Annotated in this window: 56 protein-coding genes (2 of these 56 only partly in view); 15 read left to right on the top strand and 41 right to left on the bottom strand. The window is 71.4% G+C overall.

From position 1 onward, the window contains the following. From A3CE_RS0142045 to A3CE_RS0142035, 3 genes are all read right to left on the bottom strand, one after another. Positions 1-683, bottom strand: partial view of a penicillin-binding transpeptidase domain-containing protein gene (locus tag A3CE_RS0142045; protein ID WP_020646119.1) — the start only. Its footprint begins 940 nt before the window's first position; 683 of the gene's 1,623 nt are visible here — the first part of the coding sequence; it begins with the start codon at positions 681-683; the stop codon falls past the left edge of the window. Between the two features lie 81 nt (positions 684-764). Next, positions 765-3,923, bottom strand: coding sequence for an isoleucine--tRNA ligase (gene ileS / locus A3CE_RS0142040; protein ID WP_020646118.1), 3,159 nt, complete (start codon positions 3,921-3,923; stop codon positions 765-767). Between the two features lie 239 nt (positions 3,924-4,162). After that, entirely contained in the window at positions 4,163-5,485 is a 1,323-nt protein-coding gene (locus A3CE_RS0142035) for an MFS transporter (protein WP_020646117.1), read from the bottom strand. 64 nt (positions 5,486-5,549) lie between these two features. On the opposite strand from A3CE_RS0142035, the gene A3CE_RS0142030 reads away from it, so the two are divergent. Beyond that, on the top strand, positions 5,550-6,296 hold the full coding sequence (locus tag A3CE_RS0142030; RefSeq protein ID WP_020646116.1) for an ArsR/SmtB family transcription factor: 747 nt from the start codon (positions 5,550-5,552) through the stop codon (positions 6,294-6,296). A gap of 98 nt (positions 6,297-6,394) precedes the next feature. On the opposite strand, the gene A3CE_RS0142025 is transcribed toward A3CE_RS0142030, so the two are convergent. The 11 genes from A3CE_RS0142025 to A3CE_RS0141970 form a co-directional block, all read right to left on the bottom strand. Further along, positions 6,395-6,970, bottom strand: coding sequence for a hypothetical protein (locus A3CE_RS0142025; protein ID WP_020646115.1), 576 nt, complete (start codon positions 6,968-6,970; stop codon positions 6,395-6,397). Positions 6,971-7,110: 140 nt separating this feature from the next. After that, positions 7,111-7,965 (bottom strand): DivIVA-like cell division protein Wag31, encoded by an 855-nt coding sequence (wag31, locus tag A3CE_RS0142020; protein WP_020646114.1) that lies wholly within the window; start codon positions 7,963-7,965, stop codon positions 7,111-7,113. Positions 7,966-8,017: 52 nt separating this feature from the next. Beyond that, on the bottom strand, positions 8,018-8,293 hold the full coding sequence (locus A3CE_RS0142015; RefSeq protein ID WP_013224824.1) for a YggT family protein: 276 nt from the start codon (positions 8,291-8,293) through the stop codon (positions 8,018-8,020). Positions 8,294-8,408: 115 nt separating this feature from the next. Further along, positions 8,409-9,011, bottom strand: coding sequence for a cell division protein SepF (locus A3CE_RS0142010; RefSeq protein ID WP_013224823.1), 603 nt, complete (start codon positions 9,009-9,011; stop codon positions 8,409-8,411). 95 nt (positions 9,012-9,106) lie between these two features. Further along, complete coding sequence (locus A3CE_RS0142005) at positions 9,107-9,841, bottom strand: YggS family pyridoxal phosphate-dependent enzyme (protein WP_020646113.1); 735 nt, start codon at positions 9,839-9,841, stop codon at positions 9,107-9,109. A gap of 31 nt (positions 9,842-9,872) precedes the next feature. Further along, the gene (pgeF, locus tag A3CE_RS0142000; RefSeq protein WP_026469379.1) at positions 9,873-10,577 is read right to left on the bottom strand and encodes a peptidoglycan editing factor PgeF; all 705 of its coding nucleotides are present in this window, start codon (positions 10,575-10,577) and stop codon (positions 9,873-9,875) included. A gap of 82 nt (positions 10,578-10,659) precedes the next feature. Beyond that, positions 10,660-11,967, bottom strand: a complete 1,308-nt coding sequence (gene ftsZ, locus A3CE_RS0141990) for a cell division protein FtsZ (RefSeq protein ID WP_020646111.1) — start codon at positions 11,965-11,967, stop codon at positions 10,660-10,662. A gap of 241 nt (positions 11,968-12,208) precedes the next feature. Continuing rightward, entirely contained in the window at positions 12,209-12,964 is a 756-nt protein-coding gene (locus tag A3CE_RS0141985) for an anti-sigma factor (protein ID WP_020646110.1), read from the bottom strand. Between the two features lie 11 nt (positions 12,965-12,975). Further along, positions 12,976-13,581 carry an ECF RNA polymerase sigma factor SigK gene (sigK, locus tag A3CE_RS0141980; protein ID WP_026469377.1) on the bottom strand — a complete coding sequence of 202 codons (606 nt, stop codon included), beginning with the start codon at positions 13,579-13,581 and terminating at the stop codon, positions 12,976-12,978. Beyond that, positions 13,574-14,308 (bottom strand): DUF1365 domain-containing protein, encoded by a 735-nt coding sequence (locus tag A3CE_RS0141975; RefSeq protein ID WP_020646108.1) that lies wholly within the window; start codon positions 14,306-14,308, stop codon positions 13,574-13,576. Before A3CE_RS0141975 ends, sigK begins: the two co-directional genes overlap by 8 nt. After that, positions 14,302-15,570, bottom strand: a complete 1,269-nt coding sequence (locus A3CE_RS0141970; RefSeq protein ID WP_020646107.1) for an NAD(P)/FAD-dependent oxidoreductase — start codon at positions 15,568-15,570, stop codon at positions 14,302-14,304. The genes A3CE_RS0141975 and A3CE_RS0141970 overlap by 7 nt, the downstream gene beginning before the upstream one ends. 82 nt (positions 15,571-15,652) lie before the next feature. Here A3CE_RS0141970 and A3CE_RS0141965 point away from each other — a divergent pair, with 82 nt between their 5' ends. Then, positions 15,653-16,918, top strand: coding sequence for an SAM-dependent methyltransferase (locus A3CE_RS0141965; protein ID WP_020646106.1), 1,266 nt, complete (start codon positions 15,653-15,655; stop codon positions 16,916-16,918). Continuing rightward, positions 16,918-17,679 (top strand): DUF1295 domain-containing protein, encoded by a 762-nt coding sequence (locus A3CE_RS0141960; RefSeq protein WP_026469376.1) that lies wholly within the window; start codon positions 16,918-16,920, stop codon positions 17,677-17,679. Before A3CE_RS0141965 ends, A3CE_RS0141960 begins: the two co-directional genes overlap by 1 nt. Here the strand turns inward: A3CE_RS0141960 and A3CE_RS0141955 are convergent. Beyond that, positions 17,666-18,166: a DinB family protein gene (locus A3CE_RS0141955; protein ID WP_020646104.1), complete on the bottom strand. Its 501-nt coding sequence runs from the start codon at positions 18,164-18,166 to the stop codon at positions 17,666-17,668. The two genes, A3CE_RS0141960 and A3CE_RS0141955, sit on opposite strands and share 14 nt — an antisense overlap. A 100-nt stretch (positions 18,167-18,266) precedes the next feature. On the opposite strand from A3CE_RS0141955, the gene A3CE_RS0141950 reads away from it, so the two are divergent. After that, a complete protein-coding gene (locus A3CE_RS0141950) occupies positions 18,267-18,701 on the top strand; it encodes an OsmC family peroxiredoxin (RefSeq protein ID WP_020646103.1) in 435 nt (144 codons plus the stop codon). 8 nt (positions 18,702-18,709) lie between these two features. Here A3CE_RS0141950 and A3CE_RS52430 read toward each other — a convergent pair whose 3' ends face one another. The 5 genes from A3CE_RS52430 to A3CE_RS0141925 form a co-directional block, all read right to left on the bottom strand. Next, a complete protein-coding gene (locus A3CE_RS52430) occupies positions 18,710-18,898 on the bottom strand; it encodes a hypothetical protein (RefSeq protein WP_125592559.1) in 189 nt (62 codons plus the stop codon). Positions 18,899-19,192: 294 nt separating this feature from the next. Then, entirely contained in the window at positions 19,193-20,047 is an 855-nt protein-coding gene (locus A3CE_RS0141940) for a helix-turn-helix domain-containing protein (RefSeq protein WP_084641964.1), read from the bottom strand. Beyond that, entirely contained in the window at positions 20,022-20,525 is a 504-nt protein-coding gene (locus A3CE_RS0141935; protein WP_043793032.1) for a DUF6879 family protein, read from the bottom strand. Before A3CE_RS0141935 ends, A3CE_RS0141940 begins: the two co-directional genes overlap by 26 nt. A gap of 4 nt (positions 20,526-20,529) precedes the next feature. Then, on the bottom strand, positions 20,530-20,724 hold the full coding sequence (locus A3CE_RS0141930) for a hypothetical protein (RefSeq protein WP_026469374.1): 195 nt from the start codon (positions 20,722-20,724) through the stop codon (positions 20,530-20,532). Between the two features lie 74 nt (positions 20,725-20,798). Continuing rightward, positions 20,799-21,338 (bottom strand): CGNR zinc finger domain-containing protein, encoded by a 540-nt coding sequence (locus tag A3CE_RS0141925; RefSeq protein WP_020646098.1) that lies wholly within the window; start codon positions 21,336-21,338, stop codon positions 20,799-20,801. An 86-nt stretch (positions 21,339-21,424) separates the two neighbouring features. On the opposite strand from A3CE_RS0141925, the gene A3CE_RS0141920 reads away from it, so the two are divergent. From A3CE_RS0141920 to A3CE_RS0141910, 3 genes are all read left to right on the top strand, one after another. Then, entirely contained in the window at positions 21,425-22,594 is a 1,170-nt protein-coding gene (locus A3CE_RS0141920) for an MFS transporter (RefSeq protein WP_020646097.1), read from the top strand. 147 nt (positions 22,595-22,741) lie between these two features. Then, the gene (locus A3CE_RS0141915) at positions 22,742-23,056 is read left to right on the top strand and encodes a transposase (protein WP_169523903.1); all 315 of its coding nucleotides are present in this window, start codon (positions 22,742-22,744) and stop codon (positions 23,054-23,056) included. Next, positions 23,053-23,946 (top strand): IS3 family transposase, encoded by an 894-nt coding sequence (locus A3CE_RS0141910; protein WP_020638208.1) that lies wholly within the window; start codon positions 23,053-23,055, stop codon positions 23,944-23,946. The genes A3CE_RS0141915 and A3CE_RS0141910 overlap by 4 nt, the downstream gene beginning before the upstream one ends. Before the next feature lie 111 nt (positions 23,947-24,057). Here A3CE_RS0141910 and A3CE_RS0141905 read toward each other — a convergent pair whose 3' ends face one another. From A3CE_RS0141905 to mraZ, 13 genes are all read right to left on the bottom strand, one after another. Further along, the gene (locus A3CE_RS0141905; protein WP_020646096.1) at positions 24,058-24,888 is read right to left on the bottom strand and encodes an NAD(P)H-binding protein; all 831 of its coding nucleotides are present in this window, start codon (positions 24,886-24,888) and stop codon (positions 24,058-24,060) included. A 76-nt stretch (positions 24,889-24,964) separates the two neighbouring features. After that, positions 24,965-25,792 carry a cell division protein FtsQ/DivIB gene (locus A3CE_RS0141900; RefSeq protein WP_020646095.1) on the bottom strand — a complete coding sequence of 276 codons (828 nt, stop codon included), beginning with the start codon at positions 25,790-25,792 and terminating at the stop codon, positions 24,965-24,967. 4 nt (positions 25,793-25,796) lie between these two features. Beyond that, on the bottom strand, positions 25,797-27,194 hold the full coding sequence (gene murC / locus A3CE_RS0141895) for a UDP-N-acetylmuramate--L-alanine ligase (protein ID WP_020646094.1): 1,398 nt from the start codon (positions 27,192-27,194) through the stop codon (positions 25,797-25,799). After that, a complete protein-coding gene (gene murG / locus A3CE_RS0141890) occupies positions 27,187-28,311 on the bottom strand; it encodes an undecaprenyldiphospho-muramoylpentapeptide beta-N-acetylglucosaminyltransferase (RefSeq protein WP_026469373.1) in 1,125 nt (374 codons plus the stop codon). The genes murC and murG overlap by 8 nt, the downstream gene beginning before the upstream one ends. Further along, the gene (gene ftsW / locus A3CE_RS0141885) at positions 28,308-29,819 is read right to left on the bottom strand and encodes a putative lipid II flippase FtsW (protein ID WP_020646092.1); all 1,512 of its coding nucleotides are present in this window, start codon (positions 29,817-29,819) and stop codon (positions 28,308-28,310) included. The genes murG and ftsW overlap by 4 nt, the downstream gene beginning before the upstream one ends. Beyond that, entirely contained in the window at positions 29,806-31,212 is a 1,407-nt protein-coding gene (murD, locus tag A3CE_RS0141880; RefSeq protein WP_020646091.1) for a UDP-N-acetylmuramoyl-L-alanine--D-glutamate ligase, read from the bottom strand. The genes ftsW and murD overlap by 14 nt, the downstream gene beginning before the upstream one ends. A gap of 2 nt (positions 31,213-31,214) precedes the next feature. Beyond that, positions 31,215-32,297 carry a phospho-N-acetylmuramoyl-pentapeptide-transferase gene (gene mraY, locus A3CE_RS0141875; protein ID WP_020646090.1) on the bottom strand — a complete coding sequence of 361 codons (1,083 nt, stop codon included), beginning with the start codon at positions 32,295-32,297 and terminating at the stop codon, positions 31,215-31,217. After that, on the bottom strand, positions 32,294-33,796 hold the full coding sequence (locus A3CE_RS0141870; RefSeq protein WP_020646089.1) for a UDP-N-acetylmuramoyl-tripeptide--D-alanyl-D-alanine ligase: 1,503 nt from the start codon (positions 33,794-33,796) through the stop codon (positions 32,294-32,296). The genes mraY and A3CE_RS0141870 overlap by 4 nt, the downstream gene beginning before the upstream one ends. Beyond that, positions 33,793-35,328: a UDP-N-acetylmuramoyl-L-alanyl-D-glutamate--2,6-diaminopimelate ligase gene (locus tag A3CE_RS0141865; RefSeq protein ID WP_020646088.1), complete on the bottom strand. Its 1,536-nt coding sequence runs from the start codon at positions 35,326-35,328 to the stop codon at positions 33,793-33,795. The genes A3CE_RS0141870 and A3CE_RS0141865 overlap by 4 nt, the downstream gene beginning before the upstream one ends. A gap of 301 nt (positions 35,329-35,629) precedes the next feature. Next, positions 35,630-37,555 (bottom strand): peptidoglycan D,D-transpeptidase FtsI family protein, encoded by a 1,926-nt coding sequence (locus A3CE_RS0141855; protein ID WP_020646086.1) that lies wholly within the window; start codon positions 37,553-37,555, stop codon positions 35,630-35,632. Further along, positions 37,555-38,274 carry a cell division protein FtsL gene (gene ftsL / locus A3CE_RS0141850; protein WP_020646085.1) on the bottom strand — a complete coding sequence of 240 codons (720 nt, stop codon included), beginning with the start codon at positions 38,272-38,274 and terminating at the stop codon, positions 37,555-37,557. Before ftsL ends, A3CE_RS0141855 begins: the two co-directional genes overlap by 1 nt. Then, positions 38,271-39,224, bottom strand: a complete 954-nt coding sequence (gene rsmH / locus A3CE_RS0141845; RefSeq protein ID WP_020646084.1) for a 16S rRNA (cytosine(1402)-N(4))-methyltransferase RsmH — start codon at positions 39,222-39,224, stop codon at positions 38,271-38,273. The genes ftsL and rsmH overlap by 4 nt, the downstream gene beginning before the upstream one ends. A gap of 213 nt (positions 39,225-39,437) precedes the next feature. Continuing rightward, the gene (gene mraZ, locus A3CE_RS0141840) at positions 39,438-39,869 is read right to left on the bottom strand and encodes a division/cell wall cluster transcriptional repressor MraZ (RefSeq protein ID WP_014467434.1); all 432 of its coding nucleotides are present in this window, start codon (positions 39,867-39,869) and stop codon (positions 39,438-39,440) included. Positions 39,870-40,416: 547 nt separating this feature from the next. Between mraZ and A3CE_RS0141835 the strand changes: the two genes are divergently transcribed. Beyond that, positions 40,417-41,313, top strand: coding sequence for a hypothetical protein (locus tag A3CE_RS0141835; protein WP_020646083.1), 897 nt, complete (start codon positions 40,417-40,419; stop codon positions 41,311-41,313). A 66-nt stretch (positions 41,314-41,379) separates the two neighbouring features. Here the strand turns inward: A3CE_RS0141835 and A3CE_RS0141830 are convergent, their stop codons facing one another. From A3CE_RS0141830 to A3CE_RS0141815, 4 genes are read right to left on the bottom strand one after another with little or no spacing between them, the layout of a single operon-like run. After that, positions 41,380-42,099: an ESX secretion-associated protein EspG gene (locus tag A3CE_RS0141830; protein WP_020646082.1), complete on the bottom strand. Its 720-nt coding sequence runs from the start codon at positions 42,097-42,099 to the stop codon at positions 41,380-41,382. Beyond that, positions 42,096-42,653, bottom strand: coding sequence for a PPE domain-containing protein (locus tag A3CE_RS0141825; protein WP_020646081.1), 558 nt, complete (start codon positions 42,651-42,653; stop codon positions 42,096-42,098). The genes A3CE_RS0141830 and A3CE_RS0141825 overlap by 4 nt, the downstream gene beginning before the upstream one ends. Positions 42,654-42,665: 12 nt before the next feature. Further along, positions 42,666-43,205, bottom strand: coding sequence for a DUF3558 domain-containing protein (locus A3CE_RS0141820; protein ID WP_020646080.1), 540 nt, complete (start codon positions 43,203-43,205; stop codon positions 42,666-42,668). A gap of 4 nt (positions 43,206-43,209) precedes the next feature. Beyond that, positions 43,210-43,560, bottom strand: a complete 351-nt coding sequence (locus A3CE_RS0141815) for a hypothetical protein (protein ID WP_020646079.1) — start codon at positions 43,558-43,560, stop codon at positions 43,210-43,212. Between the two features lie 313 nt (positions 43,561-43,873). Here A3CE_RS0141815 and A3CE_RS0141810 point away from each other — a divergent pair, with 313 nt between their 5' ends. The 3 genes from A3CE_RS0141810 to A3CE_RS0141800 are packed head-to-tail and all read left to right on the top strand — an operon-like array spanning position 43,874 to position 48,850. After that, complete coding sequence (locus tag A3CE_RS0141810; RefSeq protein ID WP_026469371.1) at positions 43,874-44,941, top strand: AAA family ATPase; 1,068 nt, start codon at positions 43,874-43,876, stop codon at positions 44,939-44,941. A 25-nt stretch (positions 44,942-44,966) separates the two neighbouring features. Next, positions 44,967-46,241: a DUF58 domain-containing protein gene (locus A3CE_RS0141805; protein WP_020646077.1), complete on the top strand. Its 1,275-nt coding sequence runs from the start codon at positions 44,967-44,969 to the stop codon at positions 46,239-46,241. Beyond that, on the top strand, positions 46,238-48,850 hold the full coding sequence (locus A3CE_RS0141800; protein WP_020646076.1) for a transglutaminase TgpA family protein: 2,613 nt from the start codon (positions 46,238-46,240) through the stop codon (positions 48,848-48,850). Before A3CE_RS0141805 ends, A3CE_RS0141800 begins: the two co-directional genes overlap by 4 nt. A 370-nt stretch (positions 48,851-49,220) precedes the next feature. Here the strand turns inward: A3CE_RS0141800 and A3CE_RS0141795 are convergent, their stop codons facing one another. The 3 genes from A3CE_RS0141795 to A3CE_RS0141785 all read right to left on the bottom strand — a co-directional run bounded on the left by A3CE_RS0141795 (position 49,221) and on the right by A3CE_RS0141785 (position 51,842). Then, entirely contained in the window at positions 49,221-49,622 is a 402-nt protein-coding gene (locus A3CE_RS0141795) for a DUF3040 domain-containing protein (protein ID WP_020646075.1), read from the bottom strand. 195 nt (positions 49,623-49,817) lie between these two features. Continuing rightward, on the bottom strand, positions 49,818-51,032 hold the full coding sequence (locus A3CE_RS0141790) for a DNA polymerase IV (protein ID WP_020646074.1): 1,215 nt from the start codon (positions 51,030-51,032) through the stop codon (positions 49,818-49,820). Positions 51,033-51,116: 84 nt separating this feature from the next. Beyond that, entirely contained in the window at positions 51,117-51,842 is a 726-nt protein-coding gene (locus A3CE_RS0141785; protein WP_020646073.1) for a methyltransferase domain-containing protein, read from the bottom strand. A gap of 106 nt (positions 51,843-51,948) precedes the next feature. On the opposite strand from A3CE_RS0141785, the gene A3CE_RS0141780 reads away from it, so the two are divergent. From A3CE_RS0141780 to A3CE_RS0141765, 4 genes are all read left to right on the top strand, one after another. Next, complete coding sequence (locus tag A3CE_RS0141780) at positions 51,949-52,842, top strand: ParA family protein (RefSeq protein WP_020646072.1); 894 nt, start codon at positions 51,949-51,951, stop codon at positions 52,840-52,842. 3 nt (positions 52,843-52,845) lie between these two features. Further along, positions 52,846-53,655 (top strand): DNA-formamidopyrimidine glycosylase family protein, encoded by an 810-nt coding sequence (locus A3CE_RS0141775; protein WP_020646071.1) that lies wholly within the window; start codon positions 52,846-52,848, stop codon positions 53,653-53,655. A gap of 563 nt (positions 53,656-54,218) precedes the next feature. Beyond that, positions 54,219-54,791 (top strand): GNAT family N-acetyltransferase, encoded by a 573-nt coding sequence (locus A3CE_RS0141770; RefSeq protein ID WP_020646070.1) that lies wholly within the window; start codon positions 54,219-54,221, stop codon positions 54,789-54,791. 65 nt (positions 54,792-54,856) lie between these two features. Beyond that, on the top strand, positions 54,857-55,894 hold the full coding sequence (locus A3CE_RS0141765) for a quinone-dependent dihydroorotate dehydrogenase (protein WP_020646069.1): 1,038 nt from the start codon (positions 54,857-54,859) through the stop codon (positions 55,892-55,894). On the opposite strand, the gene A3CE_RS0141760 is transcribed toward A3CE_RS0141765, so the two are convergent. Then, positions 55,866-55,984, bottom strand: the 3' end of a protein-coding gene (locus A3CE_RS0141760) for an allophanate hydrolase-related protein (RefSeq protein WP_020646068.1). It continues 1,321 nt past the right edge of the window; 119 of the gene's 1,440 nt are visible here — the last part of the coding sequence; the start codon falls outside the window, past its right edge; it ends in the stop codon at positions 55,866-55,868. The two genes, A3CE_RS0141765 and A3CE_RS0141760, sit on opposite strands and share 29 nt — an antisense overlap.

Below are 55,984 nucleotides of genomic sequence, written 5' to 3'. Positions count from 1 at the left end.
TCGGCGGCGTCGACCCGCTCGACGGTCAAGCCCCCGCCTTTCGCGGCCGTGACCTGCCCGGTGAGGGCCGAACGCAGCAGCGGCGCCGGGTTGCCGTCCACCGGCCGCACGCCGCCCGGCTCACTCACGAGCAGCGGCTTGCCGTCACGGTCGGTGACCGCGGTGGGGTCCTGCACGGCCGTGCCGATCATCAGCCGCTGCCCCGCCTCCAGTTTCGGGTGCAGCAGCGACGGCGCCCAGTGCACCAGCCACTTGCCGCCCGCCTGGGCGAGCTGGAACGGCACGTCGTACGTCCACGTCTTGCCCGGCTTCAACGCCCAGGACAGGTTGAACGTCCCGCCGGTCTGCTTCGCCCCGGCCGGGGTCGGCTGCAGGACGGTCAGCTTGGCCTTCACCGACGACGGGTTCAGCGCGTTCCGCGTGCTGCGCAGGGCCGTTGCGGCCGCCGCGGCGTCGTCGGTCAGCCTGCTCGCCGCGTCGGGGTTGTTCTCGGACAGGTCCTGCAGGTACTCGGTGATCGCCGAGTTCGGGTCGAGCGCGCCGGGACTCTCCACCGCCGTCGCCCCGGTGGCCGCTTCGGGCTTCGAACTCCCGCTGTTCAGCAGGAAGAACGCCGCCGCCACGACCACGACGACCAGCAGCGCGCCGCCGATCAGGATGCCCCGTCTTTTGGCCGGTCTCATTCCGCGTAACCCCTCCCCCAAGGTGCCGCCCCGAGCGGGGGTGGCCAGTCGGGTTGTCACCTTACTGGCCACCCCCGGCGGTCAGGCCTTCGCGACCCTGATGGTCACCTTCGTGCCGTCGCCGACCGTGCCGGCGAAGCCCTCGGCGACCGGGCCGTAGGTCACCGACGTCGCCAGCGTCTCCGAAGCCAGGAACTCTTCGTGCCGCTTCGCCGCTTCGACGACGTCGGAAGGCGCGTCGACCGTGAGCGCGATGCGGTCGGCGACGTCCAGCCCGGCGTCACGGCGAGCCTGCTGCACGACCCGGACCAGGTCGCGGACCAGGCCCTCGGCCGCCAGCTCCGGCGTCACGTCGGTGTCGATCAGGACCAGCCCGGACCCGCCGGGCAGTTCCGCCGCCGCGCCGCCGCCCTTGGCGACCAGGCGCCGCTCGAACTCGCCCTCCCGCAGCGCGATCCCGGCCGCGACGACGGCCCCGCCCTGGAGCGACCAGTCCCCGGCCTTGACGGCCCTGATCACCGTCTGGACGTCCTTGCCCAGGCGCGGACCGGCGGCACGGGCGTTGACCGCCACCTCGAACCCGCCGTGCGCGGCGACGTCGGTGGTCAGCTCGACCGCCTTGACGTTCACCTCGTCGCGCAGGATGTCGGCGAAGGCGCCCAGCGTCTCGGCGTCGCCGGCCGCCACGACCAGCGACGACAGCGGCAGCCGCACGCGCAGCTTGTTCGCCTTCCGCAGCGACAGCGCCGACGACGCGACCTGCCGCACCCGGTCCATCGCGGTGACCAGCGCCGCGTCCGCGGGCAGGTCGTTCGCGTTCGGCCAGTCGGTCAGGTGCACCGAACGGCCGCCGGTGAGCCCGCGCCAGACGACCTCGGTGGTCAGCGGCAGCAGCGGCGCCGCGACCCGCGACGTCACCTCGAGCACGGTGTGCAGCGTGTCGATCGCGTCCTGGTCGCCGGCCCAGAAGCGGTCCCGCGAGCGGCGCACGTACCAGTTCGTCAGGACCTCGAGGAAGTCACGGACGGTCTGGCACGCGCCCGCGACGTCGTAGCTGTCCATCGCGTACTCGACGTCGGTGACCAGCTCGTGCGTCTTCGCCAGGACGTACCGGTCCAGCACGTTCGGCGAGTCCGTGCGCCACTTGCCGTCGACGCCTTCCGCGTTCGCGTACAGCGCGAGGAAGTAGTACGAGTTCCACAGCGGCAGCACGGCCTGGCGGACGGCGTCGCGGATGCCCTTGTCGGTGACGACGAGGTTGCCGCCGCGCAGGATCGGGCTCGCCATCAGGTACCAGCGCATGGCGTCGGAGCCGTCGCGCTCGAAGACCTCGTTGACGTCCGGGTAGTTGCGCAGCGACTTCGACATCTTCGCGCCGTCCGAGCCCAGCACGATGCCGTGCGCGACGCAGGCGCGGAACGCCGGCCGGTCGAACAGCGCCGTGGCGAGCACGTGCAGCAGGTAGAACCAGCCGCGGGTCTGCCCGATGTACTCGACGATGAAGTCGCTCGGGTAGTGGTGCTCGAACCAGTCGGCGTTCTCGAACGGGTAGTGCACCTGGGCGTACGGCATCGAACCCGAGTCGAACCAGACGTCTAGGACGTCCGGGACGCGGCGCATGGTCGACTGCCCGGTCGGGTCGTCCGGGTTCGGCCGGGTCAGCTCGTCGATGTAGGGCCGGTGCAGGTTGTCCAGCCGCACGCCGAAGTCGGCCTCCAGCTCGTCGAGCGAGCCGTAGACGTCGGTGCGCGGGTACGCCGGGTCGTCGGACTGCCACACCGGGATCGGCGTGCCCCAGTAGCGGTTGCGCGAGACCGACCAGTCGCGCGCGTTCTCCAGCCACTTCCCGAACTGGCCGTCCTTGACGTTCTCCGGGTACCAGGTGATCTGCTGGTTCAGCTCGACCATCCGGTCCTTGAACTGCGTCACCGCGACGAACCACGACGAGACCGCGCGGTAGATCAGCGGGTTCCGGCAGCGCCAGCAGTGCGGGTAGGAGTGGTCGTAGGTCTCGTGCCGCAGCAGCACGGAACCCTGCCGCGCGGCCGAACCCGTGCCGTTCTTGAGATCCCGGACGATGTTCGGGTTGGCGTCGAAGACCTGCTGGCCCTCGTAGTCGGGCACGGTCGCGTCGAACTTGCCGTGCGCGTCGACCGGCGTGACCGGCGTGATCCCGGCCGCGTCGGTGACAGCCTTGTCGTCTTCACCGTAGGCGGGTGCGATGTGGACGATCCCGGTGCCGTCGTCGGTGGTGACGTAGTCGGCGGCGAGGACCTGGTGCGCGTTCTCGGTGCCGGTGAAGTACGGGAACGGTGGCGCGTAACGGGTTCCGAGCAGCTGCGCGCCGGTGTAGTGCGCGACGACCGTCGGCTCTTCGCCGAGTTCACGCGCGTACGCGGCGACGCGCGCTTCGGCGAGCAGGAACCGCTTGCCTTCGCTCTCCACGACGACGTACTGCACCTCGGGATGCACGGCCGTGGCGAGGTTCGACGGCAGCGTCCACGGCGTCGTCGTCCAGATCAGCAGGTAGGTGCCGTCGAGCTCGTTCCCGTTGTCCTGCAACCGGAAGCCGACCGTGACGGCCGGGTCCTGGCGGTTGCGGTAGACGTCGGCGTCCATGCCCAGCTCGTGGTTGGACAGCGGCGTCGCGTCGCGCCAGCAGTACGGCAGGACGCGGTAGCCCTCGTAGACGAGTCCCTTGTCCCACAAGCGTTTGAACGCCCAGAGCACCGACTCCATGTAGGTGACGTCGAGGGTCTTGTAGTCGTTGTCGAAGTCGACCCAGCGCGCCTGGCGGGTGACGTACTCGCGCCACTCGTCGGTGTAGCGGAGGACGGACTCCTGCGAAGCCGCGTTGAACTTCGCGATGCCCATCTCTTCGATCTCGGACGTCTCGGTGATGCCGAGCTGGCGCATGGCTTCGAGCTCGGCGGGCAGGCCGTGGGTGTCCCAGCCGAACCGGCGCTCGACCTTGTGGCCCTTCATCGTCTGGTAGCGGGGCACCAGGTCCTTGACGTACCCGGTGAGGAGGTGGCCGTAGTGCGGCAGGCCGTTGGCGAAGGGCGGGCCGTCGTAGAAGACGTACTCGTTGTCGCCGTGCTCACCGGCCGGGCGCGCGTCGATGGTCGCCTGGAACGTCCGGTCCGTCTCCCAGTAGGCGAGGACCTGCTTCTCCAGTGCGGGGAAGGACGGCTGCGACGGGACTCCTGTGCCGTCGCCGAGCTGGGCTTGGGGGTACATCCGGGTGCTCCTCGGTTCGTCGCTCGCGTACGGACGACCGGCTCTGCACCGGTCACCCACACGGGGACGAGACGCCTCGGCGTTCCGCGGTACCACCCCGCTTGCCCGGCAACTGCTCCCGGGCCGCTCATTCGACGGCTGTCACGGGCCGCACCCGTCCGGTTCTACTGGGAGCTCGCGCTCGGTTCTTCCGGAGGCTCCCCGGTGATGGCCGGATCGACGCCGTGTTGCGTACCAGGTTAACCGGCCCGCGCAACCCGATTGTCACGAGGGGCACGTACGCCGGCCAGCGTCACGCCGATCGCGGCCAGCCACAGGGTGCCCGCGATCAGGCCGGCCACGTGCAGGCCCGCGACGAACCGGTCGCCCGGCGCGCCCACGACCGCGCCGAGCACAGCCACCCCGAGCGCGCCCCCGGCCTGGCGAGCGGTGTTGTTGACGCCACTGGCGACGCCGGCGCGAGCGGGCGGGATGCCGCTGACCGCCGCCGTCACCACCGCCGTCGTCAGCAGGCCCATCCCGGTGCCCAGCCCCAGCAACGTCGGCAGGAGCGCCGCGTAGCCGCTGTTTTCGGTGAGCAGCACCAGGTTCAGCATCCCGAGGGCGCCGAGCGCCAGCCCGGCCACCATGAGCGGCCGTGGCCCGAACCGGCCGGTCAGCCGGCCCGCGACCGGCGCCAGCAGCGAAAGCGGCGCGAACAGCGGCAGCACCTCGAGCCCGGCTGCCAGCGGCGACGCGTGCCGCACGCCCTGCAGGTACAGCGTCAGCACGAGGATCGAGCCGATCCCGGCGAAGTTCATCGCCGCCGCGACGAAGTTCGCGCTCAACGTCCGCCGGGCGACGTCGAGCGGCAGCATGGGGTCCGCCGACCGGCGCTCGACGGCCACGAACGCTGTCAAGGCGACGACCGCGGCCACCCCCGCGACGACGCTCCCGGCGATGACCGCGTACACCCCGGCGGCGAGGGCGGGCACCGCCGTGGCGACGCCGGCGACGTCGACCCGCCGCCCGGGCCCGCGCTCGCCGCGCGGCACGAGCCGCCGGGTCGCGAAGGCGGCCGCGAGCACCACCGGGACGTTGAGCCAGAACACCGGCCGCCACCCGGCCGCCGAGACGACCGCACCGCCCAGCACCGGGCCCGCCGACAACGCCAGCGCCGACACCCCGGCCCAGATGCCCAGCGCCCGCGCGCGCTCGGCGTGTCCCGGGTAGGCGTTCGTGATCACGGCGAGCGTGCCGGGCAGCAGCAGCGCGGCCCCCACGCCCTGCCCGGCGCGGGCGGCGACGAGCCAGGCCGCGGTCCCGGCGAGCCCGCACGCGGCCGAGGCCGCGCCGAACAGCGCGAAGCCCGCGAGGACGACCCGCCGGTGGCCGAAGACGTCGCCCAGGGCACCGCCGGTGAGCAGGAGCGCGGCGAGGACGACCGAGTAGCCGTCCACCACCCACTGCTGCGCCGCGAGGCCGGCGTGCAGGTCGGTGCCGATGGTGGGCAGGGCGACGTTGACGACCGTGACGTCCAGCTGCACCAGGAACATGCCGGCGCACATGGTGAACAGGAGCATGCGTCCAGTGGACAGCGCGAACACTTCCGTCGCGGTGGAACTGTGCCGGGGGCATCCTGGAGGCATGGAAGGCGACGCCGACATCGCCCGCACGGCCGCGCTGTTCGCGGACCCGGCGCGGGTCCGCGTGCTGCTCGCGCTCGCCGACGGCCGGGCGCTGGCCGCGTCCGTGCTGGCCGGCGAAGCCCGGCTGTCCGCCCAGGGCGTCAGCGCGCACCTGGCGAAGCTGCGGGAGGCCGGCCTGGTCGTCGCCGAGAAGTCGGGACGGCACCGGTTCTACCGGCTGGCCGGGCCGGGCACCGCCGAGCTGCTGGAGACGCTGGCGCGGTTCTCGCCGTCCCAGCCCGTGACGTCGTTGCGGGAGGGCACGCGGGCGGAGGCGCTGCGCACGGCCCGGACGTGCTACGACCACCTGGCCGGGCGGCTCGGGGTGGCGGTCACGTCGGCGTTGCTGGCCCGGGGCGCGCTGGCCGGGGCGTCCGACACGCGACGGCGACCAGGCGACCGGATTTCGGCTCCGCTGCGCGAACACCCGTACACGCTGGGTCCCACCGCGGCCCCGGTCTTCGGCACGCTGGGCGTGGACCTCGATCTCGTCGCGGCGGAACGGCGTCCGCTGCTGAAGTTCTGCCTGGACTGGAGCGAGCAGCGCCACCACCTGGCGGGCGCGCTGGGCGCGGCCGTCGCCACCCGCTTCACCGAAGCGGGCTGGGTCGAGCGGCGGGCCCAGGCCCACCGCGCCCTGCGCCTGACACCGGACGGCGCGCGAGCCTTGGAAACCCACCTCGGCGTGGAAGACCTCGCCGCCTGACGCCGTGTCGTCCCCTCAATCACGCGTGTCGTCCCTCCAGACACGCGTGTCGTCCGTTCCGTCCGGGCATCACGCGTGATTGGAGGGTCGACACGGCGTCAGCGGTGGGCGGCTGCCAACGTCGCGTTCGGGGTGCAGCGGGCGCAGGGGGTGAAGCCGAGCTGGCGGGCTTCGCCGACGCCGATGGGGATCGTGTCGCGGGTGCCCAGCCACACGCAGGTCCGGAGGTGGTAGCGGGGGTGCTCGTCGACCACTACGACCTCGTCTTCGAGGTCGGCCAGGACGGCGATGTCCGACTCGGGGGTCTCTTCCACTTCCGGCTCGGAATCGCCGTTCGTTTCGGCCTCGGGTGAAGCGTCGGCTTCGTCGGCCGGAAGAGGCTCGGGCGTGTCGGCCGGGTCGCCCAGGTCACCGGATGCCGGGATCAGGGTCGTTTGTTCTTCTTCCGCGGGTTCCGCCGGCTCCGGCGGGGAAACGGCCGAAGCGGCAGGAGTGACAGGAGCGGCCGATGCGGCGGACCGGCGACGGCGGCGCAGCCAGTCGGCGACCAGGATCACCCCGGCCAGCACCGAAAGACCGATGGAAACCCACGCCCACAGCGAAGAAGCCGTGATCAGCGCGGTGACGAGCAACCCCAGAGCCGCCAGTACCAGGACCAGCACGATGTAAAGCACGCTGAATTACAGCACGAACCACCCGGGAGCGGACCACGACCCGCCCACGGGTGGTACTGGATCGACTCCGAACCGTGGCCCACCCGCCGGGAAAACCGGCAGGTGGGCCCGGAGCGGAAACTCCGCCGCCCTCAAGAAATTTAGCCGGCTTCGGCCCGCGGGCCGAACGAGTAGCCCTGGCCGCCGCTCGACGAACCGGACGACTGCCCGGAGTTCGACGACGCGGACGCGGGGGCCGCGGAACCGCGGTCGTCGAGCTCGCGCAGCTGGGACTCGAGGAACCCGCGCAGTCGCGTGCGGTACTCCCGCTCGATCGTGCGCAGCTCTTCGATCTTCTTGCCCAGCCCGCTCTTCTCCGAGTTGAGGCTGTTCATCGTCTCGGTGTACTTCCGCTGCGACTCGCGCTCCAGCGTCGTCGCCTTGTCACGCGCCTGGCGCTCCAGGGTCTCCGCCCGGGTCCGCGCGTCGTTCAGCATCGTGTCGACGCGGGTACGGGCCTCGTTGACCATCGAGTCCGACTTCGACCTCGCGTCCGAGAGCAGCTGCTCGGACTTGGTGCGGGCCTCGGCCAGCATCCCGTCCGACTCGGTCTTGGCCTCGGCGGTCAGCCGGTCGGCCATCTCCTGGGCCAGGCCCAGGACCTTGGCGGCCTGCACGTTCGGCTCCGTGCTGTCACCGACCATCGAGTGCGCCTGGGTCTGCTCCATGGCGGACTGCGGTGGCGGCACCGGCGCCAGGCGCCGCGATGGCTCTTCACGCATCGGGGGCGCGCCGACGTTCGCCTTGGCGTTCTCCAGCTCGCTACGAGTCGACTCGAGCTCGGCGTCGAGCTGTTCCATCTGCTGGCGCAGCTCGTTGTTGTCCTCGATCAACCGGGCCAGCTCGGTCTCCACCAGGTCGAGGAACGCGTCCACCTCGTCCTCGTTGTAGCCCCTCTTGCCGATGGGCGGCTTGCTGAACGCGACGTTATGCACGTCAGCGGGGGTCAACGACATCAGATCACCTCACGCACTCCATGGCCTGCAGGGTCCACCCAAGTTTCCCCGATCAACTTGGAGTCGCCAGTTGCATCGCGAAGAACACAACCAACAGCAGCACCATAATCGACAAGTCCAGTCCGACGCCGCCGATCCGGACCATCGGAATGATCCGTCTGAACAATCGGACCGGCGGGTCCGTCACTGTGTAGATGGTCTCGAGCGTGACCGCAACCCCTCCGGCCGGATGCCACTCACGCGCGAAGGTCCGGACGAGTTCGACCACGATCCGCGCCGTCAGCAGCAGCCAGAAGGCGAACAGCACGTACCAGACGACCAGCCACACAGCTTCCACGCACCTACTGTAACCGGGCGTCCTCTCCGAAGACGCAGTTGAGGGGGCCGAGCCCGCTTCGGGTCGGCAAAGTCACGTCTGCTTGCGCTCAGCGGTCCGAGCGACTTCAGCCCCGCAAAAACAATCCGCCCTCGGCAATCCGCCGGCGGTCTTCCGCGGTGACGTCCACATCGGGCGGTGAGAGAAGGAACACCTTGTTGGTGACCTTGTCCATCGACCCTCTGAGCGCGAACGCCAGCCCGGCGGCGAAGTCGACGAGCCGCTTCGCGTCGGCGTTCTCCATCTCGGTGAGGTTCATGATCACCGGGATGCCCTCGCGATAGTGCTCCCCGATCGCCCGCGCCTCCGCGTAACTGGTCGGGTGCAGCGTGGTGATGCGGCTCAACGGATCACGCACCGGCTGGCGCACGACCGGCTCGGTGACCGGTCGCAGGCGCGCCACGGGTTCCGGCTGCCGGTCCATGGCGAGCGCGCCGTGGACGGCGGGCTCGGAGCTGGGCACGGAGCGTGACCGGCTGCGGCTGACGGGCTCGTCGTACGTGTCGTCGACGTCGCGGTACCGTGAACGGGACGGCCGCGGTGCCGGCTCCTCGTAGGAGTCGTAGTCGTCGTCCGCGTAGCCGCGCCGATAGTCGTCTTCGACGTCATAGCCGTCGTCGTCAGCGGGCACCATCCCGAAGTAGGCCTTCAGCTTCTGCAGCGCGCTCATGCCTCTCCCTAGCCCTAGCCGCTCCCGCACTGACTGATCCACACCGTCAGTGCCCCGCGCGGGCGACCACGAAACGTGACGACCGCGCGAGCTCCCTACGGCGAGGCTAAACCGCGTCCACCGAGCAACGCGGTTCCGACACGCACACAGGTGGAGCCGTGCGTGATCGCCTGCTCGAGATCATGGCTCATCCCGGCGGAGACTTCTGCGGCATTCGGGTGATCTTTCCGCAGTCTTTCCCCCGCTCGGGCTAGCCGTTCGAAGGCGGCGGCGGGGTCGGCACCGAGCGGCGCGACGGCCATCAGGCCGCGAAGCCGCAGCTCGCCCGTGTGGGCGATCCGCTCGGCGAGCGCGTCGAGCTCGGCCAGCGGGCAGCCGCCGCGCTCGGGGTCGTCGTCGAGGCTGGCCTGGATCAGCACGTCGAGGGGTTCGTCACGTATCTGGGCGTCCCGAGCCGCACGCACCGCCTTCGCCAGCGCGTCGGCGAGCCGCGCGGAATCGACGGATTGCACTTCGTGCGCCCACTCGACCACGGAACGTGCCTTGTTCCGCTGCAGCCGGCCGACCATGTGCCACCGCAGCACGCCGTCCGGACGCAGCTCGGCGACTTCGGCCGCCTTCGGCCCGGCCTCCTGATCGCGGTTCTCACCCACATCGGTGACGCCGAGGTCGGCCAGCAGTGCCGCGTCCGAGGCGGGGAATGTCTTGGTGATCGCGATCAGCCGGACCTCTTCGCGTGCCCGCCCGGCAGCCCGGCACGCGGCGGCGATCCGCTCTTCGACCTCGGCCAGGTTCGCGGCCAGTTCGGCCTTCCGGTCGACTGTGTTCATGCCGCCTCCGCGGGAAAAAGTACGTCGGCGGTCATGCCTCGATCCAGGTGATGCCCGCGATCCGCCCGGTCGTCCCGTCGCGGCGGTAGCTGAAGAGCGTCTTGTCCTCGTTCGTGCACCGAGGGTCGACGCCGATCTTGCCGACGCCCAGGTCGGCGAGCTGCCGCCAGAGACCGGCGCGCAGGTCGAGGCCCGGCGTTCCCTTGCGGGTCTTGCACGCGCTGCCCGGAACGTGTTTCTCGACGTCGGCGGCCATTTCGGCGGGGACCTCGTAGCAGTCGCCGCAGATGGCCGGGCCGAGCAGGGCTTCGATCCGGTGCGGCTCGGCCCCCACCTCCCGCATGGCCTTCACCGCGGCCGGGACGACCCCGACCCGCGTGCCCACCCGCCCCGCGTGCACTGCCGAAACCACTCCGGCCTCGGCATCGGCCAGCAGGATCGGCACGCAGTCGGCGACCAGCACGACGAGCGCGACACCCGGGGTCGCGGTCACCAGGGCATCGGTCGCCTCCGCCGCGGCGGTTTCCGAACCGTCCACGATGGTCGCCGTGCGGCCGTGAACCTGTTCCATCCAGGCCAGCTTGTCCTCGGCCAGGCCCAGCTCGGACGCGAGCCGCTTGCGGTTGGCGTGGACGTTGCCTTCGTCGTCGCCGACGTGGTCGCCCAGGTTGAAGGTGTCGTACGGCGGCCGCGACGCGCCGCCCGCCCTGGTCGTGACCACTCGCCGAACCCGCATGGTCCCCATCCTCCCAAACGCCGTGAAGGCCACCTTCAGGAACTTCGAGTTCCTCAAGGTGGCCTTCACGAACAACAGCTGACTAGCGCCGCATGAACGGCGGGACGTCGACCTCGTCGTCCGACGGGTCGTCGTGCACCGGCATCGCGCGCCCGGGCAGGCTGCCCTGGGTCGCGTTGGAGCCGATCGGCGAGTAGCCGCGCGAGCTGCCGCCGGGCTGCGGGAGCCCGCCGGGCGGCTGGTTGCCGGTGGCCGACGGCATCGGCGAGTGCGACCGCGGCGGCGCCACCGGGTAGCCGGAGCTGCCCGCCGACGGCACCGGGGTGGCGCCCGGCTGCTGCGACGTCGAGTTCGAGACCTGACCGGCCGAGGCCGACGCGGTGGTGGACGACGAGCGCGAGCCGGAGCCGAACATCGACGGGTCCAGCTTCTTGTGCGTCGGCGCGCCGGCGTCGAACCCGGCGGCGATCACCGTGACACGGACCTCGTCGCCGAGCGAGTCGTCGATGATCGTGCCGAAGATGATGTTGGCGTCCGGGTGCGCGGACTCCTGGACCAGCGACGCGGCCTCGTTGATCTCGAACAGGCCCAGGTCGGAGCCGCCCGCGATGGACAGCAACGCGCCGTGGGCGCCGTCCATCGACGCCTCCAGCAGCGGCGAGTTGATCGCCTTCTCCGCGGCCTGGATGGCCCGGCCCTCGCCGCGCGCGGACCCTATTCCCATCAACGCCGAGCCCGCGCCGGACATCACGCTCTTGACGTCGGCGAAGTCGAGGTTGATCAGGCCCGGAGTGGTGATCAGGTCGGTGATGCCCTGGACACCGGACAGCAGCACCTCGTCCGCGGAGCGGAACGCGTCCATCAGCGAGACGCCGATGTCGCCGAGCTGCAGCAGGCGGTCGTTCGGGATCACGATCAGCGTGTCGCACTCGTTGCGCAGCGCCTGGATGCCGTCTTCGGCCTGCTTGCCGCGGCGCTTGCCTTCGAAGGTGAACGGGCGGGTCACGACGCCGATGGTCAGCGCGCCCAGCTTGCGGGCGATCTGCGCCACGACCGGCGCGCCGCCGGTACCCGTGCCGCCGCCTTCACCGGCGGTCACGAACACCATGTCGGCGCCCTTGATGACCTCTTCGATCTCTTCGCGGTGGTCTTCGGCGGCCCGCTGGCCGACCTCGGGGGCGGCGCCCGCGCCGAGGCCGCGGGTCAGCTCGCGGCCGATGTCCAGCTTGACGTCGGCGTCGGACATGAGCAGTGCTTGCGCGTCGGTGTTCACCGCGATGAACTCGACGCCCTTGAGGCCGACCTCGATCATGCGGTTCACGGCGTTCACGCCGCCACCGCCGATGCCGACCACCTTGATCACCGCAAGGTAGTTGTGCGGGGGCGTCATCGAAGTCCGCCTTCCTGATCGTTGTGCCCGTACAGCCCGCCGACCGGTGATCAACTCTCAACCTAAACCCCAGATTGAGAGTTATGTCAACTGCCGACGTTAGGCAGGACGGTAGGCACCAGGCACGCTCTAATCCAGTAGGCACGCCGTGTGTCGCAAAGGTGTTTTGCCACAACACGTTCGAGCGCGCAAGAGCGGGGAGCCGGGCGCGCCGCCCCGAGAGGGTCTGCTATGGCGGTGATCAGGCGGGCACGGGCATGCTCATCAGGACGCCGGAAGGTGCCCCGGTGGGCGAGCCACCGGCCTGCTCAACGCTCAGCGCGACGTGGTCGGCGTCGCCGGCGCCGTCCGCCACGACCAGCGAACCGTCCGCGGCACCGGGGATCACCCCGGCCGAGCGCGGCGCGGCCGAGCCGGTGATCAGCCAGGCTTCGTACACCTTGCCGCCCGGCTGCGAAGGCAGCCCGGTCTCCATCACCATCACCCGGTTCAGCGACCGCGACGCGATGACGGTCACGCCACCGCCGATGGGCGACTCGCCGTGCGCGGTCTTCGCGTCCGGGGCCGCGAGCAGCGCCGCGACCGGCTCGTACTGCTGTTTCGCCTGGTCCAGCCGGCTCTGCGCGGTCTGCAGGTCCTGCTGCTGGGTCAGCGCGATCCCGCCGAACACCCCGCCCGCGGCGAGCCCGACGACGGCGGCCGCGGCCGCCACGAGGACCGCCCAGCGCGGCGCCCGGGCCGAGCGGCGGTGCCGGTCGGGCGAGCCGGGCCGGGTCCGCGGCGGCAGCTGGCGGGTGGCGTGCATGGCGGTCATGACGCGGTCCTTGAACCCCGGCGGCGGCTCCTCGGCCATCGCCGCGCCCAGCCGTGCCGCGGTCGCGCGCAGCTCGGCGACCTCCTGCGAGCACGACTCGCACTGCTCGAGGTGCCGGGCGAACTCGGCGCGCTCGACGTCGGAGACCGCGTCGAGGGCGAAGGCGCCGGCCAGGGTGTGCATCTCCGGCGTGCTCAAGCGGTCACCCCCAGGCAGTCCCGCAGGCGGATCAGCCCGTCCCGCAGCCGCGTCTTGATGGTGCCTTGCGGCGTCGACAGCACTTCGGCCACCTCGCGATACGTATAGCCCTGGTAGTAGGCGAGCAGCACGGACTCGCGCTGCAGATCGGTCAGGAAGGACAGGCACCGGCGGACCTGCGAGCGTTCGAGCCGCGCGGCGACGGACTCGGCGACCTCGTCGAACGGGCGGCCGCGGGCGGCTTCGAAGGTCGCCTTCTGCTCGCGCTCGGTACTGGCGCGCGCCGAGCGGACGCGGTCGACCGCGCGCCGGTGCGCCAGCGTCATCGCCCAGTTCAGCGCCGAGCCCTTGTCCGGCGCGTACCGCGTCGCGGTGCGCCACAGCTCGACGAGCACCTCTTGGGCGACCTCTTCGGACTGGGCCGCGTCGCGCACGATCCGCCGGACGAGCCCGAAGATCGGCCCGGCGAGCTGGTCGTAGAGCAGTTCGAAGGCCCGCTCGTCGCCCTTGGCGACGCGCACCATGAGCTCCTCGGCCGTCGGACCGGCCGGAGTTTCCGAGGGCACCGGCGCCATATGGCGCGGGCGGGCCGGCTCATCCATGCAGCTGTCCTCCGGCGGTCTGCGGGGTGCGGGGCACGACCGCGGCCTTGCGCAGCCACAACGTGACGCCGTGGCGGCGGATCAGCGCGGACACCCGCTGCGGGAGCAGCGGCCGGGCCAGCACGAGCCGGGCCAGCCACCGCGGGTTCACCGGGCGGCGAACTCCCCGCAGCGTAGCGACCAGCGGTGTGGCCGTCCCGCGGCGCAACGCGACGGTGAGGTCCAGCAACGCTTCCGGGCGCGGCAGGCGCATCCGGTATTCGCCGTCCATCTGCTGGAACGGCGAGACGTAGAACTCCTTGGCCGCGCGGGCGCGGCCGGCTTCGTCCGGGCGCAGCAGGTAGGCGTGCCGGCCGCCGTAGGTGTTGTGCACCTCGGCCACGACGCACTCGAGCCGTCCGTCCGGGCCGTGGCACCAGTAGACGCTGATCGGGTTGAACACGTACCCGAGCACGCGCGCGGCGGCCAGCATGACGACCCGGCCGCCGCGCAGGTCGACACCGCGCTCGGCGAGCCAGGCGTCCAGCTTCTCCCGGATGCCGCGCGGGTCGCCCGCCGTGAAGTGGTCGCGGCGGTCGAAGCCCGCGAACGGCCGCAGCCACCACGGCAGGCGCGGCAGGTCGTCCAGGTCCACCCGCCACAGGTAGACGCGATGGGCGAAGGCGTGCGGCGGGTCGATCCGCCGCACGTGCGCGACGGTGGCGTCGTAGAGCGCGTTCGTCACCACGTCACCCCCAGGCTTTCGGCGGCGCGGGCGCCCGAAGCACAGCCGTCTTCGTGGAAGCCCCAGCCGTGGTAAGCGCCGGCGTACGCCAGCACGCCGTCGTTGAGCTCGGGCAGCCGTCGTTGCGCCGCAAGGGATTCCGGTGTGTAGACGGGGTGCTCGTACCGCATCTTCGCCACCAGGCGGTCCGGGCCGGGGCCGGGGCCCGGGTTGAGCGTGACGACGTACCCGGTCGGCTCTTCCAGGCGCATCAAGCGGTTCATGTCGTAGCTGACCTGGACCGCGCCGGTCGGCGCGCCGCAGGCCGGGGCGCGGTAGTTCCACCCGGCCCTGGCCTCGGCCAGCGACGGCAGCACGCTGGTGTCGGTGTGCAGCCAGGCTTCGTTGGCCGAGTAGCGGAACGCGCCCAGCACCTCGCGTTCGGCGGCGGTCGGGTCGGCCAGCAGCGCCAGTGCCTGGTCGGCGTGCGTGGCGACGACGACCTTGTCGACCCGGTGCGGCGTGTCGGCGTCGTCGCGGATCTCGGCACCGCCGCCGGTCCGGAGCACCGACCGCACCGGCGTCGACAAGTGCACAGCCGTCAGCTGCTTCGCCGCGCGCTCGACGTACTCGCGAGAGCCGCCGGCGACGGTCCGCCAGGCCGGCGAGTTCCGCACCGAGAGCATGCCGTGGTTGCGGAGGAACTCGAACAGGTACCGCGCCGGGTACTTCAGCGTGTCGGCGCGGTCGGCCGACCAGACCGTGGAGACCAGCGGCAGCATGAAGTGGTCGACGAAGTAGCGGGTGTAGCCGCCGATGGCGAGGAACGCGCCGAGCGTGACGTCCCCGGCGTCCTTCGCGGCCAGGAGCCGCTTCGCGTGGCGGTGGAACCGCTTGACCTCGGTCAGCATCCGCAGGTAGCGGCCGCGCACGAGGTTGCCGCGCTGGGCGAACAGCCCGGACAGCCCCTTGGCGCCGGCGTACTGCAGGCCGCAGCCGTCGCAGCGGATGCTCATCGACATCTCCGTGTCGCGCGTGGCCACCCCCAGCTCGGCGAACAGCTTGAGCAGGGTCGGGTAGGTGCGCTCGTTGTGGACGATGAAGCCGGAGTCCACGCCGACGGTGCCGCCGTGCGCGCTCGGCACGTCGTGCGTGTGCGCGTGCCCGCCCAGGCGGTCGTCGGCCTCGAACAGCAGGACCTCGTACTTGCGTTGCAGCAGGTAGGCGGCGGTCAGTCCGGCCACCCCGCTGCCGATGACGCCGATGCGTTCTCCCGTGATCTCCACAGCGGTCCTTCGCAGCCGGGACTCGATTGGATTGGCCGGGTCCGGCACCAATCCACGCCGAAGTGGAGAGCGAATCCCGGACATGCCGAACAGCACCGCGCACCGCCTCGCTTCGTTCGCCGGGAAGCTCCTCGGCGGGCAGCTCCCCGTGGCCTTGCGGACCTGGGACGGAACCCGCGCCGGCCCGGCGGACGCGCCCACCGTGGTGCTGCGCAACCGCCGCGCCCTGCGCCGTCTCCTCTACGCGCCCGGCGAGCTGGGGCTCGCCCGTGCGTACGTCACCGGTGACCTGGACGTCGAAGGAGATCTGGCGGACGGCTTCCGCCGGATCTGGGCCCTCACCCGCGCGGGGGAGATCGAACGGGTGAAGATCGGGCCGCGTTCGTGGTGGGAGGCGGCCGCGCTCGCCGTCCGGCTGGGCGTGCTCGGCCTGCCACCCAAGCCGCCCGCCGAGGAAGCCCGGTTGTCGGGGAAGCTGCACAGCCTCCGGCGTGACCGCTCCGCCATCGCCCACCACTACGACCTGTCCAATGCCTTCTACCAGCTGCTGATGGACGAGTCGATGGCGTACTCCTGCGCGTACTTCACCTCCGGCTCGCAGAGCCTCGAACAGGCGCAGCACGACAAGCTGGAGATGATCTGCCGCAAGCTCGGGCTCCGGCCCGGGATGCGGCTGCTCGACATCGGCTGCGGCTGGGGCTCGCTGCTGGTGCACGCGGCCAAGCACCACGGCGTCGAGGCCGTCGGCATCACGCTGTCGGCCGAGCAGCTGCAGCACGTCCGCGCCCGGCTCGCCCAGCACGACCTGGAAGGCCGCGTCGAGGTGCGCCGCCAGGACTACCGGGAGCTGGCGGACGCGCCGTTCGACGCGGTCGCGTCCATCGAGATGGGCGAGCACGTCGGCGAGGTCAACTACCCGGCGTATGCGGCGACGCTCCACCGGATGGTCGAGCCGGGCGGGCGCGTGCTGCTCCAGCAGATGTCGCGCGGGGCCGACGCGCCCGGCGGCGGCGCGTTCATCGAGCGGTACATCGCCCCGGACATGACCATGCGCCCGGTCGGCCGGACGCTGGACCACCTCGAGGCGGCGGGCCTGGAGATCCGGGACGTCCACCCGATGCGCGAGCACTACGTCTGGACGGTCCGGGCCTGGGCCGCCACCCTGGAGGAGAACTGGGCCGACGTCGTCGCGCTGATCGGCGAGACGGGCGCGCGGGTCTGGCGGCTGTACCTGGTGGGTGGCGCGCTGGCGTTCGAGGAGAACCGGATGGGTGTGGACCAGATCCTGGGCGTGCGGCCGCTCGCCGACGGCACGAGCGGGATGCCGGCGACGAGGGAGTGGTGCTGATGCCGCAGTTGCTCGTCACGGCCGTCGTCACGCTCGTGGCGGTGGTCGTGACCTTCGGGATCGCGCGGGCGCGCAAGCGGTACGACACGGTCGACACGTTCTGGGGGCTCGGCTTCGCGCTGGTCGCCGCCGTGGCGTTCCCGTTCGGGGACGGCCCGCTTTCGCTGCGGCTGGTGGTGCTGCTCCTGACCGTCGTCTGGGGCGTGCGGCTGTCGGTGCACCTGCACCTGCGCAACCACAAGCTGCCGGAGGACCCGCGGTACGCGCGGATGGGTCACGGGCCGCTGAAGATGTTCGTGCGTGTGTACCTCCTCCAGGGTGTGGTGCTGTACTTCGTGTCGCTGCCGGTGCAGTTCGCGATGGACGGCACGGGGTTCGGCGTACTCGGCTGGCTCGGCGTCGTGGTGTGGCTGATCGGGTTCGCGTTCGAGACGATCGGCGACGAGCAGCTGCGCCGGTTCAAGGCCGACCCCGGCAACCGCGGCCGCGTGCTCGACACCGGGCTGTGGCGCTACACGCGGCACCCGAACTACTTCGGCGACGCGTGCGTGTGGTGGGGCCTCTACCTGCTGGCGTGTTCGACGTGGCCGGGCGCGGCGACGATCCTCTCCCCCATGGCGATGACCTTCACCCTGGCCCGCGGGACGGGGAAACCGATGCTGGAGAAGGGAATGGCGCGCACCCGCCCGGCGTACGCGCACTACGTCGAGCGGACCAGCGGGTTCTTTCCGTTGCCGCCCAAGCGCGTCACTCCCCGGTGAGACCGTCGGTCAGCTCGCGCAGCAGATCGAGGTGACCGGTGTGGCGCGCGGTCTCCTCGATCATGTGCGTGAGGACCCAGCGGACGTTGAACGTCTCGCCGTTGTGGGTCACCTGGTCGTCGAGTCCGCGTTTCGCGACGATCTCCCGGCTGCGTTCACACTGCTTCGCGTAGCCGGCCAGCAGCTCGGGCATCGGCGCCTCGGTGCGGAACTCCGCGTCCGGGTCTTCTTTCAGGCGTTCCTCCCAGGTGTCCGCCTCACCGTCGACGACGACGGCGAACCAGTACCACTCGTTCAGCGTCAGGTGGCCGAGCAGCCCGGCGATCGTCGTCAGCTCGCTGGGCAGGTGGGCGAGCCGGGCCTGGTCGTCGCGCAGGCCTTCGCCCTTCCACGCGACGGTGGCACGCAGGCGGTCGAGCTGGCTCGAGAGGATGTCGCGTTCGCCGCCGGTGAGCGGAATCTCCGGGCGCTTCGGTCGTTCGGTCATGACCGGGGACTCTGCCAGAGGGGTCCGACAGTTTCGGTTGCCTTGCCCGCGAGGCAACCCGGGCGCTAGGTTCGTCTCCGAGCGCGATCGAGGAGGTTCCATGCCCAGCCGTGACGCGACCACCCACTGGGTCGGCGGACTGAACAGCGGAAAGGGCGAGGTCACCTTGGACTCGTCCAACGCGGGCACGTTCAGCGTGTCGTTCCCGACCCGTGCGGGCAACCCGGACGGCCAGACGAGCCCGGAGGAGCTCATCGCGGCGGCGCACTCGTCCTGCCTGGCGATGAACCTGTCGGGCGTGCTGGAGTCCCACAAGCTGACGGCGGACTCGATCGACGTGAGCGCGGAGGTGACGCTCGGCCCGGCAGCCGGCGGCGGCTTCGAGATCAGCGGCATCGCGATCACGCTGCGGGCCTCGCTCCCGGGCGTGACGGCGGAGCAGTTCGCGGAGTACGCGGAGACGGCGGAGAAGACGTGCCCGGTCTCGAAGGCCCTGGCGGGCACGACGATCACCATGGACGCGGCCCTGGTCTGAGGTTCGCTTTACCGCGCGAACTTGGCGAGGTGCGCGGTCGCCCAGGTCCGCGCGAAATCCGCGAGGACCGCGCCTGACCAGCGTCCGGCGACCTTGATGTCGGTCCAGAGCGTCATCTTCGGGCCGGTCAGGGTGCCGTGGCTGACGTGCAGCTGCGTCGCGCCTTCGGGCCAGCGGAACACGAAGTGGGCGTACATGTACATCCACGTCCGGCGGCCTGAAGAGTCCGTTGTCTCTATGGGTCCTTCAGTCGGGTACGGAGCTCGGTAGAAAACCTGCGTTCTGGCGCCGAACCGGAATTCCTCCGGCGTGAGGCCCGGGCGGAGGAGCGGGTCAGTCTTCGACAATGGTGATCGTGCCGGTGCCATCGCAGCTTCCGCAGCCCTTTCCCTTGCCGTCACCACAGGTGCGGGTGATGTTCTCCATACGAGAAGTGTGACATCCCTTTGAAGAGGAGCGCCACACCTACTCTTGTGCGCACATAGGGAGGACTATTCGCTTTCCCGCCTGAATTCCTCGGCGATCGAACGAAGAAAGCCGGTCGACTCTTCACCCATCAAGGCATGCGACCGGAAGAACCCGAACAATTCTAAATGATGACCAATGTCTCTCGGGTCACGCAGTGCGACAGTACCGGAGAACAACTCGACCGTTACCAGCCGTTCGTCGTAAATGACGAAGAGGTTCAAGGGCGATGCCCGGATCTCACTCGACTGCGGGACGACCGAGATCTCGACGTTCTCCCGTTCACTCAGTGCAGCGAGGTTCGCCGACTGGCCGGCCATCACGGCGAGCGGCGCTCGCCGCCAGCGGATCGCTTGCTCGGTCAACACGAACTCGAACCGCCGGCCCGGTTCCTCCAGCACCCGCTGCCAGGACAACCGGGCTTCGACCATCTTGTCGACATCACGCTCCGGCCGGCCCTTGACGGTCGAAGTGAGCACCTGCCGCGCGTAGTCCGGCGTCTGAAGCAGGCCACTGGGGATCGCGGGCAGAAACTGCCGCACCACCTGCGACGACTCGTGCAGCGCCTTGATCTCGAGCTGACCACGCCAGAGCCCGGTGCGCGCCAACGACCGCCAGGATGTGTACCCGACGTTCGCGACCCGAGCCAGCGCGACGAGCTTTTCGGCGGCATCGCCCGGTACGGCCAGCGCCGCGACGATCTGTTCGACATCGATCACCGACGGGAGAATCTTGCCCGTCTCGATGCGGCTGATCTTCGCCTGGCTCATCGCACATCGAGCCGCCAGCCTTTCGCCCGAAAGACCAGCAGCTTGCCGCAACTCGCGAAGCAACTCCGCCAAGGTTGCCCGCTGCTCATCCTGCCGGCCCGGCTCCAGCATCCCATCCGTCAAACGGCACCCCGTGACTCAGAGCTACATCTCGCCAACGACAGTACTGCGTCAGATCAGGCTCCTCCACCAACTCGGCACCGATGAATACACCGTCGGGATGGTAGTCGAGATGTACCACCGTAGCCTCGTCGAAAAGCCAGAAGTCCTGTTCCGGCAAGTCCCAGTCGTTCTCCGTGATATCGACCATTCGATAGTCCTCGCCGGCAGCGACATTTCCGGGAATACTCCACGCTCGCTGGTAGCGAAGATAGTCCGTCAACGGTCGACGGACCGCTTTGGCGCGCTGAACAGTCCGGCCGGACGAGACGATCTCCTCGATACGGCCATGCCACGCGGCATTGTGGCCCAGAGGACGCTCACCGCCGGCCAGGAACAGTTCGACGTTGGACCGCTCGGCCGGGATCGTATAGGTCTGCTGTATCTCGAGACGGAACGCCGAGACCGTGAAGGCGTCGAAGTATCTCATCCACTCAGCGCCCAAGCGCACGCAATGCCTCCTCGACAAGTTCCACCGACAGCTCGACAGCCTGTTCATGGGGAGCGGAGACCAGGCCTTCAGCGCTCAGCACCGCGTTACCCTGCAGCACGAGGGTGTTGCGATCCGACAGGTAGACAGTCGGGCACGTCCCATCGTCACACGTCCCGGCAAGCTTCCTGAGTTTCATGGTCATCACGGTAGCGAGCACTCTTCGCACCTGCAAGATCACGCAGCGTTTAGTCTCGTGCTCGCATAATTGCGTCAAGAAGCCGTGGCCTTCGCTCGATAAGTCGACTTCTTGGCTTGGTTCCCGCAGACATCCATCGAGCACCACCGCCGCGTCCCGGGCCGCGACGTGTCCAAAAACAGCGCTCCGCACGTCTCCCCCGCGCAGGGCCGGACCCGCGCGAACTCCGGCGATGTCACCAAATCCAACGCGTCACGGGCCAGCATCGCCAGCATCGCCGACGCCGGATCCGAAGCCTGCCAACGCAGCTCGCCCGACGACGTCAGCGAAGGCGCCGGCACCGGCAAAGCCGCGAAACGGTTCAACCGCTGCCGGATGGCGGGACGCACCGTGGATTCCGTGAGCAGCTCGTGAACAGCCTCCCGCAAAGCACGAGCTTCCTGCGCCGAAGCGGGATGGACCGGGGCCGGGAACGGGCCCAGCTGGTCGATCCACGCTCCCCACGCCGCCGCGTCCGGGAGCTCCTCCGACTCCGATGGCGTGCCGCGGTAACGCAGCGTCCGGATGAAGTCGAGGCACAGCCTGCCCGCGCCTGAGCGGAATCGGTCCGTCATACGGGTCACAGTACGCCGGAACCGGTTTGACTGGTACCGTCGGGAACCGATCAAACCGGTTCCACCTTCCCTGGGGGCACGCACGCATGACCGAGACCGAGCAAAAAGCCCCGCCCGGGTGGCTCGTCCTGCTCCTGGCCGTCTCCTGTGGACTGACCGTCGCCAACCTCTACTACGCCCAGCCGCTGCTGGCGGAGCTGCGGCAGACCTTCGGTGTCGGCGAAGCCGCCGCCGGTGGGGTCGTCACCGCCACCCAGATCGGGTACGCCGCCGGGATGCTGCTGCTCGTTCCGCTCGGCGACCGGCTCGAGAACCGCGGGCTCGTCGCCACGCTGCTCGCGCTCGCCTCCGCCGGCCTGGTCGTCATCGGGGTCGCGCCCGGGTTCGCCGTGCTGCTGATCGCCTCGCTGCTGGTCGGGGCCGCGTCGGTCGTCGTGCAGATCCTCGTCCCGTTCGCCGCCGACATCTCGCCCGACCACATCCGCGGCCGGATCGTCGGACGGGTCATGAGCGGGCTGCTGTTCGGCATCCTGCTTTCGCGCGTGGTCGCCAGCCTGCTCGCCGAGGTGACCGGCTGGCGCGTCGTGTTCCTGATCTCGGCCGCGGCGATGGCCGCGCTCGCCGTCGTGCTGCGCTTCATCCTGCCGCGCCGCGCGCCGAAGACGGACGTCCACTATGGACAGCTGATCCGCTCGACGCTGGCCATGGCCCGGAAGCACCCGCCGCTGCGGCACCGCGCCCTGTACCAGTCGGCGATGTTCGGCGCGTTCAGCGCGTTCTGGACGACCATCGCCTTCGTGCTGACCGCACCGCCGTTCAACTACTCCCAGCTCGGCGTCGGCCTGTTCGCGCTGGCAGGTGCCGCCGGCGCCGCGGTGGCGCCGCTGGCCGGGCGGTGGTCGGACCACGGCCACGGCCGGCGGCTCACCGCGGGCGCCTTCGTGCTCTGCGCCGCGGCCTTCGCCCTCGCCGGGTTCGGCGCGCACAGCGTCGTGCTGCTGGCGATCGCCGCGATCGCCGTCGACACGGCCGTCCAGACGACGCTCGTGGTCGGCCAGCACACGATCTACCAGCTCGACCCGGCCGCCCGCGCCCGGATCAACAGCGTCTACCTCGGCACGTTCTTCATCGGGGGCGCGATCGGCTCGCAGGCGGGCTCGATCGCCTACCACCTCGGCGGCTGGACGGCGGTCGTCGTGTTCGCCGGCGTGCTCCCCCTGATCGGCCTGGCCGGGATGGCCCGGACGCGCGTCTAGCGTCGCGCGTCCGAGGTTCGTTGACGGCGCGGCGGCGAGGGCGAGCGTCCTGAATGACTCATTCAGGTTGGGCTTGACCCGGTTTGGCGGACACCTCTCATCAGGGACGCAAGCCCCTGAGAACGGATGTCCCTCATCATGGAACCCGTGGCCAAGAAGAAACCCCGCGCCCGTCAACGACCCCGGCGGGTGTTCACACCTGAGTTCAAAGCGCAGATCGTTGAGCTGGTGCAGCGCGGCGAGCGAACCGTCCCGGAGGTGGTCCGGGACTTCGAGCTGACCGACTCAGTGGTCCGCAAGTGGATCGTCCAGGCCGAACGCGACGCCGGGACCCGCACCGACGGGCTGACCAGCGACGACAAGACCGAACTCGCCGCCCTCCGGAAAGAGAACACACGGCTGCGGGAAGACGTGGAAATCCTCAAACGAGCGACAGCTTTCTTCGCGAAGGAGACCCGGTGAACGTTTACCCGTTCATCGAGGCGGAGAACGCCAGCGGCAAGGGCACTGTCAAGCGTGCCTGCGCGCTGCTCAAGGTCTCCCGTGCCGCCTACTACACCCACCGCGCAGGCCCGTCCGCCCGCGAACTGACCGACACCGCCCTGACCGACCACATCGCGCAAGTGCACGAGGAGTCCCGCGGCACCTACGGTTCACCGCGGGTGCACGCCGAACTGCAGGCCCAAGGCCACCGCCATGCCCGCAAACGCGTCGCCCGGCTGATGCGCCAAGCAGGCCTGGCCGGACGGACACCGAAACGATGGCGCACCACCACCATCGCCGACCCCGCCGCCCCGGCCCGCCCGGACCTGATCACCCGCGACTTCACCTGCCACCCCGAGAACATCAACACGCGGTGGTGCGGCGACATCACCTACATCCCCACCTGGGAAGGCTGGCTCTACCTGGCCACCGTGATCGACCTCGCCTCCCGCAAGGTCATCGGCTGGGCCACCGCCGACCACCTGCGCACCGACCTCATCGACCAGGCCCTGCGTGATGCGCTCACCCAGCGCCGCCCCGCTCCCGGGGTGATCTTCCACTCCGACCGCGGCTGCCAGTACACCTCCGCCCAGTTCGCCCGCACCGCCACCGACGCCGGCGTCCGGCTCTCGGTCGGTCGCACAGGCCAGTGCTGGGACAACGCGGTGGCCGAGTCGTTCTTCGCGACCATCAAAACCGAACTGCTCGACCGGCAACCTTGGCCGACCAGAACCCGCGCTCACCAGGCGATCTTCAGCTACATCGAAGGCTGGTACAACACCCGCCGCCGGCACTCCAGCCTCGGCTACCTCAGCCCCAGCGCCTACGAAACAACCACTCACCCGGCTACCGAACCTCAGGTAGCCTGATCTCACTCATCGACCCTGTCTGCCCAAACGGGGCAAGCCCAGGTCTTCGGAGGTCCTGAATGAGTCATTCAAGACCTTTGGACGCGCGTCCAGCGGCCGTAGGCGGCCGAACTAGGCGAACACCTCACGCCGCGCGGCCACCCATTGCGCGTACGTCGTCCCCGGACGGCCCAGCAGCTCTTCGACGACGCCGGTCGGCACCTGGGGGTGCCGCAGGGTTTCCTCGAAGCCGTCGAGCAGCCAGTCGACGGCCGCCTCGGGTACGCCGAACCCGATCCACTGCGCGCGCTGCTCGGCGCGGGTCAGCTCGCGGAACCGGATTTCCTTACCCAGCACCGACTCCAGCGTCGCCACCTGCCCGCGCAGGCTGATCGCTTCGGGTCCACTGAGGACGTGCGTGGCTCCGACGTGCCCGTCCGAGCCCAGCACCCGGGCGGCGACGGCCGCGATGTCGCCGAGGTCGATCGGGGTCTGCGTCGCGTCGCCGTAGGCCATCGCGACCTCCCTCGCGCGGACCATGTCCACCCAGTCGAGCGTGTTGTTCATGAACGCGCCGGGCCGCAGGAACGTCCAGGCGAACCCGGCGTCGCGGACCGCGGCCTCGACGGCGGCATACTCGTTCCCGCTGGACCCCTCGTGGCCGTCTCCGACGCTGCTGCCCGACAGTGCCACCACCCGCGAAACACCCGCCTCCGACGCCAGTTCGCAGAACCGCCGCACGGTCTTCGCCATCGGCGCCAGGTACACCGCCGAGACGCCCTTCAACGCCACCGGCAGCGTCGACGGCTTCGCGAGCGACCCGACGACCACCTCCGCTTCCGAAGGCAGCCTCGCTCGCGAAGGATCGACGGTCAGCGCCCGCACCGGCACCCCCGCCGCGACCAGCTCGTCGACCACCAACCGGCCGACGCTGCCGGTCGCGCCCGTCACCAGGATCGTCATGAGTCACCCTCCTCATTCCCGTATGTCATACGAGATCGTACGGCATACGGGAACTCGACTGCACGCGAAAAAGACTTCAGGAGGTGATGGTCGGCAGTTCCGGCGCCGCGACGTCGTAGATCTTGCCCTCCTGGGTGAGCAGCGCGGCCAGGACCTTGGCCTTGCGGTCCGTCTGCTCCGCCGTCCCCCAGCGGACGATCTTGCCGCTGGCCAGGGTGAACTCCACGCTCGCCGGCGTCTTCGCCGTCGCGGTCGTGACCTGCTTGAGCAGCTGCTCCGGGATCACGCCGAGCACCGCGGTGACCGCTCGGGTCACCGGGTCGTCCGCCGACACCTTCGGCAGCTTCAGCTCCGGCAGGCCCGGCGGGCGGGCGGAGACCGTCTTGAACACGACGCCGCCGCCGTCGACGAGGTGGACGCCGTCGCCGCCCGGGCCGCTGTCGAAGAACGCGATCGCCGTCCGCTCGGTCACCGTGATCTCGACCGTGTCCGGCCACGAGCGCGACACCTCGACCGTCGCGATGCCCGGCATCGCCGCCACCCGGTCACGGATCTCGTCGGTGCTCAGCCGCAGCATCGGCTTGCCGGACGGCACCGCCGCCACCGTGCGGATCTGGTCGGCGGACACCGTGCGCGAGCCGCTGACCGAGACGTTCTGCGCCCCGAGCATCGAGCTGAAGAACAGCAGGTAGACCAGCGCCACCACAGTGAGCACGCTCAGCAGCGCGACCCACCGGCGGCGGATCTCAACGTGGCGGTTGGGCCGGTTGCGCGGGCTCGGCCGGGACGCGCGGGTGCGGCGGCGTTCCTCGTCGGAGCGCCGCCCCCGCCGTTCCCGCGCCAGGGCGGCACGATCCCGTTCGTCCTCTTCGGACGGACGGCGGCGTTCCCTGGTCGAGCTCATGGCCTCAGCGCTTGTCCAGCTCGGCGAGGATCTCCGGGCCCAGCTGCGTCACGTCCCCGGCCCCCATGGTCACCACGAGGTCGCCCGGCTTCGCCAGCCCGGCCACCAGCGGCGCGGCGACGTCGAAGGCCGGCTCGTAGTGCACCGCCGCGGTCACCCGGTCGGCGATCAGCGCGCCGGTGACACCCGGTTCCGGTTCCTCGCGCGCGCCGTAGACGTCGAGCACGACGACCTCGTCGGCCAGGGACAGCGCCTCGGCGAACTCCGTCGAGAACGTCTTGGTCCGCGAGTAGAGGTGCGGCTGGAAGACCACGAGGACCCGGCCGGCTCCGGCCGCCGTCCGCACCGCGCGCAGCTGCGCGGCCACCTCGGTCGGGTGGTGCGCGTAGTCGTCGTAGACGCGGACGTCGCCCGCCCGGCCCTTGAACTCGAACCGGCGCCGCACCCCGCCGAACGCCGCGAGCCCTTCGGCCAGCCCGGACACGGGCGCGCCCAGCGCGATCCCGGCCAGCAGGGCCGCGACCGCGTTCAGCGCCATGTGCTCGCCGGGGACCGCGACCTTGACGTCGATCGGCTCGCCCCGCAGCGAGATCCGCACGATCCCGCCGTCGGGCAGCGGCTCGTAGGACGTGATCCCGGCGTCGTCCGCCCCGCTGACCGAGCGGCCGTACCGCTGCACCCGGATGCCGCGCTTCTCGGCTTCGTCGCCGAGCGCGTCGGCCCCCTCGTCGTCGGCGCAGACGATCAGCAGCCCGCCCGGCTCGATCCGGTCGGCAAAGTCCCGGAACACCTTCGTGTATGCCTCGGCAGTGCCGTGGTGGTCCAGGTGGTCCGGCTCGACGTTCGTCACCACCGCGACCGACGGCACGTACGTCAGGAACGAGCCGTCGCTCTCGTCGGCCTCGGCGACGAAGACGCCGCCCTCGCCGTGGTGGGCGTTGGCGCCGGACTCGTTGAGGTCGCCGCCGATGGCGAACGACGGGTCGAGCCGGCAGTGCTGCAGCGCGACCGTGAGCATCGACGTCGTCGACGTCTTGCCGTGCGTGCCCGCGATGCAGGCGATGCGGTGGCCCGCCATCAGCCCGGCCAGGGCCTGCGCCCGGTGCAGCACCGGGATGCCGGCGGCGCGGGCCGCGGCCAGCTCCGGGTTGGTCTCCTTGATCGCCGTCGAGACGACCACCGCGGACGGCGGCTCGGAGAGCGACGAGATGTTCGCAGCGTTCTGGCCGACGAACAGTTCGGCGCCCTGGGCGCGCAGCGACAGCAGCGCCCGCGACTCCTTGGCGTCCGAGCCCGACACGAAAGCGCCCCGGGCCAGCAGGATCCGCGCGATGCCGGACATGCCGGCGCCGCCGATCCCGATCAGGTGGGCCCGGCGCAGGTCTTCAGGCAGGTCAAGCACCGGCGGCCTCCAGGACGATCTTGGCGAGCACTTCGTCGGCTTGGCGGTGCCCCATGCCGACCGCCGCCGCGCTCATCTTCGCGACGCGGTCGGCGTCGGTCACCAGCGGGACGATCAGTTCGGCGACCTTCGCCGGGGTGAGGTCGGCGTCTTCGACCATCAGCGCGGCCCCGGCGTCGACGGCGGGCCGGGCGTTGGTGGCCTGCTCGCCGTTGCCGTAGGGCAGCGGGACGAACACAGCGGGCAGCCCGACGGCGGTCACCTCGGCGACGGTCATCGCGCCCGAGCGGCACACCGTGGCGTCGGCCGCCGCGTAGGCCAGGTCCATCCGCTCCAGGTAGGGCACCGGCACATACGCCGGCCGGCCCGGGAACTCCTGGACGACCAGGGTGTTCTTCGGGCCGTGCGCGTGCAGCACGCCGACCCCGGCGTCCGCGAAGTCCTTCGCCGCGCCCGACAGGGCGTTGTTGATCGACACCGCGCCCTGCGAACCGCCGAACACCAGCAGCGTCGGCGCGTCCGGGTCCAAGCCGAAGTGCTCCCGGGCCTCGGCCCGCAGCGCGGCGCGGTCCAGCGTCGTGATCGACGGCCGCAGCGGGATCCCGACGACCTCGGCCTTCGGCAGCGGCGTGCCGGGGACGGCGACCGCGACCCGGTGCGCGAACCGCGCGCCGACCTTGTTCGCCAGGCCCGGCGACTGGTTGGCCTCGTGGACGACGATCGGGATGCGCCCGCGCGCGGCCAGGTAGGCCGGGAGGGCGACGTAGCCGCCGAAGCCGACGACGACGTCCGCGCCGACCCGCTCCAGCACCTCACGGGTCTTCCGGACCGAGTCGCGGACCTTCAGCGGCAGCCGGAGCAGCTCCGGCGTCGGCTTGCGCGGCATCGGCACCGGCGGGATCAGCTCCAGCGGGTAACCACGCGCCGGGACCAGCTTGTTCTCCAGGCCGCGCTCGGTGCCGAGCGCCACGACCGTCGCGTCCGGGCGCAGCCGCATGACGGCGTCGGCCAGCGCGAGGGCGGGTTCGATGTGTCCTGCGCTGCCACCTCCGGCGACCACGACCACGGGCGCCTTGCCCGCGGGCGATCGCCCGGCTCCCTTGACGGGGTTACTCACCGATGACCTCTCCGGTTCGCGGTACTCCGGGTACCACGGCTCGCTGTTGTCCGCGCGGCCCCGCCGCGAGACGTGCTCGTGCGGGTCGTGCTCGTCCGTGCCGCGCTGCGGCGCACCGGCTCGCGGACCGACCTGCGTCGTTCCTGTGCCGGGGCGGGCCGCGCCGCACGGGGCGCCGGCCTGGCCGCCTTCGCCCCACTCCGTCCCGCCGCCTTGCGGGTGGCGGGCGGGCGGTACGGGTCGGGCGCGGGCAGCCGCAGCAGTCGCCCGAATTTACCCGGCCCCTGTGTGCGCAGTGCGGCCACCGCCTCCGGTTCGTGCCGGGCGGCGTTCGCGAGCACCCCCATGATGAGCATGGTGATCACCAGCGACGTCCCGCCGTAGGAGATCAGCGGCAGGGTGACGCCGGTGACCGGCAGCAGGCCGACGACGTACCCGATGTTGATGCCGGCCTGCGCGACCAGGAACACGGTCAGCGTGCCGGAGACGATCCGGATCCACGGGTCGATGTTGCGGGTGGCGATCCGCAGGCCGACGACGGCGACCCCGCCGAAGAGCAGCAGCACCACGACGCAGCCGATCAGCCCGAGCTCCTCGCCGATCAGGGCGAAGATGAAGTCGTTCTGCACGTTCGGCAGGTAGCCCCAGTTGGAGGTGCCCTGGCCGAGGCCCTTGCCGAGGAACCCGCCGTCGGCCAGTGCCAGCTTGGCCTGGTTGGCCTGGAAGCCCTCGGCGGTGACGTCGGCGTCCGGCGAGAGGAACGACATGACCCGGGCGAGCCGGTAGGGCGCGATGACCGCCAGCACGAGCACGCCGGCCAGGCCGCCGGCGAGGATCACGCCGAACAGCCGTTTCGGGGCGCCGGCGAACCACAGCAGCGCCAGGAGCACAACGGCGAGGGTGACCGTGCCGCCGAGGTCGGGCTGCAGCATGACCAGGGCGAACATCAGCAGCGCGATCGGCACCACCGGCACCAGCAGGTGCCGCCACTGGTGGATCACGTTGTACTTGATCACCAGGATGTGGGCGCCCCAGAAGGCCAGCGCGACCTTCGCGGCCTCGACGGGCTGGAAGGTGAACTCGCCGATCTTGAACCAGCCCTGCGAGCCGTTGACCTCCGAGCCGAGCGGGGTGAGCACGAGCACCAGCAGGCCGAGGCAGATCACCGTCGCGGTGGCCGACATCCGCCGGATCCGCTCCAGCTTGACCCGCAGGCCGAGCCAGAACACGACCGAGCCGATCGCGACGAACACGAGGTGCTTGACGAACAGCGAGTAGACGCCGCTGCCGGTCTTCGGGTTGTAGGACGCGACCGACGACGCCGACAGCACCATGACGATGCCGATGACGGTGAGCACGCCGGTGAGGGCGAGCACGAGGTGGAACGACGCCAGCGGGCGGGAAAGCCACGCGGTCAGCGCGGTCCGGACGGCGACGAACCCGCTTTCCTTGCGCTCGCGGCGTGGCCGCTTCGGCGGTGGTGCGGGCTTGGGTTCAGCTGTCGTCACTCGGCTCCCCCGCTGCGTCGTCGCGGAGGACACGCACGGCCGCGGCGAACGCGTCGCCGCGCTCGCCGTAGCTCGTGAACATGTCCAACGACGCCGCGGCGGGTGCCAGCAGCACCACGTCTCCGGGCCGGGCCATCGCGCTGGCCGCACTCACCGCCGCAGTCATGGGTTCATCGTCACCCGGACGGAGGCTGTTCACCGGGACATCCGGCGCGTGTCGCGCGACCGCGGCGGCGATCACGGGTGAATCGACGCCGAGTAGCACAACTGCGCGCAGGCGGCCTGCGATGCTGCTCACCAGCTCGTCGACGGAGGCGCCCTTGAGCTGGCCGCCGGCGATCCACACGATCGATTCGTGCGCCCGCAGCGACCCGGCGGCCGCGTGCGGGTTGGTCGCCTTCGAGTCGTTGACGTACCGGACGCCGGCGACCTCGGCCACCTCGACGGCCCGGTGCGGCGCGGGCTGGTACTCGCGCAGGCCCTTCAGCACGGCCTCCGGCGAGACGCCGTGGGCGCGGGCCAGCGCGGCCGCGGCGAGGGCGTTCGCGACGTTGTGCGGGCCCGCCGGGCGGACGTCGGAGAGCGTGGCGAGTTCCTCGGCGCTGTTCGCCGGGTCGGCGACGAAAGCGCGGTCGACCAGCAGGTCCTCGACGATCCCCAGTTCACCGGCGCGGGGGGTGTCGAGCTGGAAGCCGACGCGGCGGGCGCTCTCGGGCGCGTGCTCCGAAGCGATCCGGGTGGACCACTCGTCGTCGGCGTTGTGCACGGCGACCTTGGCCCGGGTGTACACGCGGCCCTTGGCGGCCGCGTACTCGTCCATCGAGCCGTGCCAGTCGATGTGGTCCTCGGCCAGGTTGAGCACCACGGCGGCGTCCGGGGCCAGCGTCGAGGACCAGTGCAGCTGGAAGCTGGACAGCTCGACGGCCAGCACGTCGTAGCCGGCGCGGACCGCGTCGAGCGCCGCGTAGCCGATGTTCCCGCAGGCCACGGCGTTCGCACCGGCCGCCTTGAGGATCGACTCCAGCATGCCCACGGTGGTCGTCTTGCCGTTGGTGCCGGTCACGACCAGCCACGACGGCGGGTGCTCGCGCAGCTGCCCCACGCGCCAGGCCAGCTCGACGTCGCCGATGACCTCGACACCCGCCTCGGCCGCGGCCGCGAGCAGCGGCGACGTCGGTCGCCAGCCGGGGCTGGTGACGACGAGGACCGTGTCTTCGGGAGGCTCGGTCAGGCCCGGCACCAGCTCGGCGCCCAGGCCGTCCAGCTCGGCGAGGCGTTCGGCGTTGCCGTCGGTGACCGTGACCTTCGCGCCCAGCTCGGTGAGCACGGGCACGATCGACTTCCCGGTGACCCCGGCCCCGGCGACGAGAACGTGACGACCCGCGATCTCCAACGTCAGCCTCCGAAGCCGAGTTGCTCGCTGTAGAACAGGCCGAGCCCGAACATGCAGCAGATCGCCGAGAGCAGCCAGAACCGGATGATCACCGTGGTTTCGGCCCACCCGGCGAGCTCGAAGTGGTGGTGGAACGGCGCCATCCGGAAGACCCGTCGCCGGGTCGTCCGGAACACCGCGATCTGCGCGACCACCGAGATCATCTCGACCATGAACAGGCCGCCGATGACGATGGCGAGCAGCTCGGTGCGGGTGGTCATGGACAGGCCGGCGACCAGGCCGCCGAGGGCCAGCGAGCCGGTGTCGCCCATGAAGATCTTCGCCGGGGCCGCGTTCCACCAGAGGAACCCGACGCAGGCGCCGGTCGCCGCGGCGGCGACCACGGCCAGGTCCAGCGGGTCGCGGACGTCGTAGCAGGCCTGCGCCGGGCCGTTCGCGCAGTTGAGCCGCTCCTGCCAGAACGAGATGACGACGTAGGTCGCCAGCACCATCGCCGCGGAGCCGCCGGCCAGGCCGTCGAGGCCGTCGGTGAAGTTCACCGCGTTCGACCAGCCGGAGATCACGATGTAGCAGAAGATCACGAAGATCACCGACGGAAAGGTGATCAGCGCGAGATCGCGGACGTAGGAGAGGCTCTCCGACGCCGGCGTGAGCCCCTGCGCGTTCGGGAAGTTCAGCACCAGGACCGCGAACGCGATGGTGACCACGAGCTGCCCGACCAGCTTCGCGGTCTTGTTCAGCCCCAGGTTGCGCTGCTTGCGGATCTTGATGAAGTCGTCGAGAAACCCGACGATCCCGAGGCCCACCGCGAGCATCAGCACGAGCAGCCCGGAGGCCGTCGGCGCGCCGCTGCGGGAGTTGAACATCCAGTTGATCAGGTGGGCGGCGAAGTAGCCCACGACCATCGCGACGATGATCGCCACGCCGCCCATGGTCGGCGTGCCGCGCTTGGACTTGTGTCCCTGGGGGCCTTCCTCGCGGATCTCCTGGCCGAAGCCCTGCCGGGAGAAGACCCGGATCAGGTAGGGCGTGAGCAGGATGGAGATCAGCAGACCCGCCGCGGCCGCGATCAGGATGCTGATCACGCGTCACCACCGTTCGAGCGTTCGGACTTGTCGGACTGGCGCTGGTCGAGCAGGGCGTCGACGATGCGCCAGAGAGCGGCGGACTTGGACGCCTTGACCAGCACCACGTCCTCGGGACGGAGCTGGTCGCGCAGCAGGGCGACGGCGGCCTCGACGTCGGGGACCAGGGCGGCTTCCTCGCCCCAGGAGCCCTCGTGGCACGCGCCCTGGTGCATCGCCGCCGCCTCGGGGCCGACCACGACGAGCTTGGCGATGTTGAGCCGCACGACGAGCCTGCCGATCTCGTCGTGCGCGGTGACCGAGTCCGCGCCGAGCTCGGCCATCACGCCGAGCACGGCCCAGGACCGGCGGCCGGTCTCCCGCGTCATCGCCGCGAGGGCCTTCAGGCCGGCCCGCACCGACTCGGGGTTGGCGTTGTAGGAGTCGTTGAGGAAGGTGACGCCGTCGGCGGGCCGGGTGACGACCTCCATGCGGCGCGCGGAACGCTGCTCGAGCTGCGAAAGGCGGGCGGCGATCTCCGCCGGCGTCGCGCCCAGCTCCAGCGCGACCGCCGCGGCGGACAGCGCGTTGCCGACGTGGTGCTCGCCGTGCAGCGGCAGCTTCACCGAGGCCTCGCCGACCGGGGTGATCAGCCGGAAGGACGCGCGGGCCTCGTCGTCGAGGGTGATGTCGGCCGCGCGGACCTGCGCGGACGCGCTCTCGCCGACGTAGACCACCCGGGCCTTCGTGCGGCTCGCCATGGCCGCGACCAGCGGGTCGTCGAGGTTGAGCACCGCGAGGCCGTCGGCAGGCAGGGCCTCGACCAGCTCGCCCTTGGCCTTCGCGATGCCTTCGCGCGAGCCGAACTCGCCGACGTGCGCGGTGCCGACGTTGAGCACGACGCCGATCTTCGGCGGCGCGATGGCCGCGAGCTCGGCGATGTGCCCGAGCCCGCGCGCGGACATCTCCAGCACCAGGTGCCGGGTGCCGGTGTCGGCACGCAGGGCCGTCCACGGGTGGCCCAGCTCGTTGTTGAACGACCCGGGCGGCGCGACCGTCGGGCCGAGCGGCTCGATCAGCTGGGCGATGACGTCCTTGGTGGAGGTCTTGCCGGAGGAGCCGGTGACGCCGACGACGGTGAGCTCGCCCTCGGCCAGGCGCCGCACGACGTACCGGGCGAGCTTCCCGAGCGCGGCGAGCACCGCGGCGCCGGAGCCGTCCTTGTCGGCGTGCAGCGCGAACGCCCGCTCGTGGGTCTCGCCCACGGCGGGCCGCGGCACGATGATCGCGGGCGCGTCGACCTCGCGGGCGGCCAGCACGGCCACGGCGCCGGCCTCGACGGCCTGGGCGGCGAAGTCGTGGCCGTCGACCTTCGCCCCCGGCAGGGCGACGTACAGGCCGCCGGGGGCGAGCTGCCGGGTGTCGAACTCCACGCTGCCGGTCACTTGCGCGCCCCCGTCGGCGCGGTGCAGCCGGCCGCCGACGACGTCGGCGATCTCGGCCAGGCTGAGCACGATCACACACTCACCTCGAGTTTGTTGCGAATGGCCGCGGCCAGTTCGTCGCGGTCGGAGAACGGGTGCACGACGCCACCGGCCTCCTGGCCGGATTCGTGCCCCTTGCCGGCGAGGAAGACGATGTCCCCCGGCTCGGCGAGTGAGACGGCGTGCGCGATGGCCTCGCGGCGATCGGCGATCTCGACGATCTCGGCGGGCCCGGCCGCACGGGCGCCGGCGAGCATGGCGGCACGGATCGCCGCGGGGTCCTCGGAGCGGGGGTTGTCGTCGGTGACGATCAGGACCTCGCTGCGCCGGGCCGCGGCCTCGCCCATCATCGGGCGCTTGGCGGTGTCCCGGTCGCCGCCGCAGCCGAGCACGGTGATGATCCGGCCCTCCGCGCGGGCCCGCAGCGCGTCCAGGCCCTGGGCGACCGCGGCCGGCTTGTGGGCGTAGTCGACGACGGCGGTGAACTCCTGGCCGACGTAGACGCGCTCCATCCGGCCCGGCACCTGCACCTGGGCGAGCCCGGTGACGATGTGCTCCAGGCCCACGCCCGCGGTGCTCAGGATCGCGGCGGCGAGCACGGCGTTGGCGACGTTGAACTCGCCGGGCAGCGGGATCCGGGCGCGGGCGCTGACGCCGCCGGGGCCGTGCAGGGTGAACGTCTGCTCACCCTGCGGCGTCGCCTCGAGGTCGGTGGCCTTCCACGCCGCGTCGGTGCCGGGATCCGTGGTCACGGTGATCGTCTGCGGGGTGAGCAGGGCCTGCCCCCACGCGCTGTCGACCACGACGACCTCGGTGGTCGAGCGGCCGTCGAACAGCAGGGACTTCGCGGCGAAGTACTCCTGCATGTCCTTGTGGAAGTCCAGGTGGTCCTGGGAGAGGTTGGTGAACGCGCCGACGGCGAACCGGGTGCCGTTGACGCGGCCCAGCGCGAGCGCGTGGCTGGAGACCTCCATCGGCACGTGCGTGACGCCGCGTTCGAGCATCACCGCGAGCAAGGCCTGCAGGTCGGGCGCCTCGGGCGTGGTGAAGCCGCTGACCAGGCGCTCGCCCGCGATGCGGGTCTCGACGGTGCCGATCAGGCCGGTGGTCAGGCCGGCGGCCTGGAGCCCGGCGTCGACCAGGTAGGACGTCGTGGTCTTGCCGGAGGTGCCGGTGACGCCGAGGACGGCCAGCCGCAGGGAGGGCTCGCCGTAGATCCAGGCGGCGATCTCGCCGAGGGCGGCGCGCGGGTCGGCGTGGACGAGGATCGGGACGCCGGCGTCGCGCAGCGCGGGCCGCTCGGCGCCTTCGGCGTCGGTGAGCACCGCGACGGCCCCGGCGGCGACAGCCTGGTCGCTGAAGTCGGCGCCGTGGGCGCGGGCGCCCGGGAGGGCGGCGAAGAGGTCACCGGGGAGCACGTGCTGTGCGCGCAGCGTGGTGCCGGTGACGGTGAGCTCGGCCGCGTCGGGCGAGCCGGCGATCAGGCGGGCGTCCGCCCGGGCGAGGAGGGTCGCCAGCGGGACCGGGACGATGCGCGCCGGGCGGGGCGGCGCGGGGACCGCTTTCACCGGGCTTTCCGGCACCTGGGAACTGGACGAGGACACGGACACGGCCAAGAGGCTACCGGCGGCCGGTTCGGGCCCCCGCACGCGGTACGGCGATTGCGTGCGCGCCCGGCACATGTGCTAAACGGCGATCCCGACCCCATTGCGCCGCAAGGGTTCCGCCGTCGCGGCAGGCCGATGTGGACGTTCGGCGTGTCAAAGCCCCCTGCGATGTCATGAACGACTCGTTCACCTCGTCCGATGACAGGAAAGAGTCGTTCATGACATCCGAGAACCCGCGTGAGGGGGCTTTAACGGACAGTGCCTACGGCGTGATGACGAGCGGAACCACCGGCGACGAGCCGTCGGACAACGGAATCTGGTACCGCTGCGTCAGGTACGAAGCGATGGTGTGGAACAACGGCGCGGCGGAATGCCCCCCCGGCAGCGTCGTGTCGGGCGCGTCCAGCCGGATCCCCACCACGAACCGGGGGTGGTCGGCGGGCAGGATGCCGGCGAAGGTGATGTTGTAGAGGTGGTCGCTGTAGGCCTTCGTCCGCGGGTCGACCTGCTGGCCGGTGCCCGTCTTCCCGGAGATCTGGTACCCCTCGACCGCGGCCGTCGTCGCGGTGCCCTTCTGCAGGCCCTTGCCGTTCTGGGCGACCGCGCGCATCATGTCGCGCACCGTCTTGGCCGCCTCCGGGCTGACCACCTGCACCGTCTTCGGCGCCGGCTCGGGCACGGCGGTGCCGTCGGGGTTGATCTTCGCCTTGACGATCCGCGGTTCGACGCGCAGGCCGTCGTTCGCGATCGCCTGGTACATCCCGGTCATCTGCAGGATGGTCATCGACAGGCCCTGCCCGATGGGCAGGTTGCCGAAGGTGGTGGCCGACCACTGGCTGCGCGCGGGCACGGAACCTGCGCTTTCGCCGGGCAGGCCGACGCCGGTGCGCTGGCCGAGGCCGAACTTCTTCAGCAGGTCGGCGTAGTGCTCCGCGCCGACCTTCTGCGCCAGCAGCAGGGTGCCGATGTTGGACGACTTGGCGAAGACGCCGGTCGTGGTGAACGTCTGCGTGCCGTGGGTCCAGGCGTCGTGCACGACCTTGTCGGCCACCGGCATCGAGCCCGGCACCTCGAGCGTCGACTCGGGCGTCGCGACGCCGTACGCGATCGCGCCCGTGGCGGTGACGATCTTGTTCACCGACCCGGGTTCGAACGGCGTGGTCACCGCGCGGTCGTTCATCGCCTCGGGGTCGTTGAACGTCGAGGGGTCGTTCGGGTCGAACGTCTTGTCGTTGGCCAGCGCGTAGACCTCGCCGGTCTTCGCGTCCATGACGACGGCCTGGCCGCCCTTGGCGTGTGACTGCTGCACGTAGTCGGTCAGCTGGCGCTGCAGCTCGTACTGCAGGTCCGAGTCGATGGTCAGCTCGAGGTCGGAACCCGGGACGGCGGCCTGGAGGTCGCGCTCGGTGCCCGGGATGACGACGTTGTCGCTGCCGTTCTTGGTGTTGACCAGCATCCGGCCGGGCGTGCCCGCGAGGTCGTTGTCGCGGGACTGCTCCAGCCCGACCAGGCCGTGCAGGTTGTGCTTCGAGATGTCCTTGTCTTCGGTGCGCCAGTTGGCGACGCCGACGATGTTCGACGCCAGGTTGTCGCCCGGGTACTCGCGCAGCGCCCGCTTCTCGCGTTCGATCCACGAGAACTGCTTCCAGATGTCGGCCGCGACCGACGGTTCGACGTTGTGCTCGAGGTAGGTGAAGGACGCCTGCTTGTGGAACTGGTCCAGCAGCTGCTGCTCGGTCAGCTGGTTCGGCACCTTGGCCGCGATGTACTTCGCGGCCGCCGCGGTCTCGCTGTCGAACGTCTTCTTGGTGCCGGGGTTCTTCGCGACCCAGTCGTCCATGCTCTTGTGCAACGCCTTGAGGTTCACCGACAGCGAGCGCACCTCGACGCTGAACGCCAGCTTCGCGCCGTTGCGGTCCACAATGGACCCGCGCTGGGCGGGGATGTCGATGGTCTGGGTGCGCTGCCGTTCGGCCGCGGCCGAGAGCGCCGCGGCGTCGAACCACTGCACCTGCACCAGTTTCACGCCCGCGACGAGCAGCAAGGCGACCAGCAGCAGGCGCACGGCGGAGAACCGGCTGCGGTGCCCGCCGTTGCCCCGCCGCGCGGCGGCGCTCCGCGTCCCCGCGGCATAGGTCCGCCGCGCACTTCCGGCGCGCGGGCGGGTCTGCGCCCGCGTCGAAGCCATCACTGGCCGCCTCCCGCCGGCGCGGGCTGCTCCTCGGCGGGCACGGCGGGCTGGTCACCCTCCACCGGCGCGCCCTGCTGCGACTGGGTGCCGGCGGCGGCCGCGACCGGCGGCGCGACCACCACGGCGGGTGTGTCGGCCTTGGCCTTCTTGGGCTCGCCGACGAGGGTGGTCTTGCCGTCGGGACCGACGACGACCCGCGCCGGGTCGCCACCGGGCACCATGCCCAGCTGCTGGGCCGCGGGGGCCAGCGAAGCGGGCGACTCGGCCTTCGCGACGTCGCGCTGCAGCTGTTCCTTGGTCTCGGCCAGGCGCCCGTTGGTGGTGCGCAGCTGCTCGAGCCGGTAGGAGTCGGCAATCGCCTGCGTGGTCAGCCACAGCGTGGTGGCCACGCCGACGGCCAGCAGCGCCATCATCATCAGCACGAACGACGCCCGCGACTTCGGCAGCATCAGCTTGAGCTTGACCTTGGACCCGCCCGGCTCGGCGGGCTTCGGCTCGGGCCGCGGCTCGCGGTCCTTGAGCAGGTCGGCGCGCTGGGCGCGGCGCGCGTAGGCGCGCTCGGCCGCGGAAGTACGGCCACGGGACGCACGCCGGGGCGCGGCCTTGCCCGGCTCGAGCGGCTGCACGTCCGGCTCGGTGGTGGCCGGCGTGCGGGCGGCCTCGCTGCGGGCCCGCGCCGGCGCGGCCCGGCGGCGGGACTTCGCGGGAGCGGTCATCGCGGCTCTCCGATCCTCTCTGCGGCCCGCAGCCGCACCGAAGCGGCGCGCGGGTTACGTTCGATCTCCTCTTCGCCGGCCTTCTCGGCGCCCCGCGTCAGGAGCTTGAACTCCGGCCCGTGGCCGGGCAGCTCCACCGGAAGCCCTTCCGGGGTGCGGGACTTCGCGAGCTCGGCCAGCGCCTGCTTGACCAGGCGGTCCTCCAGGGACTGGTACGACTCGACGACGATGCGTGCACCCGTCTTCAGCGCGCCCAGTGCGGCGGGCATGGCGCGGCGGAGCACTTCGAGTTCGCCGTTGACCTCGATCCGCAGCGCCTGGAACGTGCGCTTGGCCGGGTGCCCGCCGGTCCGCCGGGTGGCGGCCGGGACGGCGTCGTAGAGCAGCTCGACCAGGCGCCCGCTGTTCGTGAACGGCTCCTTCGCCCGCGCGGCGACGACCGCTTTGACGATCCGCTGGGCGAAGCGTTCCTCGCCGTAGTCCCGCAGGATCCGGATCAGCTCGCCGGGGGTGTAGGTGTTGAGCACGTCGGCGGCGGTGAACCCGGTGGTCGGGTCCATCCGCATGTCCAGCGGCGAGTCCTTGGAATAGGCGAACCCGCGCTCGGCCCGGTCCAGCTGCATCGACGAGACGCCGAGGTCGAACAGGATGCCGTCGGCCTTTCGGAGGCCCACGCTTTCGAGGGCCTCCGGAAGTCCGTCGTAGACGGTGTGCACGAGGTCGACGCGGTCGCCGTGCCGGGCGAGGCGTTCCGCCGACTTCTCCAGCGCCGCGGGGTCGCGGTCGAGCGCGACGAGGCGCAGCCGCGGAAAGGCTTCGAGGAGGGCGTCGGAATGCCCGCCGAGGCCGACGGTGGCGTCCACGAGGACGCCGTCACGGTCGGCGAACACGGGAGTGAACAGCTCGACGATCCGGTCGAGCAGCACCGGGACGTGTTCGGGTGCTGTCATGTTCCCCTCCCCCTTTCTCGCCTGGACGGCCCGGGGGAAATATGGCGGATGCCGTCAGGTCCCTGTCCGCCCGCTGCCGACCTGGTACCGGGGAAGGTGCACCAGGGCTGTTGAGCGGACAGAGGCCTCACGGCATCCGGGTGGGCTTCCCCTCGTCATGCGGGCGGCGAACCTCTCGTCCCCCGACGACGCAGGTGCACCGCGACCGCACGTCTAGAAGACGCCCGGCAGTACTTCCTCTCGAGCCTTCGCGTAGCTGTCTTCGTGTTCCTCCAGGTAGCCCTGCCACGCTTGGGCGTCCCAGATCTCCAGCCTGGTGATCGCCCCGATCACCACGCACTCCTTGCTGAGCCCCGCGTAGCGGCGGAGCTCGGGCGCGATGGTGATGCGCCCCTGCCCGTCAGGGCGTTGCTCGTCCGTGCCGGCGAACAGGTAGCGCTGGTAGGCCCGAACCGCCTCGTTGGTGAACGGGGCCTCGGCGACCTTGCGCGCCATCTGCTCGAACTCGGCGCGGGGGAAGACGAAGAGGCAGTGGTCCTGCCCCTTGGTAAGCATCAGCCCACCCGCCAAGGCGTCACGGAACTTCGCGGGCAGCGCGAGCCGCCCCTTGTCGTCCAGCTTCGGGGTGTGGGTGCCGAGGAACACGGCCTCCACCTCCCTACCGCCTTCGGTGGCGAACCACCTCGGACGGCCCCGGGGCTTCCCTTCCGCCCCACTGGCCACCACCGTACCCCACTTTTCACCACAGTCAACGCGACAAACGCGCGGACCACTCCGTCGGGTGTTCTGTTTACGCAGGTCAGCAGGGTGGGGCCAGGTGGGGGCCCCGGTGGGGGACGGTGGCCAAGATCCCCCACCCCGGGTCCCGGAGCAACCTCAGCTGTCCCCCAAGCGTCCGCATAACGGCCGCGAAAGAACCCTCCACCCCCCAAGTGGGGCCCGGTGGGGCCCGCCAGTGGGGCCCGGTGGGGAGGTCTTGAATGACTCATTCAGGACCTCCCAGGTCCTGAATGAGTCATTCAAGACGCTGGCGGCCGCCGAGTTGTCCACAGGGCCTCCGCGATGACAGTGAGTAGTCCACAGATTGCGGAGAGGGCTGCCGCCCGGCGGTTTCGACGGCGACCATGGAGGGGTGGGCAGACACACATGGGCACGCGATGCGGAAGCGCTCTTCGCGGCCAGCAGACGTGGGGTGATCACCGTGGCACACCTGGAGTCCCTGGGCGTGCCGCAGCGGACGAGCTACCGGCGGTGCCACCCGGGCCGGCCGTGGCAACGGCTCCTGCCCGGCGTCATCCTGTTGCGTACGGGCGAGCCGACGCGTCGGCAGTTGATCGAGGGCGCCCTCCTCTACTGCGGTGACCAGGCGGTCATCACCGGGCTGGAGTCCTGCCGGCGCCAAGGGCTGCGGCGCCCGGCTGTGCCGGGGGAACCCCTCCACCTCCTTCTGCCTGCCCACCTGAAGACCACGAGCAGCGGCTACGTGCTCGTCGAACGGACGACGCGAATGCCCGCCCCGGTCCGGATCGACGGACTGCCCCTTGCCCCTGCGGTCCGGTCGGTGCTGGACGAATGCCGCCGGTTGACCGAGCGTGCCCCGGTCCGGGCGCTGCTGGCCGAAGCAGTGCAGCAACTGGAGGTCGCCCCGGCGGACCTGTCGACCGAGCTGGAAAACGGGAGCACCCGGGGCAGCGCCCTGCCACGCGCAGCGCTGCAGGAGATCGCGCACGGCGCCCGGTCCGCCGCCGAGGCCGAGGCCATGGCGTTGGTCCGCCGCACCGGCCTGCCGGATCCTCTCTGGAACTTCGTCCTCCACGACGAGCAGGGCCGCTACGTCGCCACCCCGGACGCGTGGTGGGACGAGGTGGCACTGGCCTGGGAGATCGACTCCTTCGAGTTCCATTTCGGGCAACCCGGCTATGCCGCAACCCTCGCCCGCAACAACCGGTACGCCGCGGCCGGAGTCTCCGTGGTGCAGACAGTCCCCAGCCAGCTGCGCACAGAACCGCGCGCAGTCGTCGCGCACCTCGTGTCCGCCTACCGCGCCGCGGCCGCCCGTCCACGTCCGCCGGTCCGGCTGGCGTCTTGAATGACTCATTCAGGACCTCGGAGGTCCTGTATGAGTCATTCAAGACCTCCGGAGCAGGCCGGGGGGTCAGGCTTCCGGGGCGAGGAGGGCCGCGACGCGGGCCGCCAGGCGGGTGCTGTCCACCGGGCTCACCGTGACCCAGTCCCCACCCCGGCCCGCGGTTTTCGTCGCGCAGTACGCGCCGACGTCGGTGTCGAACCACGTCAAGCCGCCGAGCCGCTCGACGCGGCCCGGGCCGGACCGGCGGCTCACGCTGAACTGTCCCGCCGCGTACACCGGCCGGGCCTGGATCGCCAGCGCCTCCTGCCGCTGGGCGGCAGCCGAACGGGAACCCACGTCGGAAGACAGCGCCGTCGCCGGCAGGCTGACGCCGTAGCCGGGGCCTGCCGTCAGCTCCGGCAGGACGTCCACCAGCGCCGTGCACAGCTCGCCGTCGCCGATGGTGTCCAGGGCGATCGTCTGCTCCGGCTGGGTCGCCAGGACACCGCGGCGGCCACGCGCGGCCGTCACCGCGCGGAACGGCGCCGGAGCGGTCATGTCCGCCAATGCCTCGCACGCGACGAAGACCTCGCCCGAGGCGAGGAGCTCCAAGCGCGAAGCCAACGCAGGTTCCAAAGAACCGTCGTAGAGACCGCGTTCGGCGAGGTTCGCGTACACCGCTTTCCGCACTTCGGCGCGTTCCTCGTCGGTCCCGCCGACGCTGCGGACGCTCAGCGGCTCCGGCGGGCGGTCGTGGCCGAGGTCGGTCCAGAGGACGTCGAACGCCGACGCGGAGACGCGGATCAAGCCCGCCCCAGCGCCGGTGGGGCCGGGAACGCCTCGGCGGGCACGTGGCCGCGCAACGCCGCGTCCCGGGTGCGCATCACGTCGATCGCCTTCTGCCGCGCGGCTTCCGCTTCGGCGCGGCGGGCCGCCATCTCGTCGGCCAGCCCGGCCAGGACGAGCAAGTTCCCGGACGAAGCGGCGTCGCGGATCATCGCCGCCGGGTCGTACGCCACCGGCGGCGGCATGTCGGCCCGGGCCCGTGCGGCCGCCTCCGCCTGCGCGCCGACCGCCCGGCCCACCGACGCCGAGACGGCGGCGGAGTGCCCGAGCCACCGCGCGGCCCGGTCCAGTGCCGCCCGCGCCGCGTCCCCCGCGTCACCTCGCCAGCTCTCCTCCGAGGAAGCGACGAGCGCGGCGACGCCGGCCGTCGACTCCTGCAGCCGTTTCGCCAGCCCCTCCCAGCGCGCGCCCGCCTCGCCCGCGGCGGCCGGGTCGTTGCCCCGCTCGACCTCGGCGGCCATCGCTTCGTGGCTGTAGGACTCGTACCGCGCGGCGGGAACCGGGGGTTCGGGCACAGCGCACCTCCCTCAGGGCAGTTTCGGTTCGACCAGCCCGGCCACCGTGCCCGCGCGGCGGCACGCGAGCGGGGTGTCCGAAAAGCCGGTGTTGCTGACGTCGATCTGGACGCTGGCCGCCTCACCCACGCCGAGCAGAAGGGCGCAGGTGCCGTCGGCGGCCTTCTTGTCCGCCACCTGCAACGCCGGGTGGCCACCGACCTTCGTCTTCGTGGCCGTCTTCTTCGCGACCTCGAGGTCGGCCAGGCCGTCGGTCTCGCTGAGGGTCACGGTGACGCCGAAGGCGCCGGGCACGGTCCAGTCGCAGGCCCGGGCGCCCGCGATGTCCTTGGGTTTGCCGGGCACGCTCACCCCGGCGGTCGACCGGTCCTGCGGGGTGAGCAGCGCACAGGGGTCGATCGCGGCGAGGCCCGTCCAAGCGACGACGGGCGGGGGAACCGGCGAAGCCGAAGCGTGCGTCGAGGCGTGGCTGACGGCCCCTGCCCCCGGCTGGTGCCCGCAGCCCGCGAGCACGAACAGGACCGCCGGCGCCCACAGGTACTTCTTCCGCACGCGCTCAGCCCCCCGAGCAGTCCACGCCGTCCGCGGCCTGCTCGTCGGCGTGCTGGTACTTCGCCAGCGCGTCGCCGATCCGGTGCTTGAGCGTCTCGAGCTCCTTGCCGAACGCGGTCAGCTGCTGGACGGCCGAGCCCTGCCCGCCGATGCCGTACTCGGCCATGAACTCACCGATCTCGCCGGCGTACCCACCGCCGAGCGGCACGGTCCGGCCGAGGACCTTGGCCTCGCGGACCATCTCGCCGACGACGTCCTGCAGTTCGCCGAGCTTCGCGTAAGCGTCCGTCGCGAGCTCGGGCGCGACCGCGAAGCCGCGCAAGTCGAACGGCGGCTGCGTTCGCACCTCGCTCATAACCGGTTACGCCTCTCCGAAAGCGGACACAGTCGGGCAACCTCGAACAAAGCCTACGACAGAGCAGAGGGCCAGCGGGAGCACCCAGAATCGGGTGAAAGACACCCGATCGGGGTATCGTCGCTGCTTGCGCAGGGTCATCGACCGCAGTGCCGGAGGAACGTCCCCGGCCATCGCGGGGTTCCGCCCCCCGGTTAGCCCGGGTTTGACACACTGGGTGGAAGGCTGGTCGCTGCGCGCGGACAGCAGCGAGGGGGCCGTTCGGCCCGGCAGTGCGCACAACGCGCGCGGCCATGCGCCACCAGGAGGTCGAGTGACGTCGAGAATCCAGTCTGCGGCGCCCGGATCGGGCGAGCAGGCATCCGAGCGACCGCCCTACCCGGCGGAGTCCTCGGTCAACGGCCGGTCCCCCGGCCGTCCCGGCAGAGTGCCGCTGGACGAACTGCACGAGACCGCCCGGCGGATCGCCGCCAACGTGGAGCGGGTGCTCGTCGGCAAACCCGACGTCATCCGGATCGCGCTGGTCACCCTGCTCGCCGAAGGCCACCTCCTGGTCGAGGACGTGCCCGGCGTCGGCAAGACGTCGCTGGCCAAGGCGCTGGCCCGGTCGATCGACTGCACGGTCAGCCGTATCCAGTTCACCCCCGACCTGCTGCCGAGCGACGTCACCGGCGTCTCGATCTACAACCGGCAGAGCGGCGAGTTCGAGTTCCGGCCCGGCCCGGTGTTCGCGAACATCGTGGTCGGCGACGAGATCAACCGCGCCTCGCCGAAGACGCAGTCGGCGCTGCTCGAGTGCATGGAAGAGCACCAGGTCACCGTCGACACCTCGACCTACCACCTCGACGAGCCGTTCATGGTGATCGCCACCCAGAACCCGATCGAGATGGAAGGCACCTACGCGCTGCCCGAAGCCCAGCGGGACCGGTTCACCGCGCGCGTCTCCATCGGCTACCCCGACCAGCAGGCCGAGCTGGCCATGGTCGACGAGCACGCCGGCCACAACCCGATGGACGATCTGCAGCCGGTTTCCGACGGCGAAACCGTGCACCGGCTGATCGAGACGGTCCGCAGCGTGCACATGGCGCCGGAGGTCCGCCGGTACGCCGTCGACGTCGTCGCGGCCACCCGGCAGGTCCCGGAGATCCGGCTCGGCGCGTCCCCGCGGGCCACGCTGCACCTCGTCCGCGCGGCCCGGGCGCAGGCCGCGCTGTCGGGCCGCGACTACGTCGTGCCCGACGACCTGCACACGGTCGCGGTCCCCGTCCTGGCGCACCGCCTGGTGCTGACCACCGAAGCCCACGCCGCGCGCCGCTCGGCGACCGACGTCGTGCGCGCCGTGCTGCACCGGGTGCCGGTGCCGCAGGGCTCCCGGCCGTAGTCCCGCCGAAAGGGAAGAGAACGGCATGCTGCGTGCCCTGTCCGGCCTGACCACCCGCGGCCGCTGCCTCCTGGCCGCGGGGATCGCCGCCGCGGTGTGCTCGCTGGTGCTCAACGAACGCGACCTGCTGCGGGTCGCGGTGTTCGTGGTGGCCCTGCCGCTGCTGGTCGCCGCGTTCATCTCGGCGACCCGGCTGCGCATCGGCGCCACCCGCGCACTGCACCCCCAGCGAGTCGCCGTCGGCGGCAACGGCGAGGTGCAGCTGGAACTGTGGCGCAGCGGCCGGCTCCCGGCCGGCGAGATCCTCCTCGAAGACGGCGTGCCGTACGCGCTGGGATCGCGGCCGCGGTTCGTCGTCGAACGGCTCCCGCACGACCGCCGCGTCGCGCTGCGCTATCCCCTGCAGCCCGTGCTGCGCGGGATCCAGCAGGTCGGGCCGCTGCGGGCGACCATCACCGACCCGTTCGGGCTGTGCGAGTTCGAGCGCGAGCTGATCGGGCACTCCCGGCTCGTCGTGGTGCCGCGCGTGGTCTCGCTGTGGGGCCTGCCGAGCGGGGCCGGCATCGGCGTCGGCGACGACGGCACGGTCCGGCTGCACGCCGGGCAGGGCGAGGCCGACGTGATCGTCCGCCAGTACCGCCAGGGCGACGACCTGCGGAAGGTGCACTGGCGCTCGACCGCCCGCCGCGACGAGATCATGGTGCGCGTCGAGGAACGGCCGTGGCGCGGCGGCACCACGGTGCTGCTCGACCACCGCGCCGCCGCGCACCACGGCTCCGGCCCGGCCGCCAGCCTGGAGTGGGCGGTGTCGTTCGCCGGGTCGGCCGCGCTGCACCTGCGCCGGTCCGGGCACCGCGTCCGGCTGGTCAGCGAGCACGGCGCCACGCTCGCCGACACCCCCGGCGACGGCGGCGACCACTACGACCACGTCGTGCTCGACGCGCTGGCCGCGCTGCAGCCCGCGCACCAGCGCGACATCACGCTGGCGAGCGACCCGGCCGACGGCCAGGAGCTGATCGCCGTGCTCGGCACGGTCAGCACCGAAGCCGTCCACGAGCTGACCCAGTTCCGCCCGCGCGGCATCCGCAGCCTCGCCGTCCTGCTCGACACGCCCACGTGGTCGGCCGGGGTGACCGCGCCGCAGCAGCGGGCCGCCGCCACCGAGGACTCCGCCGCGCTGCTGCGCGCGGCGGGCTGGGGCGTGGTCGTCGCCGGCCCCGGCTCGCCGATGCCGCAGGTCTGGGCCGAGCTGTGCCGCAGCGGCGCCGGCCGCGGCACGCTGATCGGGGGGCTGCGATGAACCCCGCCGCCCCGAACAACACCGCCGCCCCGCCGCGCAAGTTCGACCGGCCCGCGCCCCGGTCCGGGCGCCCGCTTTCGGCCTGGCGCAGCAGCGTCCTCGCCCCGGTCGCCGCCGGGATCGCGACGCTCTGCGCGGCGACGTCGGTGACGAGCGTCGTGTCCGGGCTGGCCTGGTTCGGCTACCTGTTCGTCGCGGTCCTGCTGATCGCCGCGACCGGGCTGGCGCTGCGCTCGCTGCAGGTGCCGACCGTCCTGGTCGGGCTTGGCCAGCTGATCGTGCTGCTCTTCCTGATCACCGGGGCCTTCACCACGCACGGGTTCCTGCAGGTCATCCCCGGCCCGGAGGCGTTCGGAGAGATCGGGACCACGCTTTCGGCCGCCGCCGAGCAGATCAGGGTGGGGCTGCCGCCGGTCGAGGGCAGCCAGCCGATCCTGTGCCTGGTGACGATCCTCGTCGGCCTGGTCGCCGTCCTGGTCGACACGCTGACGGTGTCCGCCGCGGCGCCCGCCGCGACCGGGCTCGTGCTGCTCTGCGTCTACGCCGTGCCGGCCGCGTTGAGCGAGGAAATGCTGCCGTGGTGGACGTTCCTGCTCGGCGGCGCGGCCTTCGCCGCCTTGCTGGCCGTCGACGGCAACCACCGGCACCGCCGCTGGCGCACCCGGGAAGCGCCGGGGCGCAGCGGCAAGCCGGGCGTGCTGTCCGCGCCGGTCGCGGTGGTCTGCGCGGCGATCGTGCTCGGCCTGTTCGGCGGGGCGATCACGTGGGTCGGCACGGTCGGGCGGATCCCGTTCGGCGAGGGCGGCAACGGCCCCGGCGCGGGGTCCGGCGGGTTCGGCATCCAGCCGTTCACCGAGCTGCGCGGCATGCTCGACCAGGGGACCAACCGCGAGCTGTTCAAGGTCCGCGGCCTCGGCACCGACCGGCGGCTGCTGCGCGCGATGACGCTGGACACCTACTACCCCAACAAGGGCTGGGGCCTGCACGACGAAGGCCGTTCACAGCAGGGCGTCCCGGTGGGGCCGCAGCTGCCGGCCGCGCCCGGCGACGACGGCAGCGGAGCCGCGCGCAAGATCGACGTCGAGCCGACGAGCTGGCGGGACAACTGGCTGCCGGTCTACGGCGCGCCCCGGCTCATCGACGGCGCGGCCAACGGCTACCTCTACGACCAGATCAGCGGCACGGTGTTCACCACGCGCAGCGAGGCTCCGCCGTCCTACACCGAATACGCGTCGCTGAGGGAGCCCACGGCCCCGGAGCTGCGCGTGACCCCTCGGGTCGACGACCTGCCCCCGCGCTACACCGAGATCGCCCGGGTCGACGACCGCGTCAGCGCGAAGACCCAGCAGCTGGTCGCCGGCTCGTCCAACGACTTCGACCGGGCCACGGCGATCTGGCGGTACTTCACGGCGCAGAACGGGTTCGTCTACGACACGAAGACCGCGCCGGCGAACGACGCCGACGCGCTCGCCGACTTCATCCTCAACGGCAAGCGCGGCTTCTGCGAGCAGTTCGCGTCGGCGATGGCCGTGATGCTGCGGGTGGCGGGCATCCCGTCGCGGGTGGCCATCGGCTTCACCCCGGGCGTCCAGGTCAACGACTACCTGTCGATCAGCACCCAGGACGCGCACGCGTGGGTCGAGGCGTACTTCGGCGGCAAGGGCTGGGTGACGTTCGACCCGACGCCGCTGTCCGACGGCCGCGGCATCACCCCGTCGTACCTGCAGGCCGGCGCCCAGGACGGCAACCAGCCGGACGACACGCAGGTGGCGCCGAGCACGGTCCAGTCGAGCGCCCCGCCGACCGGCGTCCCGCGGGACGCGGGCCAGAACGCGCAGACGCCGCAGGGCGCGAAGGAAGCGACCGGCAGCGACGACTGGCTGATGAACTTCGCGCTCTTCCTCGCCGCGCTCGGTGCGGTGGCGCTGTTCGTCGCGTCACTGCTGCGTGGGCTGCTCGACCGCGGGCGCCTCAACGCGCGGAGATCCGCGCCGCGTGACCTCGAAAGCATCCCGCCGCCCGAGACCGAACCGGCGGCCGGAGACCGGAGCGAAGGCGCGTTGCTCGTGCGGGCCCCTGCGCCCGTTACGGCGCCGTCCCGGCTCCAGGCGCTGCTCGGCTGGCTGCCGCTGCTGGCGGTGGGGTGCTGGATCGCCGCGCTCGGCTTCCTGGCGGCGACCGTGGCCTGGTGGCTGGGCGTCCTGGTGGTGCTCGTGCTGCTGCTGTTCGCGGGCCCGGCCATGATCCGGGAGGCCGTCCGGCGACGGCGGCTGCAGCGGATCCTCCGTCAGCAGTCCGGCGCGGCCGACGCCGCGTGGGACGAGCTGCGGGCCGAGTGCGCCGACCGCGGCCTGCCCATCCCGACCAGCGACACGGTCCGGGTGGCGAGCCAGAAGCTGGCCGCGAAGCACCACCTCGACGACGAAGGCCGCGAAGGCCTGCGAACGGTCATCGGTGTGCTGGAGCGGTCCTGGTACGGCGAAGACGACGCCCCCCAGCCCGAGCTGCGCCCCGCGTTCGAGAGCCTGCGCCGCAGCCTGCGCCGCAACGCACCGATGTCCTGGAAGGGCCGCCTGTTCCCCCGTTCGGTCTTCCGCAACCGCGACTGACCCCGTGTTCCGAGCGCCATCACGCGTGATTGAAGGGTCAGCACGCGTGATTGAAGGGCCGACACGAGCTTGCCCCTGTGTCGGCCCTTCAATCACGCGTGTCGGCTCCTGAATCACGCGTGCCGACCTGCTGATCACGCGAGTTCCGCCGTCGATCACGGGAGTTGCGCCGTCGATCACGGGAGTTGCGCCGTCGATCACGGGAGTTGCGGGGCTGATCACGCGAGGTGCGGATTCGATCACGCGGCTCACCCGCGTGGGGGTCACCCGCTGTCACCGGCGCCGGGCGGGCCTCGGCGCGCCGGGAAGAGCACACAAGAAGATCCGCGTCCTGCCTGGTGGCGGGACGCGGATCTCGTGGCTTGCGGCGCTACTGTTCCTCGAATCGCTGGCGGAAGCGCTCCTCCATCCGCTGGGTGAAGGAGCTCCGGTGGCCCGACTGCTTGCCGCGGGAACCGGATCCACCACCCTTGCCGTCCGCGTCGGCGCCGTGCCGAATCGATGTGACGGCCAACATGACCCCGAAGAACATCACGAGGAACCCGAGCACGCTGATCAGCGGGATGTCGGCCACCCTGAACTGCGGCACCACCACGCCCAGCACCAGCAGGGCCACGCCCACTACGAACAGGGCGATGCCCTGAATACGCCGTCGGCGAGCGGGGCGACGCAACCGGGTGCCACGCACCGTGGATGCGAACTTGGGGTCCTCGGCATAGAGCTCGCGCTCGATCTGATCGAGCAGCCGCTGCTCATGCTCGGAGAGTGGCATCTTTCCTCCTCCGGCACAGCTGTCGCGGGCGCCGGGCCGCGCAACGTCCTGGACCCAACAGCCAACCCCAGGCGGGGTGGCACTGTCCAGGATACGAGGCCCGCGCCCGGACGACTACCCGATCCCGCATCCAGTAGGGATCGAATTGGGCTAATTCCCTCCCGATCGGGGTTGCGGACGGTCACGACCGCCGGATCACGGCTCCCGCGGCGCCAGCAGCGAGGCCGGCCGCACCGCCGCGGAACCGAACTTCGACCGTGCGATGTCGGCCGCGACCTCGGCGTCCCGCCACCGCGGCGCCGGGGAGTCGAACACCAGCTGCTCCCCAGCCTCGCCCGTGTCGAGGCCCTCGACGCGGACGCCGATCAGCCGCACGGCGCCGGTCGGCGCGTGCTCGGTGAGCAGCGCCACGGCGACCGCGTGGATCTCGCGCGCGACGTCGGTGGCCGAAACCAGCGTGCGGGCCCGCGTGATGGTCCGGAAGTCCGCGAACCGGACCTTGATCGAGACGGTCCGGCCGCGCACGCCCCGGGCCCGCAGCGTCGCGCCGACCCGCTCGGCCAGCCGCAGCAGCTCCAGCCCCAGCTGGGCCCGGTCGTGCCGGTCGACGTCGAAGGTGTGCTCGGCGCCGATCGACTTCTCCGGCGAGTCGACCACCACCGATCGTTCGTCGATGCCGTGCGCGAGCCGGTACAGGTGCTCGCCGATGGCCGTCCCCAGTGACTTCTTCAGCCGCTCCGGCGGGAACGCGGCGACATCGGCGATCGTGTCCAGGCCCAGGCGCCGCAGGTGTTCCTCGGTCCGCGCCCCGACGCCCCACAGCGCCGAGACCGGGAGCGGGTGCAGGAAGTCCAGGGTCTCGGCCGCCGGCACGACGACCATGCCGTCCGGCTTCGCCATGCCCGACGCGAGCTTCGCCACGAACTTGACCTTCGCGACGCCGACCGAGCAGGTGATCCCGTGCTCGGCCGCGACGCGTGAGCGGAGCTGCGCGCCCAGCGAAGCCGGCGTCGCGCCCAGGCGGCGCAGGGCCCCGCTGACGTCCAGGAAGGCCTCGTCGAGGCTCAGCGGCTCGACCAGGGGCGTGAGCTCGCGGAAGATGCCCATGACGCCGCGGGAGACCTCGCCGTAGAGCCCGGCGGTCGGCGGGATGTTGATCAGGTGCGGGCACAGCCGCTTGGCCGTCGAGAACGGCATCGCCGAGCGCACGCCGAACTTCCGCGCCGGGTAGTTCGCGGCGGCCACGACGGCCCGCGGCCCGCCGCCGGACACGACGACCGGCTTGCCGGCCAGCTCGGGCCGGGTACGCAGCTCGACGGACACGAAGAACGCGTCCATGTCGACGTGCAGCATTCCGCACCCGGCGTCGTCCGGCAGCGGTTCCCCCGGCCGGACCCGGAACCGGCCCATCCCGCCCGGCAGCTCAGCGTTTCGCCCCACGCCCGGCACGCTACCGGCCGGCACCGACAGTTTCGGATCACGGTGCGGTACGGGTCAGGCGGGGCGCGCCACCGCGTGCAGCCGGCCGGCGATGTCCCGCAGCACCGGCGTCCCCGCGGCGACCCGCTCGAACGCCGCCAGCTCGTCGTCCCGGACGTCGCGGTTGACCAGGTCGGCGATCACCCGGTCGCCCTGCAGCAACGTCACTTCGAGGCCGGCGGCCTCCAGGCCGGCACGGAGACCGGCGGCGGAGTAGCGCCGCAGCACCGTGTCACCCGCAACGACCCCGTCGGCGCTTTCGAGCAGCTGCCGCGCCTCGTCGACCCGGCCAGCCAGCGCCCGGTGGAACACTGCCGCGTGCCGGTTCGCGACCAGCACCGACACCGCGCCGCCCGGTGCGACCGCCGTGGCCAGGGCCGAAAGCACCGCGGCCGGGTCGTCGACGATCTCGAGCAGGCCGTGCGCCAGCACCAGGTCGGCCGAACCGGCCTCGACGTGCCGGCCGAGCGCGTCGGCGTCGTCCGCGATCACCGTGATCAGCTCGGAGACGCCTTCCTCTCCGGCCCGCCGTTGCAGCGTGGCCAGGGCGTTCGGGCTCGGCTCGACGACCGTCACCCGGCAGCCCGCGGCCGCGAACGGAACCGCCCAGCCACCGCTGCCGCCACCCACGTCGACGACGTGGGGGTGCTCGGCGCCCCGGGCGCGGACGGCCTCGATCTCGGCCTCGAGCACCCGGCGGACGGCACCCGAACCCCGGGCGGCCACGGTCTCCGTCTTCATGTCGCACAGGGTAGTGCCCGCCCTCGCCCACCCACCGGCCTCCTCCCTTCGAGTGAACGGCCCTTGCCCGGCGGCGCCTTTCGCCCGCACCCGTAGGCTGGTCATCGTGCACACGGTCGCCGTACTCAGCCTCAAGGGAGGCGTCGGCAAGACGACGGTCGCTCTCGGTATCGCCTCCGCCGCCTTGCGTAGGGGCACGCGGACGCTGGTGGTCGACCTCGACCCGCAGGGCAACGCCACCACCTCGCTCGACCCGCCCTACACCGACGCGACCCTCGCGGACGTGCTCGAGACCCCCACCCGGGCGATGCTGGAACGCGCGATCGCGCCGAGCGTCTGGAGCGAGGACGTCGACGTCCTCGTCGGCGCCGAAGAGCTGGAACTGCTCAACGACCCCGACGCCGACAGCGACCGGCTGGCGAACTTCTCCCGCGCGCTGGACGAGCTGCACCGCACGCCGCTGCGCGAGACGCCGTACGAGCTGGTGATCCTGGACTGCCCGCCGTCGCTGGGCCGGCTGACGAAGTCGGCGCTGGTCGCCGCGGACAGCGCGCTCATCGTCACCGAGCCGGCGATGTACGCCGTCGCCGGGGCGACGCGGGCGCTGGAGGCGATCGAGAAGATCCGCAAGGAGCTGAACCCGGACCTGCGCCCGATCGGCGTCCTGGTCAACAAGCTGCGCGTGCGGTCCTACGAGCACCAGTTCCGGATCGCCGAGCTGCGCGAGAACTTCGGCTCGCTGGTGATGCCGACGGCGATCACCGACCGGCTGGCGGTGCAGCAGGCGCAGGGCGCGTGCAGCCCGATCCACGAGTGGCACTCCCCCGGCGCGCAGGAGATCGCGCTGACGTTCAACATGGTGCTGGCGAAGATCCTGCGCTCCAACCGGGCGGGCCGCCACCGGATCGCCGGCGAGGAACCCGAAGGCCCGGACTGGCCCGAGGGCCCGGCGCCGGAGACCCCCGAGGCTCCGACCGAAGTGTCCGAATCCGCCGGGTGAGCCGTGCCCGAAGGTGACACCGTCTACCTCGTCGGAAAGCGCGTCGACCAGGCATTGGCCGGCAAAACCCTGCTGCGCGGGGAGTTCCGAGTGCCTCAACTGGCCACTGTGGACCTCGCCGGGCGCGAGGTGCTCGGGGTCGGGACGGTCGGCAAGCACCTGTTCACCCGCTTCTCCGGCGAGCTGACGCTCCATTCGCACCTGATGATGGACGGCATGTGGGACGTCAACGCGCGCGGCGCGCGGTGGCACCGGCCCGCCCACCACGCCCGGGTGATCCTGACCGCGGCCGACGTCGAGGTGATCGGTTTCCGCGTCCACGACCTCAAACTCGTGGCCACACCGAAGGAACACGACCTCGTCGCCCACCTCGGACCGGACCTCCTCGATCCACAGTGGACAGAAGAGCACGCGGCGCGCGCGGCGGCGGCCCTCGCCGCCGACCCGGCCCGCGAACTCGGGCTCGCCCTGCTCGACCAGCGTGTGATGGCGGGCGTCGGCAACCTCTACAAGTGCGAGATCGCCTTCCTGCTCGGCGTGACGCCGTGGACTCCGGTGTCCGAAGTGGACGCCGCGCGCACGGTCGCGCTCGCCCGGAAGCTGCTGGTGACCAACGCCGCGTCCGGGCGCTTCACGCAGAGCACCACCGGCCACCTCGACCGGAAGCGGAAGAACTGGGTCTACGAACGGACCCGGCAGGGCTGCTTCCGCTGCGGCGGCAAGGTCCTCGTCGGCACCCAGGGCCACGACGTCCGGCGCCGGCCGACGTGGTTCTGCCCGAAGGACCAGGCCGGGCCGTACCCGCCGGAGTAGGCGTGTTCGCGGCCGGCGAACGGACCGGGCGGCCGCCCAGTGAGATCACCGCCGTCCCAAGAATGACGTTGCACGACACCGCGAACTTCACCTAGCGTGGAAGTACACGAGAGAGGAGGTGGTCCAAAGTTGTATTCCAACAGGACTCGTGAGGTGGCTGTCCGCTAGCGGATGGCACGTGGAGGACTTTGAGCAGCGATACACCTGAGCCACCTTCGGCTCATCGCCTGCTCCACGTGATGCCTGATAGCGAATACCAGGCAGTCACCGTGCCCCCGGGGTTCCCGAGCACCAGTCCGGCTCGGGCTCAGGCGTTTGACGGCGCCCGAGAGACACCCCGGGGGTTCCTCATTGACCAATCCGGCCAAGAGCAGGCCGCCCCCGGCGCGGCACGTAACCGTTGCTACGAAGCCATGCGGCCGTGACTGTGGCCGGATTGGTCATGACCGGCACAGTCGCTCATTTGTGCAGGTCATGCCACCCGGCGTCGCAGAACGACCATCCGGCGATCAGCGTTTCGCCGTCCTGTCCCCCGGACGGCTGAAGGTCGCTAGCCTGGAAGCATGCTCCGGCCCGACTACCCGATCACCACGGCGCGCCTGCTCCTGCGCCCGTTCAGGCCCGACGACCTCGACGCGCTGAACTCCTTCCAGTCCCGCAAGGATGTCGCCCGCTACCTCTATTGGGGCCCGCGCAGCCGCGCCGAATCGGCCGCGGCACTGGCGAAACGGGTGCACAGCTCGACGTTGACGAAGGAAGGGCAGTTCCTGGCCGTGGCGGTCGAGCTGGCCGCGACGGGACAGCTGATCGGCGACCTGAACCTGGAGTGGCTCAGCAGCGAGCACCGGCAGGGCGAGATCGGGTTCGTCTTCCACCCGGACCACCACGGCAAGGGCCTGGCCGCCGAGGCGGCCCGGGAGCTGCTGCGGCTCGGCTTCGAGGATCTGGGGCTGCACCGCATCGTCGGCCGGTGCGACGGCCGCAACACCGCCTCCGCCACGCTGATGGAACGCCTCGGCATGCGCAAGGAAGCGCACCTCAAGGAGAACGAGATCGTCAAGGGCGAGTGGACCGACGAGCTGGTCTACGCGATGCTCGAGGACGAGTGGAAGGACCTGCAGGCCGCCGGCGCGTAGTGGTGCCGTTCACGCGGAAGTGACGCTCCGGTCGCGGGTCCCGGGCGATTTGGCAGCATGGGGGCGTGTTCTTCGACAAGATCGTCCGCCCGGCGCTGTACCGGCTGTCCTACCACGACCCCGAACTGGTGCACGAGCGCACGATCGGCGTCCTGTCCCGGCTCGGCAAGGTCGCGCCGGCGGTCGGCGGCGCGCTCCGCGTCGACGACCCGGTGACCGTGCTGGGCCTGCGGTTCCCCAACCGCGTCGGCCTGGCCGCCGGGATGGACAAGAACGGCCGCGCGCTGCCCGCGTGGGCCGCGCTGGGCTTCGGATTCGTCGAGGTCGGCACGGTGACGCGGCTGGCGCAGCCGGGCAACCCGAAGCCGCGGCTGTTCAGCCTCCCCGCCAGCGACGCGGTGATCAACCGCATGGGCTTCAACAACGACGGCGCGGAAGCCCTCGCGGCGAAGCTCGCCCGCGACGGGAAACCGGGCGTCCCGCTGGGGATCAGCATCGGCAAGTCGAAGGTGACGCCGCTCGAGGACGCCGTCGAGGACTACCGGTTCTCGCTGCGTGCGCTGCACCCGTACGCCGACTACTTCGCGATCAACGTCAGCTCGCCGAACACGCCCGGGCTGCGGCAGCTGCAGGACCGCGCGGCGCTCGGCGAGTTGCTGGGCGAGCTGCGTTCGACGTCTCTCGAGCTCGCCGGTGACGGTTCGCCGACACCGGTGCTGGTGAAGGTCGCGCCCGACCTGACCGACGACGCGCTCGCCGAACTGCTGGAGGTCGCGCTCGCCCACGGCGTCGCCGGGATCATCGCCACGAACACGACGCTGTCCCGCGACGGCATCGCGCCCGCGGAAAGCGGCCTGGCCGGACAGGCGGGAGGACTGTCCGGCCGGCCGCTGACCACCCGCGCGGCCGAGGTCGTGCGGTTCGTGCACGACCACACCGGCGGGAGCCTGCCGATCATCGGCGTCGGCGGGATCATGGGCCCGGACGACGCGCTCCGGCTCGTGGACGCCGGCGCGTCGCTCGTGCAGCTCTACACGGGCTTCGCGCTGCACGGGCCGGGCCTGGTGCGGCGGGTCAGCCGGGGTCTCGCAACCCCGCGGTAGACGCGAACCGCACGTAACCGCGCCAGGATTCGTAGCGGTCCAGACCGGGCCCGTCCGCGGTGAGGCAGCGGACGGCCGGCGCGGCGGTGC

It is taken from the genome of Amycolatopsis balhimycina FH 1894, from assembly GCF_000384295.1.
Classification (GTDB): Bacteria; Actinomycetota; Actinomycetes; order Mycobacteriales; family Pseudonocardiaceae; genus Amycolatopsis; species Amycolatopsis balhimycina.
The sequence above is the reverse complement of the archived record's forward strand: the minus strand, read 5'-3'. Positions and strand labels throughout refer to the sequence as shown.

What these genes read in the sequence shown, in the direction of transcription:
- ileS (WP_020646118.1), bottom strand. Translation starts at nt 3,923, where the DNA reads ATGTACCCCCAAGCCCAGCTCGGCGACGGCACAGGAGTCCCGTCGCAG.
- A3CE_RS0142035 (WP_020646117.1), bottom strand. Translation starts at nt 5,485, where the DNA reads ATGCTCCTGTTCACCATGTGCGCCGGCATGTTCCTGGTGCAGCTGGAC.
- A3CE_RS0142030 (WP_020646116.1), top strand. Translation starts at nt 5,550, where the DNA reads ATGGAAGGCGACGCCGACATCGCCCGCACGGCCGCGCTGTTCGCGGAC.
- wag31 (WP_020646114.1), bottom strand. Translation starts at nt 7,965, where the DNA reads ATGTCGTTGACCCCCGCTGACGTGCATAACGTCGCGTTCAGCAAGCCG.
- A3CE_RS0142010 (WP_013224823.1), bottom strand. Translation starts at nt 9,011, where the DNA reads ATGAGCGCGCTGCAGAAGCTGAAGGCCTACTTCGGGATGGTGCCCGCT.
- A3CE_RS0142005 (WP_020646113.1), bottom strand. Translation starts at nt 9,841, where the DNA reads ATGAACACAGTCGACCGGAAGGCCGAACTGGCCGCGAACCTGGCCGAG.
- pgeF (WP_026469379.1), bottom strand. Translation starts at nt 10,577, where the DNA reads ATGCGGGTTCGGCGAGTGGTCACGACCAGGGCGGGCGGCGCGTCGCGG.
- ftsZ (WP_020646111.1), bottom strand. Translation starts at nt 11,967, where the DNA reads ATGACGCCCCCGCACAACTACCTTGCGGTGATCAAGGTGGTCGGCATC.
- A3CE_RS0141985 (WP_020646110.1), bottom strand. Translation starts at nt 12,964, where the DNA reads ATGCACACCCTGGCCGGCGCCTTCGCCCTCGACGCGGTCTCCGACGTC.
- sigK (WP_026469377.1), bottom strand. Translation starts at nt 13,581, where the DNA reads ATGGATGAGCCGGCCCGCCCGCGCCATATGGCGCCGGTGCCCTCGGAA.
- A3CE_RS0141965 (WP_020646106.1), top strand. Translation starts at nt 15,653, where the DNA reads ATGCCGAACAGCACCGCGCACCGCCTCGCTTCGTTCGCCGGGAAGCTC.
- A3CE_RS0141960 (WP_026469376.1), top strand. Translation starts at nt 16,918, where the DNA reads ATGCCGCAGTTGCTCGTCACGGCCGTCGTCACGCTCGTGGCGGTGGTC.
- A3CE_RS0141955 (WP_020646104.1), bottom strand. Translation starts at nt 18,166, where the DNA reads ATGACCGAACGACCGAAGCGCCCGGAGATTCCGCTCACCGGCGGCGAA.
- A3CE_RS0141950 (WP_020646103.1), top strand. Translation starts at nt 18,267, where the DNA reads ATGCCCAGCCGTGACGCGACCACCCACTGGGTCGGCGGACTGAACAGC.
- A3CE_RS52430 (WP_125592559.1), bottom strand. Translation starts at nt 18,898, where the DNA reads ATGTACGCCCACTTCGTGTTCCGCTGGCCCGAAGGCGCGACGCAGCTG.
- A3CE_RS0141940 (WP_084641964.1), bottom strand. Translation starts at nt 20,047, where the DNA reads ATGCTGGAGCCGGGCCGGCAGGATGAGCAGCGGGCAACCTTGGCGGAG.
- A3CE_RS0141935 (WP_043793032.1), bottom strand. Translation starts at nt 20,525, where the DNA reads ATGAGATACTTCGACGCCTTCACGGTCTCGGCGTTCCGTCTCGAGATA.
- A3CE_RS0141930 (WP_026469374.1), bottom strand. Translation starts at nt 20,724, where the DNA reads ATGAAACTCAGGAAGCTTGCCGGGACGTGTGACGATGGGACGTGCCCG.
- A3CE_RS0141925 (WP_020646098.1), bottom strand. Translation starts at nt 21,338, where the DNA reads ATGACGGACCGATTCCGCTCAGGCGCGGGCAGGCTGTGCCTCGACTTC.
- A3CE_RS0141920 (WP_020646097.1), top strand. Translation starts at nt 21,425, where the DNA reads ATGACCGAGACCGAGCAAAAAGCCCCGCCCGGGTGGCTCGTCCTGCTC.
- A3CE_RS0141905 (WP_020646096.1), bottom strand. Translation starts at nt 24,888, where the DNA reads ATGACGATCCTGGTGACGGGCGCGACCGGCAGCGTCGGCCGGTTGGTG.
- A3CE_RS0141900 (WP_020646095.1), bottom strand. Translation starts at nt 25,792, where the DNA reads ATGAGCTCGACCAGGGAACGCCGCCGTCCGTCCGAAGAGGACGAACGG.
- A3CE_RS0141855 (WP_020646086.1), bottom strand. Translation starts at nt 37,555, where the DNA reads ATGGCTTCGACGCGGGCGCAGACCCGCCCGCGCGCCGGAAGTGCGCGG.
- ftsL (WP_020646085.1), bottom strand. Translation starts at nt 38,274, where the DNA reads ATGACCGCTCCCGCGAAGTCCCGCCGCCGGGCCGCGCCGGCGCGGGCC.
- rsmH (WP_020646084.1), bottom strand. Translation starts at nt 39,224, where the DNA reads ATGACAGCACCCGAACACGTCCCGGTGCTGCTCGACCGGATCGTCGAG.
- A3CE_RS0141815 (WP_020646079.1), bottom strand. Translation starts at nt 43,560, where the DNA reads ATGAGCGAGGTGCGAACGCAGCCGCCGTTCGACTTGCGCGGCTTCGCG.
- A3CE_RS0141805 (WP_020646077.1), top strand. Translation starts at nt 44,967, where the DNA reads ATGCTGCGTGCCCTGTCCGGCCTGACCACCCGCGGCCGCTGCCTCCTG.
- A3CE_RS0141800 (WP_020646076.1), top strand. Translation starts at nt 46,238, where the DNA reads ATGAACCCCGCCGCCCCGAACAACACCGCCGCCCCGCCGCGCAAGTTC.
- A3CE_RS0141795 (WP_020646075.1), bottom strand. Translation starts at nt 49,622, where the DNA reads ATGCCACTCTCCGAGCATGAGCAGCGGCTGCTCGATCAGATCGAGCGC.
- A3CE_RS0141790 (WP_020646074.1), bottom strand. Translation starts at nt 51,032, where the DNA reads ATGGGCCGGTTCCGGGTCCGGCCGGGGGAACCGCTGCCGGACGACGCC.
- A3CE_RS0141785 (WP_020646073.1), bottom strand. Translation starts at nt 51,842, where the DNA reads ATGAAGACGGAGACCGTGGCCGCCCGGGGTTCGGGTGCCGTCCGCCGG.
- A3CE_RS0141770 (WP_020646070.1), top strand. Translation starts at nt 54,219, where the DNA reads ATGCTCCGGCCCGACTACCCGATCACCACGGCGCGCCTGCTCCTGCGC.